The organism is Picosynechococcus sp. PCC 7002 (assembly GCF_963860125.1).
Classification (GTDB): Bacteria; Cyanobacteriota; Cyanobacteriia; order Cyanobacteriales; family MRBY01; genus MRBY01.
In genome coordinates this window covers 2808527-2865572 of the sequence record NZ_CAWLFA010000001.1, presented here as the reverse complement: position 1 = coordinate 2865572, position 57046 = coordinate 2808527, and the positions used below count along the sequence as shown (strand labels likewise).

54 protein-coding genes and 1 tRNA gene (2 of these 55 cut by a window edge) are annotated in these 57046 nt (G+C 51.0%); 28 read left to right on the top strand and 27 right to left on the bottom strand.

Annotation, left to right across the window (positions count from 1 at the left end; all coding sequences use genetic code 11):
- A protein-coding gene (locus AACQ84_RS13760; RefSeq protein ID WP_041444038.1) for a mechanosensitive ion channel family protein crosses the window boundary here: on the top strand, positions 1-1010 show its 3' portion. 88 nt of this gene lie to the left of the window's left edge; the window shows 1010 of its 1098 coding nt (coding positions 89-1098); its start codon lies beyond the left edge, outside the window; it ends in the stop codon at positions 1008-1010.
- A gap of 127 nt (positions 1011-1137) precedes the next feature.
- Positions 1138-2337, top strand: coding sequence for a glutathione S-transferase family protein (locus AACQ84_RS13755; RefSeq protein WP_012308330.1), 1200 nt, complete (start codon positions 1138-1140; stop codon positions 2335-2337).
- On the opposite strand, the gene AACQ84_RS13750 is transcribed toward AACQ84_RS13755, so the two are convergent.
- The 5 genes from AACQ84_RS13750 to AACQ84_RS13730 form a co-directional block, all read right to left on the bottom strand.
- Positions 2334-4265 (bottom strand): S9 family peptidase, encoded by a 1932-nt coding sequence (locus AACQ84_RS13750; RefSeq protein ID WP_012308329.1) that lies wholly within the window; start codon positions 4263-4265, stop codon positions 2334-2336. The two genes, AACQ84_RS13755 and AACQ84_RS13750, sit on opposite strands and share 4 nt — an antisense overlap.
- 78 nt (positions 4266-4343) lie before the next feature.
- Positions 4344-5960, bottom strand: coding sequence for a protein kinase domain-containing protein (locus AACQ84_RS13745; RefSeq protein ID WP_012308328.1), 1617 nt, complete (start codon positions 5958-5960; stop codon positions 4344-4346).
- A gap of 172 nt (positions 5961-6132) precedes the next feature.
- Complete coding sequence (locus AACQ84_RS13740) at positions 6133-6573, bottom strand: hypothetical protein (RefSeq protein ID WP_012308327.1); 441 nt, start codon at positions 6571-6573, stop codon at positions 6133-6135.
- Positions 6570-8522: an FHA domain-containing protein gene (locus AACQ84_RS13735; protein WP_012308326.1), complete on the bottom strand. Its 1953-nt coding sequence runs from the start codon at positions 8520-8522 to the stop codon at positions 6570-6572. The genes AACQ84_RS13740 and AACQ84_RS13735 overlap by 4 nt, the downstream gene beginning before the upstream one ends.
- A gap of 33 nt (positions 8523-8555) precedes the next feature.
- Positions 8556-9083: an FHA domain-containing protein gene (locus tag AACQ84_RS13730; RefSeq protein WP_041443672.1), complete on the bottom strand. Its 528-nt coding sequence runs from the start codon at positions 9081-9083 to the stop codon at positions 8556-8558.
- 408 nt (positions 9084-9491) lie between these two features.
- On the opposite strand from AACQ84_RS13730, the gene AACQ84_RS13725 reads away from it, so the two are divergent.
- The 3 genes from AACQ84_RS13725 (at position 9492) to AACQ84_RS13715 (ending at position 11961) form a co-directional block, all read left to right on the top strand.
- Positions 9492-9992: a pentapeptide repeat-containing protein gene (locus AACQ84_RS13725; RefSeq protein WP_012308323.1), complete on the top strand. Its 501-nt coding sequence runs from the start codon at positions 9492-9494 to the stop codon at positions 9990-9992.
- Positions 9993-10133: 141 nt separating this feature from the next.
- On the top strand, positions 10134-10772 hold the full coding sequence (locus AACQ84_RS13720; protein ID WP_012308322.1) for a cofactor assembly of complex C subunit B: 639 nt from the start codon (positions 10134-10136) through the stop codon (positions 10770-10772).
- A 535-nt stretch (positions 10773-11307) separates the two neighbouring features.
- Positions 11308-11961 carry an ABC transporter ATP-binding protein gene (locus tag AACQ84_RS13715; protein WP_012308321.1) on the top strand — a complete coding sequence of 218 codons (654 nt, stop codon included), beginning with the start codon at positions 11308-11310 and terminating at the stop codon, positions 11959-11961.
- Here the strand turns inward: AACQ84_RS13715 and bioD are convergent.
- Positions 11921-12634: a dethiobiotin synthase gene (gene bioD, locus AACQ84_RS13710; protein ID WP_012308320.1), complete on the bottom strand. Its 714-nt coding sequence runs from the start codon at positions 12632-12634 to the stop codon at positions 11921-11923. The genes AACQ84_RS13715 and bioD overlap by 41 nt on opposite strands.
- A gap of 279 nt (positions 12635-12913) precedes the next feature.
- Between bioD and AACQ84_RS13705 the strand changes: the two genes are divergently transcribed.
- From AACQ84_RS13705 to AACQ84_RS13675, 7 genes are all read left to right on the top strand, one after another.
- A complete protein-coding gene (locus tag AACQ84_RS13705; RefSeq protein WP_012308319.1) occupies positions 12914-13906 on the top strand; it encodes a ribose-phosphate pyrophosphokinase in 993 nt (330 codons plus the stop codon).
- Between the two features lie 165 nt (positions 13907-14071).
- Positions 14072-14848: a PmbA/TldA family metallopeptidase gene (locus tag AACQ84_RS13700; RefSeq protein ID WP_012308317.1), complete on the top strand. Its 777-nt coding sequence runs from the start codon at positions 14072-14074 to the stop codon at positions 14846-14848.
- 2 nt (positions 14849-14850) lie between these two features.
- The gene (locus tag AACQ84_RS13695; protein WP_315862535.1) at positions 14851-15369 is read left to right on the top strand and encodes a metallopeptidase TldD-related protein; all 519 of its coding nucleotides are present in this window, start codon (positions 14851-14853) and stop codon (positions 15367-15369) included.
- A 31-nt stretch (positions 15370-15400) separates the two neighbouring features.
- The gene (locus AACQ84_RS13690) at positions 15401-16138 is read left to right on the top strand and encodes a DUF3153 domain-containing protein (protein ID WP_012308315.1); all 738 of its coding nucleotides are present in this window, start codon (positions 15401-15403) and stop codon (positions 16136-16138) included.
- Positions 16139-16189: 51 nt separating this feature from the next.
- Positions 16190-16984 (top strand): ABC transporter ATP-binding protein, encoded by a 795-nt coding sequence (locus AACQ84_RS13685; RefSeq protein ID WP_012308314.1) that lies wholly within the window; start codon positions 16190-16192, stop codon positions 16982-16984.
- A 57-nt stretch (positions 16985-17041) separates the two neighbouring features.
- Positions 17042-18295, top strand: a complete 1254-nt coding sequence (locus AACQ84_RS13680) for an MlaD family protein (RefSeq protein ID WP_012308313.1) — start codon at positions 17042-17044, stop codon at positions 18293-18295.
- Positions 18296-18422: 127 nt separating this feature from the next.
- Positions 18423-18504, top strand: a tRNA-Leu gene (locus tag AACQ84_RS13675).
- A 59-nt stretch (positions 18505-18563) separates the two neighbouring features.
- Here the strand turns inward: AACQ84_RS13675 and AACQ84_RS13670 are convergent.
- Positions 18564-19460: a LysR family transcriptional regulator gene (locus AACQ84_RS13670; RefSeq protein ID WP_041443668.1), complete on the bottom strand. Its 897-nt coding sequence runs from the start codon at positions 19458-19460 to the stop codon at positions 18564-18566.
- Between the two features lie 121 nt (positions 19461-19581).
- Between AACQ84_RS13670 and AACQ84_RS13665 the strand changes: the two genes are divergently transcribed.
- Both AACQ84_RS13665 and AACQ84_RS13660 read left to right on the top strand, forming a co-directional pair.
- A complete protein-coding gene (locus AACQ84_RS13665) occupies positions 19582-20283 on the top strand; it encodes a pirin family protein (RefSeq protein ID WP_012308311.1) in 702 nt (233 codons plus the stop codon).
- Positions 20284-20327: 44 nt separating this feature from the next.
- A complete protein-coding gene (locus AACQ84_RS13660; protein ID WP_041443667.1) occupies positions 20328-20564 on the top strand; it encodes a CDGSH iron-sulfur domain-containing protein in 237 nt (78 codons plus the stop codon).
- Here AACQ84_RS13660 and AACQ84_RS13655 read toward each other — a convergent pair.
- Entirely contained in the window at positions 20559-20741 is a 183-nt protein-coding gene (locus tag AACQ84_RS13655) for a hypothetical protein (protein ID WP_156785479.1), read from the bottom strand. The genes AACQ84_RS13660 and AACQ84_RS13655 overlap by 6 nt on opposite strands.
- A 238-nt stretch (positions 20742-20979) precedes the next feature.
- Between AACQ84_RS13655 and AACQ84_RS13650 the strand changes: the two genes are divergently transcribed.
- The 6 genes from AACQ84_RS13650 to AACQ84_RS13625 all read left to right on the top strand — a co-directional run bounded on the left by AACQ84_RS13650 (position 20980) and on the right by AACQ84_RS13625 (position 25412).
- Positions 20980-22134, top strand: a complete 1155-nt coding sequence (locus AACQ84_RS13650; RefSeq protein ID WP_012308309.1) for an HNH endonuclease — start codon at positions 20980-20982, stop codon at positions 22132-22134.
- A 102-nt stretch (positions 22135-22236) separates the two neighbouring features.
- The gene (locus tag AACQ84_RS13645) at positions 22237-22536 is read left to right on the top strand and encodes a hypothetical protein (protein ID WP_041443665.1); all 300 of its coding nucleotides are present in this window, start codon (positions 22237-22239) and stop codon (positions 22534-22536) included.
- On the top strand, positions 22523-23137 hold the full coding sequence (gene coaE / locus AACQ84_RS13640) for a dephospho-CoA kinase (protein WP_012308308.1): 615 nt from the start codon (positions 22523-22525) through the stop codon (positions 23135-23137). Before AACQ84_RS13645 ends, coaE begins: the two co-directional genes overlap by 14 nt.
- A gap of 33 nt (positions 23138-23170) precedes the next feature.
- The gene (locus AACQ84_RS13635) at positions 23171-23380 is read left to right on the top strand and encodes a hypothetical protein (RefSeq protein ID WP_012308307.1); all 210 of its coding nucleotides are present in this window, start codon (positions 23171-23173) and stop codon (positions 23378-23380) included.
- A gap of 71 nt (positions 23381-23451) precedes the next feature.
- Positions 23452-24327 carry a hypothetical protein gene (locus tag AACQ84_RS13630; RefSeq protein ID WP_041443664.1) on the top strand — a complete coding sequence of 292 codons (876 nt, stop codon included), beginning with the start codon at positions 23452-23454 and terminating at the stop codon, positions 24325-24327.
- Between the two features lie 71 nt (positions 24328-24398).
- On the top strand, positions 24399-25412 hold the full coding sequence (locus AACQ84_RS13625; protein WP_012308304.1) for a VOC family protein: 1014 nt from the start codon (positions 24399-24401) through the stop codon (positions 25410-25412).
- 17 nt (positions 25413-25429) lie between these two features.
- Here the strand turns inward: AACQ84_RS13625 and mnmA are convergent, their stop codons facing one another.
- The 7 genes from mnmA to AACQ84_RS13590 all read right to left on the bottom strand — a co-directional run bounded on the left by mnmA (position 25430) and on the right by AACQ84_RS13590 (position 32426).
- Positions 25430-26491 carry a tRNA 2-thiouridine(34) synthase MnmA gene (gene mnmA / locus AACQ84_RS13620; protein WP_041443663.1) on the bottom strand — a complete coding sequence of 354 codons (1062 nt, stop codon included), beginning with the start codon at positions 26489-26491 and terminating at the stop codon, positions 25430-25432.
- Between the two features lie 151 nt (positions 26492-26642).
- A complete protein-coding gene (gene lptC / locus AACQ84_RS13615; RefSeq protein ID WP_083764476.1) occupies positions 26643-27797 on the bottom strand; it encodes an LPS export ABC transporter periplasmic protein LptC in 1155 nt (384 codons plus the stop codon).
- A gap of 9 nt (positions 27798-27806) precedes the next feature.
- Positions 27807-28421 (bottom strand): LabA-like NYN domain-containing protein, encoded by a 615-nt coding sequence (locus AACQ84_RS13610; RefSeq protein WP_012308301.1) that lies wholly within the window; start codon positions 28419-28421, stop codon positions 27807-27809.
- A 167-nt stretch (positions 28422-28588) separates the two neighbouring features.
- Positions 28589-30181 carry a methionine--tRNA ligase gene (gene metG / locus AACQ84_RS13605; protein WP_012308300.1) on the bottom strand — a complete coding sequence of 531 codons (1593 nt, stop codon included), beginning with the start codon at positions 30179-30181 and terminating at the stop codon, positions 28589-28591.
- A gap of 145 nt (positions 30182-30326) precedes the next feature.
- The gene (locus AACQ84_RS13600) at positions 30327-30758 is read right to left on the bottom strand and encodes a YggT family protein (protein ID WP_012308299.1); all 432 of its coding nucleotides are present in this window, start codon (positions 30756-30758) and stop codon (positions 30327-30329) included.
- A gap of 186 nt (positions 30759-30944) precedes the next feature.
- Positions 30945-31463, bottom strand: coding sequence for an acetolactate synthase small subunit (gene ilvN, locus AACQ84_RS13595; RefSeq protein ID WP_012308298.1), 519 nt, complete (start codon positions 31461-31463; stop codon positions 30945-30947).
- 54 nt (positions 31464-31517) lie between these two features.
- Complete coding sequence (locus AACQ84_RS13590; protein ID WP_012308297.1) at positions 31518-32426, bottom strand: alpha/beta fold hydrolase; 909 nt, start codon at positions 32424-32426, stop codon at positions 31518-31520.
- A 208-nt stretch (positions 32427-32634) separates the two neighbouring features.
- Between AACQ84_RS13590 and infC the strand changes: the two genes are divergently transcribed.
- The 3 genes from infC to AACQ84_RS13575 all read left to right on the top strand — a co-directional run bounded on the left by infC (position 32635) and on the right by AACQ84_RS13575 (position 36084).
- Complete coding sequence (gene infC, locus AACQ84_RS13585; protein WP_012308296.1) at positions 32635-33171, top strand: translation initiation factor IF-3; 537 nt, start codon at positions 32635-32637, stop codon at positions 33169-33171.
- Between the two features lie 232 nt (positions 33172-33403).
- A complete protein-coding gene (locus AACQ84_RS13580; RefSeq protein WP_012308295.1) occupies positions 33404-35392 on the top strand; it encodes a serine/threonine phosphatase in 1989 nt (662 codons plus the stop codon).
- 5 nt (positions 35393-35397) lie between these two features.
- Complete coding sequence (locus AACQ84_RS13575) at positions 35398-36084, top strand: TIGR04283 family arsenosugar biosynthesis glycosyltransferase (protein WP_143589406.1); 687 nt, start codon at positions 35398-35400, stop codon at positions 36082-36084.
- A 10-nt stretch (positions 36085-36094) separates the two neighbouring features.
- Here AACQ84_RS13575 and AACQ84_RS13570 read toward each other — a convergent pair whose 3' ends face one another.
- The gene (locus AACQ84_RS13570) at positions 36095-37279 is read right to left on the bottom strand and encodes a hypothetical protein (RefSeq protein WP_041443661.1); all 1185 of its coding nucleotides are present in this window, start codon (positions 37277-37279) and stop codon (positions 36095-36097) included.
- 254 nt (positions 37280-37533) lie between these two features.
- Here AACQ84_RS13570 and AACQ84_RS13565 point away from each other — a divergent pair, with 254 nt between their 5' ends.
- Entirely contained in the window at positions 37534-37689 is a 156-nt protein-coding gene (locus AACQ84_RS13565) for a hypothetical protein (RefSeq protein WP_012308292.1), read from the top strand.
- Between the two features lie 104 nt (positions 37690-37793).
- Complete coding sequence (gap, locus tag AACQ84_RS13560; protein ID WP_012308291.1) at positions 37794-38837, top strand: type I glyceraldehyde-3-phosphate dehydrogenase; 1044 nt, start codon at positions 37794-37796, stop codon at positions 38835-38837.
- Positions 38838-38946: 109 nt separating this feature from the next.
- Here the strand turns inward: gap and AACQ84_RS13555 are convergent, their stop codons facing one another.
- Together AACQ84_RS13555 and AACQ84_RS13550 are read right to left on the bottom strand one after the other, a co-directional pair.
- The gene (locus AACQ84_RS13555) at positions 38947-39945 is read right to left on the bottom strand and encodes an SPFH domain-containing protein (RefSeq protein ID WP_012308290.1); all 999 of its coding nucleotides are present in this window, start codon (positions 39943-39945) and stop codon (positions 38947-38949) included.
- Between the two features lie 191 nt (positions 39946-40136).
- Positions 40137-40703, bottom strand: coding sequence for a thylakoid membrane photosystem I accumulation factor (locus tag AACQ84_RS13550; RefSeq protein ID WP_030007378.1), 567 nt, complete (start codon positions 40701-40703; stop codon positions 40137-40139).
- Between the two features lie 171 nt (positions 40704-40874).
- Between AACQ84_RS13550 and AACQ84_RS13545 the strand changes: the two genes are divergently transcribed.
- Positions 40875-41801 (top strand): type II secretion system F family protein, encoded by a 927-nt coding sequence (locus AACQ84_RS13545; RefSeq protein ID WP_012308288.1) that lies wholly within the window; start codon positions 40875-40877, stop codon positions 41799-41801.
- Positions 41802-41860: 59 nt separating this feature from the next.
- On the opposite strand, the gene AACQ84_RS13540 is transcribed toward AACQ84_RS13545, so the two are convergent.
- Entirely contained in the window at positions 41861-43213 is a 1353-nt protein-coding gene (locus tag AACQ84_RS13540; protein WP_041443659.1) for a UDP-N-acetylmuramoyl-tripeptide--D-alanyl-D-alanine ligase, read from the bottom strand.
- A 374-nt stretch (positions 43214-43587) separates the two neighbouring features.
- Between AACQ84_RS13540 and AACQ84_RS13535 the strand changes: the two genes are divergently transcribed.
- A complete protein-coding gene (locus AACQ84_RS13535; RefSeq protein ID WP_012308285.1) occupies positions 43588-44889 on the top strand; it encodes a hypothetical protein in 1302 nt (433 codons plus the stop codon).
- A 12-nt stretch (positions 44890-44901) separates the two neighbouring features.
- Here AACQ84_RS13535 and AACQ84_RS13530 read toward each other — a convergent pair whose 3' ends face one another.
- The gene (locus AACQ84_RS13530; protein ID WP_012308284.1) at positions 44902-45459 is read right to left on the bottom strand and encodes a universal stress protein; all 558 of its coding nucleotides are present in this window, start codon (positions 45457-45459) and stop codon (positions 44902-44904) included.
- Positions 45460-45553: 94 nt separating this feature from the next.
- Positions 45554-47272: an ABC-ATPase domain-containing protein gene (locus tag AACQ84_RS13525; protein ID WP_012308283.1), complete on the bottom strand. Its 1719-nt coding sequence runs from the start codon at positions 47270-47272 to the stop codon at positions 45554-45556.
- Positions 47273-47452: 180 nt separating this feature from the next.
- Between AACQ84_RS13525 and AACQ84_RS13520 the strand changes: the two genes are divergently transcribed.
- A complete protein-coding gene (locus AACQ84_RS13520) occupies positions 47453-47905 on the top strand; it encodes an EVE domain-containing protein (RefSeq protein WP_012308282.1) in 453 nt (150 codons plus the stop codon).
- Between the two features lie 100 nt (positions 47906-48005).
- Here AACQ84_RS13520 and AACQ84_RS13515 read toward each other — a convergent pair whose 3' ends face one another.
- The 6 genes from AACQ84_RS13515 to AACQ84_RS13490 all read right to left on the bottom strand — a co-directional run.
- The gene (locus AACQ84_RS13515; protein WP_049761665.1) at positions 48006-48824 is read right to left on the bottom strand and encodes a hypothetical protein; all 819 of its coding nucleotides are present in this window, start codon (positions 48822-48824) and stop codon (positions 48006-48008) included.
- A 121-nt stretch (positions 48825-48945) separates the two neighbouring features.
- Positions 48946-50106 (bottom strand): TonB family protein, encoded by a 1161-nt coding sequence (locus tag AACQ84_RS13510; protein WP_012308280.1) that lies wholly within the window; start codon positions 50104-50106, stop codon positions 48946-48948.
- A gap of 6 nt (positions 50107-50112) precedes the next feature.
- Entirely contained in the window at positions 50113-51282 is a 1170-nt protein-coding gene (locus AACQ84_RS13505) for a hypothetical protein (protein WP_012308279.1), read from the bottom strand.
- 40 nt (positions 51283-51322) lie between these two features.
- Entirely contained in the window at positions 51323-54646 is a 3324-nt protein-coding gene (locus tag AACQ84_RS13500; RefSeq protein WP_083764474.1) for an nSTAND1 domain-containing NTPase, read from the bottom strand.
- Positions 54612-55616, bottom strand: coding sequence for a DUF1822 family protein (locus tag AACQ84_RS13495; protein WP_012308277.1), 1005 nt, complete (start codon positions 55614-55616; stop codon positions 54612-54614). The genes AACQ84_RS13500 and AACQ84_RS13495 overlap by 35 nt, the downstream gene beginning before the upstream one ends.
- Positions 55617-55650: 34 nt before the next feature.
- Positions 55651-57046 carry the 3' portion of a hypothetical protein gene (locus AACQ84_RS13490; protein WP_012308276.1) on the bottom strand. The gene runs 23 nt beyond the window's last position, so only the last 1396 of its 1419 coding nucleotides appear in the window; its start codon lies off the right edge, out of view — the gene reads right to left on this strand; its stop codon occupies positions 55651-55653.

The window sequence follows — 57046 nt, the reverse complement described above, 5'->3', positions numbered from 1 at the left end:
TCCTGATCAATGGGTTCAGGGCGCTCATTCTCAGTTCACTGCGACGGTGGGCCAAAAAGACCCAAACGACCCTCGATCCGCGCATCACGAAAATTCTCAGTCAGTCTTTAGTGCGTCTCCTCTATGTGGGGAACGTTTTTTTGGCGATTGGGAATCTCAACTTGCACCCCATTTTGAACCAAGCGGTGCGGGCTTTAACGGTTATTGCCACGACGATTATTGGCATTCAGCTCATTTCCCAATTGGCAGAATATGCGATTCGCTCCTACCTCCTGCGTAAAGGCGACATTGAGCTAGAACAGAGTTTTAGTGCGCTGATGCCCATTTTGCGGGCCATACTCTGGGCTATTGGTGCGGTCTTCCTCCTGGATAACCTCGGCTTTGATATCTCTGCTGTGGTCGCCAGTCTGGGGATTGGGGGTTTGGCGATCGCCTTTGCCGCCCAGGGGATTCTAACTGATTTATTCAGTTACTTTTCCATTGTCCTCGACCGCCCCTTTGCCCTGGGAGACTTTATCATCGTCGGTGATTTTATCGGCACTGTAGAATACATCGGTATCAAAACCACGAGGCTCAAGAGTCTCAGCGGCGAAGAAATCGTCATGGCCAATACCGACCTCACAGGCTCCCGGATTCGCAACTTTAAGCACATGAAGCGGCGACGGATCGTCTTTAGTCTTGGAGTCCTGTACGAAACGCCTAAAGAAAAGTTAGAAATTATTCCGGCCCTCATCCAGGACATCATTAGCGCTCAAGAACAGGTTAGTTTTGACCGGGCTCACTTTGCCAGCTATGGCGATTTTAGTTTGAACTACGAAATTGTCTACTACGTTGAAAGTAGCGACTACGCCCTCTACATGGATACTCAACAGAAAATTAACCTGGCCATCTTCGAAGCCTTTGCCCAGCGCAACATTGAATTCGCTTATCCGACAAATGTGACCTACGTCCAAGGTTTAAATGCCGACGCAGAAAAGGCGATCGCCCCAGAAACTGCCACGAACAGTTAATTCCTTGAAGTATTGATCACAGTGCTGCCCCCAAGTTTTAAATTTGGGGGTTTTTTCTGGCTAGATATCGCCCCCAGCCACAAAATTTCGTCATAATAATCAACTGTTGCGTATTTCCCCAAAAGCGATGCCCCTTGCCCCCCTCAGTTGGCCAGAACTCGAAGCCCTCACCGATTTCCACCTCGACTACGAAAACGGCCTGACCAATGCCCAATCCTGTTTACGGCTCTTTGGTCAGTCAGAAAGCGATATTCGGGTCACTCTCTACCGGGATAACCATGCCTGGTGTCCCTACTGCCAAAAAGTCTGGCTTTGGCTAGAGGAAGTGCGCATCCCCTACCGCATCAAAAAAGTAACCATGTTTTGCTACGGCGAAAAAGAAGCCTGGTACAAACAAAAAGTCCCCTCTGGCATGCTCCCAGCCCTGGAACTCGATGGACGCATGATCACCGAGAGCGACGATATTTTACTCGCCTTAGAACAGGCATTTGGGCCGCTCACCTTTAGCCTGACAGATCCCAGAGTTTTGCCCCTACGCCGCCTCGAAAGATTACTATTCCGCGCCTGGTGCAATTGGCTCTGTCGGCCCCCATTATTCCCCGGACAAGATAAAGAGGGCCGCCGCAAGTTTATCCAAGTGGTGCAACAGGTGGAAGATGCTTTAGCCGCCACCCCTGGCCCCTACTTCCTCGAAGAATTTAGCGTGGTCGATGTGATCTTTACGCCCTATGTGGAGCGGATGAATGCCAGCCTCTACTATTACAAAGGCTATTCCCTGCGGGAGGAAAATCCCCGGTTTGCCGCCTGGTTTGATGCCATGGAAACTCGCCTAACTTACCGGGGTACCCAGAGTGATTTCCATACCCATGTCCATGACCTACCGCCCCAGATGGGGGGTTGTTATGCCAACGGGGAACCCCAAGCTTTAGCAAATCAGATCAAAGTTGATGAAGGGGATTGGTTTGGGCTGCCGGATGTCGCTTACCCTGAGCCAGCCAACGCCAAACAAGAAGCCCTTTACCGGGTGATTAAACATCGCCGCAATATTGTTAAGGTCAATCCCGCCAACGATCAATTTTTTGACCAGGCATTGCGTTGTGCCCTAACTGCCATGATGACGGGAGAAGTTTGTGAACCACCCAAGGATGCCGACAAAGCCCTGCGGTATCTGCGCGATCGCCTGAATGTGCCCAGAGATATGTCGATCTATGCGGCCAAACATTTACGGACGGCCCTAGAAAATACGGCGCAACTGGCTGGCGAGAGACAAGGGGAACCAATCCCCGTGCGCCACCGCCGCGACCAAGATCCTGCCAATTTTCGTTAGAGGTTGATAATCTCTACGGGTTCGAGGGGATCTGCCGGGGTAAAGCCAAAGATTTGACTGTAGAAATAAAATTCACTGTCGAGGGCTTTTTTGATATTTTCAGCTTGGCGAAAACCATGCTGCTCTCCTTCAAAAGGAACGTAGGCGACGGGTAAACCTTTGGTTTTAATCGCTTCTACCATCATTTCCGCTTGGTTGGGGGGGACGACTTTATCCTCTAAGCCCTGGAAGAAAATAACGGGACAGGCGAGTTTTTCGGTGAAATGGATCGGCGATCGCCTGATGTATTTTTCCTTTTCTGCGGGATATTTACCGATGAGGCGGTCGAGGTAGCGGGCCTCAAATTTGTGGGTATCGGTGGCGAGCACTTCCAGGTCAGAAATGCCGTAATAACTGGCTCCGGCTTTAAAGACATCATGGAAGGTGAGGGCGGCTAAGGTTGTGTACCCCCCGGCACTGCCCCCAGCGATCGCCAATTTTTCCCCGTCAGCTAACCCCTTTGCCACGAGATATTTCGCCACGTTGACACAATCCTGCACATCGACAATGCCCCAATTGCCATCAAGGCGTTGGTGATATTCCCGACCATAGCCCGTGCTGCCGCCGTAATTTACATCTACAAAAGCAAAACCCCGACTCGTCCAATATTGAATCCGCAGGTTTAAGCTCGCTGCAGCCATCGCCGTGGGGCCACCGTGACTTTTTACCAAGAGAGGTGGTGCCGTATCCGCAGGGGCTTGGAAATCTTGGTTTGTTGGGGGGTAATACCAGGCGTGGGCGGTGAGGCCGTTTTCCGTGGGAAAGGCGATCGCCTGGGGTTGGGCCAGATAACCAGGATCAATTTTTAACGTGCTGGCTTCCTTGACCCGCACCGTTTCCCCCGTAAACAGATCCAGGGTAACAATGGCGGTGGGTTGGGTGGCGGCACCGCCGATAAAGGCAATCATTTCCCCCTGTACCTGGAGGTCACTAATGCTGCTGTAGGGGACGGGGATCGGCGTAAGGGCACGGCGGTCGGGGTTGAGGGTCGCCAGTTTCCAAGTGCCGTGATCGTTGTAGGTGCAGACTAGGGTCGTTTCATCGATAAAGCCGAGGATCGATTCCCCAAAAACCCAGTGGGGATAGCCAAATTCCGCTTCGGCAGGATAGACCACTTGGGCAGTACCCTCAACGTAGCGATAGAGGTTCCAATAGCCACTGCGATCGCCACTGAAATACAACACACCACCGGGCGACCAGCGGGGTTCGACCACGGATTCACCATTGCCCCCAGCCACCAAGGTTTTCTCCCCTAAAGTGCCATCGGCTTGAATCTCAGCAATCCAGAGTTGACTATTGTCCCAGGGCATATCGGGGTGATCCCAACTGACCCAGGCGAGGGTTTTCCCATCGGGAGAAAGGCGAGGCGAAGTATAAAAATCATTGCCTTCGACTAAAACTTGAATGTCGCCGGAATCGAGGGCGATCGCCACCAAATCGTTTTTGGGTTCATGGCCTGGGACGCTGTGGTCTTCGCTGACACAAATTAAACGGTTGCGGGCTGCATCAAGAATGAAATCGGCATAGCGGCGTTGATTTTCTGGGATGAGGGCTTGAGGTTCCTGGTTTGGCTTTTGGACGTAGACGTGGCGATCGCCATCGTTGGAAAAATAAACGGTGCCAGTTTCCGTAATTAAAAAAGCGCCACCACCATACTCATGGACACGACTACGCACATTAAAATCCGGCGGCGTAATATCAACTGTCGTTCCGTCGCCATTGCGTTTTACCAGCACATTACGCCCTTTTTCCTGGGGTCTGCCCTCAAGCCAGTAAAGATCTGTGCCAGCCCAGGCCACTGCCCCCAAACCAATGCTGCTCGAAACAATCAGATCGGAGGTAATCGGCGATCGCCAAGTGCCGTAGGGGGCGGTTTGCGGAGTGGCCATGGTAGAAAAAACCCAAGAAAATTCAAACTATTCAAACTGATTATTACTCTACCTTTTGGGAAGCCAGGCCCACAATGGCTATTGGCTCGTACAAATGGAATCGACCACCTCACAACCGGAGCCAAAATCACTACACACATCGAGGGCTGCTGCCTCGGCGCTCTCAATATCAGCCCCCCAGCCGCTGCCATAGGCCTCTGGCCCCATGGCGATCGCCCCACAGGCATTGCGGAACCAGACCAGGGCTTGGCAATCCCCGGACGCAGCAAAAAATTCACAATCTTCCACAGCAGCTTGCTCGGCCTCTGCTTGGGTGGGTACATCAATCACATAGCCATATTCCCCGGTGGCCTCCGAAAAGGCGATCGCCCCAAAAAAGACGCCATCAGTTGGGGCGGTAATAACCGGATCGGGTGTTGTTGGTGTGGGGGTTGTCGGGGTTGCTGGCGTGGTCGGATTAGTGGGGTTAGGATTTGGGTTTTCTCCATTTCCCGGTGGCGTTGTTCCCGGATTTGGATTGCTGGGCGTTACCCCTGGTTGGACTTCCCCGGCAATTTGACGTTGTTGCACCACTTGATAAAGTTGGTAGCCACCCAGTCCCAGTAGCCCTAAACCCAGGAGTAATCCCCAGGGAGCGCCGCGTTTTTTGGAACTGTTCTGTTGTAGATCTGCCGCCGAAAAAGAAAGCTCTTCGGCCACATGATAGGTCGGCGGGGCTTGGCCTCCTCCGGTAATCTCTGTTGGCGGTGTGACCGGCGTACCAGCCGCAGCATTAGCATTGGAACCCGTGCCAACTGGTGCTGTGGCAATGGTAGAGGCAACGATGGTCGGTAAAATTTCTGGCATGACCTCCGTGGCTTGATTGTTAGGCATCGCCGCTGTAAGGGCCGCCCGCATTGCCTTAGCCGTCATAAACCGCTCTTTCGGATTGGGCTTAATGGCAAAATTCAGCACCGCCACTAAATGTTGATCCGCGATATTTTGACTGGGCCAGGTTAATTCGCCGGTGATGGGATCATGTTGAAAATCTTGGGGCATCATTCCGGTGAGGAGATAGACCATCGTCAGGGCGAGGGCATACAAGTCACTCGAAAAAACGGGCCGACCGGATGCCTGTTCCGGGGGCATAAATCCAGGGGTACCGATCACGATGGAGCTTTTTGGGGTGGCACCACTGCTCATCATTTGGGTGCCCATAATTTCCCGGACTGCGCCAAAGTCAATTAGTACCGGTTTTTTGTCCGCTTCGCGCAGAATGATATTTTCTGGCTTAATGTCCCGGTGGATAATTTGCTTGGTTTCAATAAATTCCAAAATATCGAGGGTATCCACCAAGATTTGCCGGACGGTGGCGGCGGACTGGGGCCCTTCATTTTTTAAAAGTGCCTCTAGGGTTTGACCTTCGATGTACTCCTGGACGAGGTAAAATTTGCCATCTTCTTCGAAATAGGCATAGAGGCTTGGAATTTGGGGATTGCTGCCGAGTTCTTCTAGTAATACGGCTTCCCGTTGGAAACGTTCCTGCACCAGACGATAGATTTCGGATTGGTCTTCAATGGGCCGAAGCTGTTTTGCGACCCGGATGGGCTGGGAGGGCATGTAGCTGTCTTTTACGAGGTATGTGACGCCAAATCCTCCACTACCCAACTCACGGAGAATTTGATATCGACCAGAACCGATTGTCTGTTTCGTCATGGCTTCAGGTTATATTTCGCGATGTCAAAGGAGTACTTGGGGCCTTTGATGCTTTCATCATAAACGGAGAATCTCAAAAGTCTGGTTAGAGGCGAGAAATTCCCACTTCAAAAAGGCGATCGCCCTCTACTTACCGTCAAATATCAAGGCCGCCCCTGGGAAAATTTCGTTTCTAAAACCAACGTCCACCATGGAAACGCCACAGGGGAAATAAGATGCGCATCAAACTCTGGGACACCACAAAGATCCCCAGCCAAACCGAGCTGTAGTGAATCACAAACCAGGTTAAAGACAGATCTGCCGTTAGGGGTAAGGCGACGCCCGCAAAATTCGGTAAGCCAGCCCACAAAAACAAAAAGAATATCCCTTCCCAGAGGGCCGCCAGCCATTGTAGAATCGCCGGCCAATCTTGATCCCAACGGTAATTTTGTAAATAGATGTAAAGACAGTCCCAGCCAAGGCCAAAAACGGTGATGTAACCCCAAACCGCCCAATAGACAGCACCAACGGGATTACCCCAGAGTCCCTCTGCAAAGCAGACTGTGAGGAGGGCACCCACCGTACCCATCAAAAGAAGTCGAGTTTGCCAGCGGCCAAGGAGTGTTGGGGTCATGGGGCTTGATTGTTAATCCATTTAAACCATTGGGATAGGGAAGCCAGGGGATGCAAAGGGCGCACCTGGGAAGCATTTTCCTGAGCCAAGGCTTCTACTGATTTTAGGGCACAGTATTGCAACCCCAAAAAGCTATCGACGGCGGCATGGGGGCCACCAAAGGTAATGGCGCCGGCGGCGTACATTCGTCCTGAGCGGTTACGCATTTCCGGCATTTCAAAATCATTGTTCACCTGGAAGCGGCCAAGGGCATTCAGGGACAGTTGGTAGTGGGTCACGAGGTCATTGAGCAGGGGGGTGGATTTGACTTTACCATCGAGACCCGTGGCGTCAATGATGTAGTTGGCGGTGAGGGTGAGTTCCCCTGTGATGCCTTTTTCGCGAATCCGCGTCACCGGACGTCCTTGGGCATCGGGTTCGACGGCTACGACATCCCCAAAAACGATTCGATACCAGCCTTTATCTAAACCCGTTTGGATAATATCGCGCCAGTCGTGGCGATCGGCGGTGGTGGTGCCGCCCCAATCGGCCAGGAGGTTAGTGCGTTCCCTGGGGGCAGCGTTTTCTAATTGTTCGCGCAGGGTGCCGCCCCAACAGGCCTTAGGCCAATTAAACGGTTGCAGTTCAAAATGGTTGCTCACGGGTCGCTGGGCCAGGCCAAATTTATTTCCCACGGGTTTTGGCGATCGCATTAGGTGCAAAATCGAAATGTTGGGGTTACGGCGGCGGGCTTCGTAAATGCGCTGGATCACCCTAGAGGCGACAATCCCTCGACCCCGAATCAAGACTGTCCCCCCCTGGCGTTCGAGGGTGCTATAGACGTGGTCATGTTCTTCGTAGGCATTGACGACCGTTTTAAAATCCCCTGTTTTTTCGCGGTAGTCCTGGAGATCTGGCAAAAATTGGATCACCGGATATCCGGTACACAGATGAACATAACGGCCAATGACAAAGGCATGGCGCCCCCGTCCCGCAGAATAGGCGATCGCATAACGACCATCATCGGTTTTCCGGATTGCCCGTACCCGCCCAAAGCGATACATATGGTGCCACCCAATCCGTGCCGCCTCCCGGTCGATAGATTTGAAGACATTGCCAGAACGAGGCGTATAGGTTTCCGTCAAAATCGGTTCCGTAAAGACCTGCCAGAGATGCCGTAAAGCTGCCTGGAAATGTCCCCGCAAAAAATCGCCGTAGGCTTCCCGTAGCGCATAGCTCGGCCAACCCCAGAGATTATCCGGACAAGAATCCGAGTTCGACCGCAGCCGCTCGTGGGCCGGAATTTGCGAGTTTAAGCAGAGCCGTTGGTAGCGGCCATAGGGTTTTCCTTCTAGGCCCAAAGCACGAATTTGCTGGGCCTGCACCCCGTAAACCCGTAAAAAATCAACCCAAATATAACTGCCAAGCCCGGCCCCAATGGCCACATAGTCTATCTCTTCGACGGGTAATCCGGTGGCATATAACTGTTGAGGACTGACATACTGCGCTTGAAATTCTGCGGGGGGAAAGGTTTCTAATGGGGAACTGCTGGTGGTGGGATCCGGCAGTTGTTGGTCTGGCACCTGAATAAAAGAATCGCTGGAGCGGCGCTGGGTCGCCGATTGATTTGGGGCCGTGGTGGTAATCGAAATTTCATAGGGGCCAATCCGCACCACATCCCCAGATTTCAAGCTCCTTTGGGTTTGGCGCTGGCCATTCACAAACACGCCATTGCTACTATTTTGATCCCCAATCCACAGTTGATCGGCCTGGAGAGCAATGAGGGCATGGTACCGAGAAACTTGGGAGCTATTGAGGGTTAATTTGGCGACAGGTTGTCCATTGGCGATCGCCGTCGGCATACTGTTGGAATCACGACCAATGGCAATGGGCAACCCCAGGGCTAAGGTTTGCACGTCGTTCGTGAGGGGATCTTTCCAGCTTAACCAGACCTGCTGCAATGTCGTCATGTCAATGAATTCTGAGGAGAAACAAGCGAAACCTTAGGATTGTGGCCGAGCTATCACCACCGTATTTGCTGCGGCTAGAGAAAATCCACACCAAGGGCATCCCTGTTTGAGCACCTGCTCATCATACCGAGAAACTCTACCACAGGATGGATTCGGACATTTTAGACCGTAGGCTGAGGCCGTATTGGGCACTTGGGGTTGGGGCGGGGCTGCCGCCTGAGCCTGGCCTGGCAACACCAACTGGGAGACCTGCAATTGAATGCGACCGAGTTGAATCTCGCTGCCCTGGGCTAGATTAGCCGTCCCTTGGGTGAGCTGGTAGCCATCAATGAGGGGGGGGTTGGAGGGGCGAAGATTTTGAATGAGTGCAGCATCTAAAGCCGCACTAAAAAATAATTCGACATGGAGAGAAGAAACACTGCGGTCAGTAAAGACAATGTCACATCGGGCTGGATCTCGACCAATCCGCAACTTCTGGGCAACTTTTGTGGTTGCAGCTTGGTGGAATGTGTAGTGGTGTAGATGATTTTGTAACGACCACTCTAGGGTTAATTTTTCCATTATCCTCAAGACTGACTGCGCGTAGCTGTCTAAGTATAGATTGGCTTTGTCTTCTGTCAAATTATAATAATCATCCGCTAAAAAGAAGCAGAAACTTTATGGTTTTTAATGGCCAGATGTTAGCTTTATTCATGCCGATTTAGTGATGCTCTTTGTCAAAAATTTAGTTTTTAAATCAATAGTTTTTTGAACAAATCAACTCTTTTCTATGGGAAATTGATCGACATTTAAAGGTGAATCTATTTTTCAACGACTGTCCTCAAGGATTTCTAAAAAGCGAATTATTTTTTTGGAGAAAAGACACTTTTTTTGATCCAGGCCAATCCTGCGGACGTATTTTGTTGGGGTCGATTCCCGATAAAATAGGCTTGAGTGAACTTTACGAAAAGAGCTTGGGAGCTGACTGGTATGCTAGCAATGTGCAAACGGCTAATGGCGATCGCCTTGGTTGTGGGGATTGTAAGTTTCGCCTGGGGCAATTTTGACCCACCAAAGGCCTGGGCTGTAGACTACAACAAGCGCACCTTTATTCAAGAAGATTTTTCCCACCAGGACTTGCGGGACAATAGTTACGATCTCTCTAGTCTCCGGGGCTGCGATTTTAGTTACTCAGACCTGCGGGGGGTGCGTTTTTTCTCGGCTAATCTCGAATTCGTCAACTTTGAAGGGGCTGATCTCCGGGGAGCCGTCTTAGATTCTGCCCGCATTGGCCACGCGAACTTTAAAAATGCCAACCTAGAGGGGGCTTTCCTCGCCAGCGTCAAAATTACGCCATCCACAGTCATTGAAGGGGCCGATTTCACCGATGCCCTGATCTTGGCGCGGGAAAATGACAAGCTTTGCGAACTGGCCAGCGGCACCAATCCCACCACAGGCCGTGACACCGCAGCAACCCTATACTGCCCCTAGGTATTTCCATTAAATTTCAAAGGCTGAATCACTGCCCATTGACCACCTGAGCGACCCTGGCGAGGTGGTTTTTGTTTGGGGTTTTATTGACTTTCAACGATCAATTCAGGGAAGCTGAAACAAAATATCTTGGGGTTTACCATGGCTGATTCTGGGCGCAATCCGTTGCAATATCTACCGCTTACCGTCGGGATGATCGGGGGAACTATGTTGATGGTGAACCGTTTACTGACTCCCGCCCTTAGTGATTCCCAGGCCCGTTCCGACGTGGTGGGGGTGATTCTCAGTGCTGTTTTGATTTTGACCACCTTGCTGTGGGAACAGATCCAGCCCAAGGCTCCAGAAGCGGTGATTCTAGAAGGAGAAGAGCAGTTTGAGCTGGCCGAAGATCTGCCGGACGCTGTCAAAACAGAACTGGCTTGGGCATCCCACCTACTGTTGACCAATACGGTGACGAAATCGGTGGTAGTTTACCGTGATGGCGAGACAATTCTGCGGCGGGGCATTTTTGGGGCGAAAAAAGAATTTAATATTGGGGCGATCGCCAAAAGAGTCCTCGAAACCCAAAAGGCAGTGTATCTGGTGACCTTAAAAATGTATCCGGGGCGGGTCGAATTTGATTATTTACCAGAAAATACCCAGGGCATTATTTGTCAGCCCCTCGGTGAAACAGGCCTCTTAGTTTTGGGGACAAATATTCCCCGCAGCTATACAAAACAAGATGAAAATTGGGTCGCAGCTCTTGCTGAGAAATTGGCGATCGCCCTTGCGGAGGTTTAGGGATTTTCGAGTGAAGAGTTTCCCATACAAATTAAATCTTAATAGAACAAAACCACCCAGAACCTACTTTCCTCAGAACTTCCGGAACCCTTTAACTAAGACTCTCTGGAGACATTAACTGAATCATCTTGCTGCCCGACTTGACAGTTTATTCAGTTAGGTTGCTCCCTGTTGCTACAGGTGGTTGGAAGTATGGATTTCGCGCTTGAGTGGTTTTGCTTCGTTCGACGAGACAGATATGCAAAGAAACAGCTTGGTTTATCTCCTTAACTAACTTTACTTTACTCAGACAGTGGCTGTTTTATCTGCCAGGGAAGTTAAGTTCTACCTAACTTCAATTCTTAATTTAACAGGGTTTCTTGACCAAAACAATTACTTTCAATGAAAGTTTATTCTTCACTGAGTAAGAACAATTTTTTCTGTGAAGAAAAGTAAATACTTGGCCTCAAGTTTACCCGGTCGATTTTCCAGGCGATCGCCCCCTTACACAAACGGCTATGGTAGCTTGGGAAAAGATTTTTCTTTGGGCCTGTCAATGCTCTACATCCAAGATTTGGTGTACCATCCTGCGGCAACGCCTGAGCCGATTTTGCAGCAGGTGAACCTCAAGTTAGCCCCCCAGGAAATGGGAATGATTGTGGGGCCGAGTGGCTCTGGGAAAACGACGTTACTCGAAATTTTGGCGGGCTTGGCCCAGCAGACCCAGGGGCAGATCCGCTGGCAAGAACAAACCTTAACAAATCTCCACTTGCAACAGTTGGCGGGCCTCGTGTTTCAATTTCCGGAGCGTCACTTTTGCGCCTCAACGATTTTAGAGGAAGTCAGGTTTGGCCATCCAGAATTACGCCTAGAACAAATCCAAGATGCTTTGGCGGAGGTGGGTCTCGAAAATTTGGATCTCAAGGCTTCACCCCATGCCCTGAGTGGCGGCCAGCAACGGCGTTTATCCCTCGCGGTGCAATTGATCCGCCAGCCAAACCTGTTGATGTTGGATGAACCGACGGCGGGCTTGGATTGGTCAATGCGATCGCAGTTGGCAAAATTACTGGCGAAACTCAAACAACATTGGACGTTGCTCATCGTCACCCACGATCCCCACGAGTTAGAGGCGATCGCCGACCGTTGTTGGCACATTGATCGGGGTCAAGTTACTGTGACAAAGGAGCCTGGGGCCGCAAATGTTCCTTAGAAACCAACTGTTCTAAGTGCCAATTGGCGGCAACTTTGGCAAGGGCTTGGGCATCCAACAGGTTTTCAGCGTAGGGCATCACCCCAAGCACCGGGATTTGGGTGAACTGTTGCACCATGGTCGGTGGCGTCAAAGCTTCAATTTGTCCCATGGCTTCGGGGGTACCGCAACTGAGGATGATTCCCTTGAGATTGACCTTCCGTTCCCGCGCCAAACTCACCTGGGCGATCGCCTGGCCAATAGAACCCAATTTCACTGGCACCACCAACAGCGTCGGCAACTTCCATTGCCCTGCCAAATCTGCCACCGTCAACTCGTCAGTTACAGGCGATCCTAAGCTCCCCAGGGACTCAGCAATGACAAAATCTTGAGCATTCCTCAAATCCTGGAGCTCCTGCCAGACGATTCCCAGATCAATGGCTTTTCCCTCTAGGCGAGCGGCCACCGGGGGCGCAACCGGGGTTTCATACTCCAAAGGCACCTTGAGAACTGTTCCCCCATCACAGAATTTTTCGTACCATTGGCGATCGCCGATCCCTGTCTGGAGTAGTTTGATTACCCCTAGCCGAGAAAAAGGAAGAAAATGACGCCAATAGGCAATCAGGGCCGAGCTGACCACTGTTTTCCCCACTTCCGTGTCTGTTCCCGCGATTAACAAGCAATTTTGCAGCATAGAAAAATTTCAAATTGAATTTAAAGGTTTATTGAGTACAATAGACCCTGAAGATCAGCACCTTCCTTAACAATTTTTTTATTTTCTATTAACCCTAATCTTTTTCAGTGGCGATGATTGCCCCCAATGGTTTTACCGTACCTATCCAGTCTAAAAAATGGGGCTAAGTAATTGTACTTTGGTAACACATATCATCGAAACGACCAAAAGGAGGATTATGGTGTCTGCACTGATCCCTTGGATGTCCTTTATCAAACCGAAAGAGAGGTTTATTCTGCTGTGAGCCACTCCGCCACCCTCGCCTTACAATCTGTTCTGCAAACCCCCACCGATAGCAACCGTCTCCGGATTTTTTCGGGATCGGCGAATTTGCCCCTAGCCAACGAAGTGGCCCGTTATCTGGGCATGGATCTTGGCCCCATGATCCGGAAGCAGTTTGCCGACGGTGAAATGTACATCCAGGTGCAAGAGTCGATCCGGGGTTGCGATGTTTACCTCATTCAACCCTCCTGCCGTCCGGTCAACGATCACCTGATGGAACTGTTGATCATGATCGATGCCTGTCGTCGGGCTTCGGCACGCCAAATCACAGCGGTGATCCCCTACTACGGCTATGCTCGCGCTGACCGCAAAACCGCTGGTCGCGAATCCATTACAGCGAAACTGGTGGCTAACTTGATTACCCAGGCAGGGGCCGGTCGGGTGCTGGCGATGGATCTCCATTCGGCGCAAATCCAAGGGTATTTTGATATTCCCTGTGACCATGTCTACGGTTCCCCGGTGATCATTGACTATCTCAAAAGCAAAAATTTAGAGGATATTGTGGTGGTCTCTCCCGATGTGGGGGGGGTGGCGCGGGCGCGGGCCTTTGCTAAAAAGTTAGACGATGCGCCCCTGGCCATTATTGATAAACGTCGCCAGGCCCACAATGTCGCCGAAGTGATGAACGTCATCGGGGAAGTTAAAGGAAAAACCGCGATCCTTGTTGATGACATGATCGACACCGCTGGGACGCTCCAGGAAGGGGCCAGACTATTGAAGAAGGAAGGGGCCAAGGAAGTGTATGCTTGTGCGACCCATCCAGTCTTCTCTGGGCCTGCGGTGGAACGGCTCTCTAGTGGCCTGTTTGAGGAAGTTATCGTAACCAATACGATTCCGGTGCCTGCCGATAAGCAATTTGAAGAACTGACGGTGCTGACGGTGGCCAATCTCCTCGGTGAAACCATTTGGCGCATCCACGAAGAAAGTTCTGTGAGCAGTATGTTTCGGTAAATTTTGGCTTGGCTAGAACAATCAATTGATTTTGGGGAGGGAAAGATCATTTGTCCCTCTTTTTTTTAGGCAATTTTCAACCAAAGGCGATCGCCCCCGGTGATCCAAAAGAATCTTCTACAATGGGGAGCGGCCGTTATTCTCAAATTGTGTTTAGAAAGTTTTATGGTAGTTGAGCAAATCCTGGATCTCGCCAAACAGAAGGGTATCGAAGCGGAGGTGTACTACCGCAGTAGCCGTGATACTCCCATCGACTTTGAGAATAATCGCCTCAAGTCCCTCGAAACTAAAGCGAGCCAGGGGGTCGCCCTGCGGGTGGTCGTCGATGGAAAATTGGGCTTTGCCAGTGCCACGGATTTAACGCGCCTCGAAGATGTCGTCGATGCGGCGATCGCCACGGCAGAAATCGGTGATCCGGTGGATTTTGAGTTTGCCAAGGATTTTCAAGGGGTTGTCCCCGAAAGCGATTATGTGCTGCCAGAAACCGCGAAACTGGTAAAAATTGGCGAAACCCTCATCGAAAAAGTACGGGCTTACAACGACGATATTCTCGTCAGTGCGGGATTTCATATCCGCTCTGGTCAGACCAAACTGGCCACTACCAGCGGCGTCTATGGCGAACGCAACAGCAAAATTGTTAGTGCCAGCCTGGGCGGAAATCTTGTCCAGGGGGAAGATTTTCTCAATGCCTACGGTTACGATGTCGCCAAGGATGGGGAACCGGATTACGACAAAATCCTCGCCACCCTCATCGAAAAATATACCAACGCCGAAAAAGCAGCCCAAATCACCAGCGGTCAATACCCGGTGCTGTTTACCCCCAGGGCGGCCCTCAGCGCCATTGGCGGCCTGTTTGATACGATTCTCTCCGGTCAAGTGGTGGTGCAAAAAGCCTCGCCCCTCGCCGGAAAAATGGCGAACAACTCTTTGGCGATCGCCTAAGCATTTACGAAGATCCGACCATCGGTGTTTCCGCCTGTCCCTTTGATGACGAAGGTACCCCCACCCAGAAAAAAACCTTTATCGAAAATGGTATTGTCCAGCAATTCTATTGGGATCGCCAGTGGGCCGCCCGGGGCAACGCCGAGGCCCAGGGGAACGGTTTCCGGGGCGGTCTTTCTCGTCCCAGTCCCGACATGGTGAATTTCTGCATGGGGGCCGGGAAAACCCCGTTAACGGAGCTGATCAAGGGCATGAAGGAAGGCGTGATCGTTGATCAAGTGTTAGGAGCGGGTCAGTCTAATCAGCTAGCTGGAGAATTTTCCGTGAACCTCGACCTCGGTTACAAAGTCGAAAACGGCGAAATTGTCGGTCGTCTGAAAAATACCATGGTGGCGGGCAGCATCTTCGAGGCCTTTGCAGATTTAGTTGATTTTAGTGACACCTGCGAATGGGTTGGTGGTAGTGCTTATATGCCAGCGATTCTGTTCGGCAAGTTGGGGGTTGCGTCCAGGGCGGTTTAAAATTGCCATACTTGCCCCTGCATTGTGAGCGATGATGCCTGTGAAATCTGTGATCCGATTGCTGAGTCTCTGTTGTGTGTGTGTCCTCTGCCTGGCGGGTTGTGTGGACTATGATGTGGAGATCGCCTTCGACCACCAGCACCATGGCGAAATTCACCAGCATCTCCAGTTGGGGGATGAGTTTACGAACTTTAATCAGCAAGAAGCAAAGCACTGGCTCAAAAGTGTGGAAAAACGCGCCAGGGGGCTCCATGGTTCTACCCAGCGGCTCTCGACCCAGGAGTTGGATGTACGAATTCCCTTCCACAATGGGGCAGATTTAGTAGAAAAGTTCAATGACTTTTTTAACCCGGAAGGACAAAATCTCCAGGCGACAGATTTAGATTTGGTACAACTCAAATCGGCGATCGCCCTTGAACAAAAGAACTGGCTTTTGTTTGAACGTAACCGAGCCACTTTGGACGTAGATTTGCGGGCCTTGGGCGTTTTGTCCCAGCGGGGCAGTTTGATCCTCAGTCCCGGTTCCCTCCTGGATTTAGACGTCAGCCTAAAAACGCCTTTGGGAGCACGGGTGATTAATCGCAACACAACGGCGGCGCCCGTCACCCGCAAGGAAGGCGATCGCCTAATTTGGACATTACAACCGGGGCAGCTCAATCATCTGGAAGTGGCCTTTTGGGTGCCCAGTTGGGTGGGCCTTGGCTCCGGGGGCTTAATCGCATTGTTATTCCTGGGTTATTACCTAAAATATCGCCGTTTGCCAGTGTAGTTGCTGATCTATCGCTATTGTTAAATCAATTGCCCTTATCTTTTGCGTCCTATGGTTGCCACCCAAGCCGAACCCTTGATTGAATTGCGGGGAATTTCCAAGGCCTTCGGGTCAAATGTCATTCTCGATGATGTTGACTTGAGCATTTATCGGGGAGAAGCCCTCGTGATTATTGGCCCCTCTGGTACGGGGAAATCCACCATCCTGCGAATTATTGCGGGACTACTGGCAGCAGATGCAGGGGACATTTATATCAATGGCATCAAGCGCCGGGGACTGATCGAGGATGGTAACGATCCCATTGGGATCAGCATGGTCTTCCAGCAGGCGGCCCTCTTCGACTCCCTCACCGTGGCGGAAAATGTCGGTTTTTTGCTCTATCAACATTCAAACCTGTCTGCGAGAACCATTCGCGAATTGGTAGAAGAACGGTTGGATATGGTGGGGTTGTCAGGGGTCGGCGATCGCTACCCATCCCAACTCTCTGGGGGGATGCGCAAACGGGTTAGCTTTGCCCGGGCAATCATGGCCAACCCCGATAATCCCAAGGACAATCCCGAAATTATTTTGTACGATGAACCCACCGCTGGCCTTGATCCCATTGCCTCAACGGTAATTGAAGATCTCGTGCGCCATCTCCAGCAAATGCAAGGGGTTTGTGGCACCTACGTGATGGTCAGCCACCAGGACAGCACGATTCGTCGCACCGCTGATCGGGTTATTTTTCTCTATGGCGGTAAGATCCAATGGACGGGGACAGTGGCAGAAATTGACCAGACCGATAATCCCCTCGTGCGCCAGTTTTTTGACGCGGCGGTGGAAGGCCCCATTAAAGTTATCGGCTAAAATTCATCCTCCCCCATACAATAAAACGTAAATTTATCCCCCCTACTGACGAATCCAATGCGATCGCGTACCCTCAAAGAAGGCTCCCTCGGTTTATTTATTTTCGCTGGACTCTCCCTGCTCGGCGTCGTGCTCATCTGGCTGACAGGGGCAACCCTGGGGAAACGCACTTATTCGATTAATGTCCGCTTTGACAATGCCAATGCGATGCAAGAGGGGGCGATCGTCCGCTACCGGGGCCTGGAGGTGGGGCGCATCATTGACGTACAACCTTCTAGCAATGGCGTTGAGATCCAAATTCAAATCCAAACCCCCGATCTGATCATGCCGCGAGAGGTCGTGGTCGAGGCCAACCAAGGGGGACTTATCGGAGAAACCTCCCTCGAAATTATTCCCCAAACAGAATTAACCCAAGCAGAAATGGCCCAGAGTCCCTTCGCAGCGGACTGCCCGGAAAAAGGAGCAATTCTCTGTGATGGTACAACCCTAGAGGGGGTGATCGGGGTGAGCTTCGAGCAGGTGCTCCGCAACACCACTAAATTTAGTGAACTGTATGGTGATCCAGAGTTCTTTGAAATTGTGCGTACCTTGGCAGACAATTCCAGTGATGCGGCGGCCCAGGTGGCGATCCTTACCGAAGAATTAGCGCTGTTATCTCAGGAAGTGCGGGGGGAAGTGGATAATTTTGCCGAGAATGCCCAAGCCATTAGTGATGCGGCAGTGACCAGTTCCAATCAACTCAACCGCACCCTCGAACAGGTGAATACGCTAACAGGGAATTTTAATAGCCTTGTGGTCGAAAATCGCCAGGCCCTGGTGGGTACCCTCAATAGCATTGGGCGCACCAGTGATCAAATGCAGCGTACTTTGGCTTCCTTTGATACAACCCTCGATACGGTCAATCAAAATCTCAGTGCAGCAAATACCGAGGAAATTTTGGATAATCTCACGGTGCTAACGGCCAACGCGGCAACGGCTTCGGAAAATCTCAAGGATGTCTCAACGGCTCTGAACGATCCAACCAATGTGTTGATGTTGCAAAAAACCCTTGATGCAGCCCGGGTCACCTTTGAAAATACTCAAAAAATCACCTCAGACCTGGATGAGCTAACCGGAGATCCGCAGTTTCGGAAAAATCTCATTGATTTGGTGAATGGTCTCAGTCAGTTGGTTTCCTCGACGGATCAACTGCAACAACAGATTCAGGTGGCTAATCGCATTGAGCAACAGCGCCCCATTTATAACCAGCAACGACAAATCTCGTTACGCTCCAAGTCCCAAAACCCAGACCAAGGTCAGTCCAGAAATTAACCAGACAGAAATCGGCTGGAGACTTTCGGCAAAGATAAGAACCATTTTCAGAGATTGGATAATTTTTTTCTCAAAAACTCTTGGCGATCGCCAAATGAGTATGCTATATTCGTTCAAGTCAAAACGAGCGGATGTGGTGGAATTGGTAGACACGCACGCTTGAGGGGCGTGTGGAGCGATCCTTGCGAGTTCGAGTCTCGCCATCCGCATACCATAAAAAACAGAAAGCCTTCCCAAACCTCAAGGGAAGGTTTTTTTGTGTTTCAAGTTAGCCTGAAGGATCAGCAGCAGCAAGGTGTTGCTGGAGAAATTCGCACAGGAGTTTTACCTTGGTGGAAAGATGGCGATTGATGGGATAGAGGGCATAGGTACTGAGGGTGCGGTGATTGTATTCAGGCAAGACCACCGTGAGTTGTTCTGTCCAGGGGGCTGCATCGAGGATAAATTGGGGTAACTGGGCAATGCCTAGGCCCGCTGCCGCGGCGATCGCCAATGCTTCACCGTTGTTCGCACAAAAAGAGCCGGACACGTTAACAGAAACTTCCCCTTGGGGGCCGACCAAATGCCAGGTATTGCCTGTGGGGCCGTAGCGCAAACAGTTGTGGTGAGCCAGATCCCCAGGACTTTGGGGGATACCATGGCGTTCTAGGTAGCTGGGGGCCGCACAGAGGATTAATTTTGTCTCACAGAGGGGATGACTAATGAGACTGGCCGATTCGACGGGTTCAGCGATCCGAATCACGAGGTCATAGCCTTCGGCGATCGCATCCACAAACCGATCCTCTAGGGTGAGTTGGATCTGCACCTGGGGATATTGGGCCATGAATTTTGCCACGAGGGGCGCCACCTGCATCTGGCCAAAGGTCATCGGCGCATTTATCCGTAACAAGCCTTTGGGTTCCCCGTGGAGTTGTGATGCAGCTAACTCTGCCTCCTCTAGATCCGCCAAAATCTGGACACATTTTTCATAGAAGGCCAAGCCCGTAGGAGTCGGTGTTACCTTGCGGGTACTGCGGTGGAGGAGTTGCACTTGGAGTTGATTTTCGAGGGCAATCACCAGTTTATTCACCGCCGATCGCCCAACATTCATCTGCCGCGCCGCCGCCGCGAATCCTCCCGCTTCCACCACCTGGGTAAAAGCATACAGACTGGCTAATTTATCCATGGCTTATTGTTTCTTTTTGAGATACATTTTGCATATAAAATAGCTTATTGTCTTTTATTTGGCGGCAATCTAAAATAGAAGCAATCACCTAAACCCGCTAAAAAACGCCTCGGAGGTTTTTATGATTCAACTCCGTCCCTCTGCTGAAAGGGGTCGTGGCAAACTAGATTGGCTAGAGAGCTACTTTAGTTTTTCGTTTTCCCAGTACTACGATCCGGCCCACATGAATTTTTCTAACCTGCGGGTGATCAATGAAGATTACATTGCCCCAGGCAAAGGATTCGCCACCCATGGCCACCGCGATATGGAGATTGTCACCTATGTCCTCGAAGGGGAATTGGCCCACAAAGACAACATTGGCAATGGTTCGATTATTCGCCCTGGGGATGTGCAACGCATGAGCGCAGGTACTGGCATTTTGCACAGCGAATTTAATCCCTCGTCAGAACAGCCTGTGCATTTATTGCAGATTTGGATTACCCCCGATCAACTGGGTGTAGAACCAAGCTACGAGCAGACCTATTTCGCCCCGGAAGAAAAAGAAAATCAGTTACGGATTGTTGCTTCCCCCGATGGCCGCGATCGCTCTGTAAAAATTCACCAGAATGCTTCGATTTACGCGGCACTGCTCTCTACCGGAGCCACGGTTACCCATCCATTAGCGGCGGGCCGTCGTGCTTGGCTACAAATTGTCAAAGGAAGCCTCACGGTTAATGGCGTTAGGATGGAAGCGGGCGATGGCGCTGGCATTAGTGGTGAAACAGAACTGATTTTTGCAGGTCAAGGGGCCGAGACGGAATTTTTATTGTTTGATTTGCCCTAGGTCAGCCGAGTTTGTTGCTCACAGTTTATAGAGGAAAAATGAATATGGCTAAACCAACGATTGCAGCCAAAAAGCCCATGACGCTGGAACTTGAGGCCGGCGATTATTTCTGGTGTGCCTGCGGTCAATCTGCAGATCAACCCTTTTGTGATGGCAGCCACAAAGGCACGGAATTCAAGCCCCAAAAGTTCACCCTAGAAGAAAAGAAAAAAGTGACCTTGTGTCTTTGTAAGCACACTCAAGATCCACCGTTTTGTGATGGCAGCCACGCAAAACTATAGGATGATGCGCGCACGGTGACGCAGCCAAGAATCATCGGTTTGACGGGGGGCATTGCGACGGGAAAAAGTACAGCAAGACTTACTTGACCCAACGCTACCAGCTCCCCATTTTTGATGCCGATATTTATGGCCGTGCGGCGATCGCCAAAAATCGCCAAAATGAAAAACAATCAGCATATCAGTTTTTTTCTTGGATGAATTGCTGGAAAAGGCAGCGGCGATCATTGGTAAGCAACTGCGACTTGAGTTAAATGCTCTTCAAGCATCTGTGATCATAGTATTGACCGCTATTCTGTAGTCAAAGTCTACGGTAATATTCTGGTAGATTTGGGTTGTTATGCTGCAGGTGCGGTATGACTCCTAGTTAGGTTCAAGAATGCTCGTTGGAGTTTATTGAGATAAAGGAATTTTCGAAGTGAAAACCTGCATCTACTGTAAGACCGATAAAAATGATGATGAGTTTACATTAGAACATGTGATCTCACAGTTTTTAGGTGGCGCGCAGGCACCTGACTACCTGAAAACAAGAAATGTATGTGCTACGTGTAATAGTAATCTGGGGTTGTTTGTAGATGCATCCTTTGAAAAAGACTTTTTGGTTTTTAATACATTAAACGAAGCGGCATATTCCTTTTTCGATCCTGATAGTCCAACTCCACTTCCTTTAAAAAATATGGGGATATCTGATCTTATCCCTCCAAATATGAAAGAAGAAGAAATATGTGAGTGCTGGATTGGGCCTTTAGGTGAACAAATATATTGGATTCGTCCTTCGGACGAACGGATGTATTGGTACTCCGGGGGCAACCCAAGAACAGTAAAAAAAGTAAGGACCAGAGCCTACTTTATATGGTCAGAGCGATCTCAAAAGAATCCAATAATTACTTGGCTATCTTTCGAAGATGCGTTTAATGGTAGAAAAGTTAGAAAGGTGTCATGCACTGAAGTTGCAGGGGCTAGTTTAGCGGACATTGGCTTTTCTGAGCCGGACGAGTTGGATTTAAAACGGATTGCGTATTTCAACAAAAAGTGCAGTAACGGTCAGGAGCGAAAAAACCGATTGTCAATGTACCTTCGTTATGATGTTCGGTTTATGGCTAAGCTGGCAATTGGTCTTGGTCATGTCTTATTTGGAGAGAAATTCGATAATTCAAACTATACCAAAGAGCTACATAAAGCTCTTTGGTATAAAGAGGGCGATCCAGAGCCAGGCATAGTGGGTCGGAACAACCTGGGTCAGGACAATGAATTCCTAAAAAAAGAGTGCGGGTTCACGCATGGGGTAACGCTAACAATCTTGCCTTCTTCAAAATATGTCGTTCTTAATCTTAATATTTCAAGAAAAATGAATTGGGTTATAGGGATTGCTGAAATCGAAGATGTCAAAGAATGTATTGGGGAGGATTTGAAGCATGGGTTGTGCGTGCTGTTATTTAAGCCCCTTGGCAAAGGTATCAGTCTGCCGTTACCTGAGCTAATTGCTCACAACTCAAATAATATACTTCACCCAAAGCTCGTCGAAGTCAAAAATCTTGCCGGTAAGGGGATCTGTTACTTTGAAAACCTATGAAGAACCTAACAATTACATGCACTTGAACCGCAAAATGCGCTACTCGTTCCTCGCTCTACTTTTTATGGCCGGTGATGTGAAGCGTTATGGTGCTGACAGAAAATGAAAATATCTGAAATATTCGCAGACGAACCTACGCAATGGGGATTCCGAAGTGATCCATATCTTTGGTGTGAGTTGAAAGAAAGACTAGATAAAATTGATATGCCAGACACACCTGAACAACTCAAAAGCATCATCGAGAAGGAATACGAAGTAGCGACAGGTCACTCCATAAATCATAGAGAACATTTCATCGTCGAAAGATTTATGCATGGCGGCCTGTCTAGTGGCGGGATAAGCCCTGAATTTTGGCATGACTGCGGAATTCCACTGTTGGTGAAACGTCATGTCGCACCATAAAGTGACAAAACCAAGAATCATTGGTCTGACGGGGGGCATCGCGACGGGAAAAACTACAGTAACGACTTATTTAGCCCAACGCTACCAGCTCCCCATTCTTGATGCAGATGTTTATGCCCGTGAGGCGATCGCCCCTCCCTCCGCAATATTGACGCAAATTTTTACCCGCTACGGTGCAGGGATTCAAAACGCCGATGGTTCCCTCAATCGCCAAGCTTTAGGGGACATTGTTTTTAACGATCCCGACGAAAAACTGTGGCTTGAAACCCAGATTCATCCCTACGTGCGCCAGCGTTTCCGTGAAGCCTTAGCAACCATTCAGGAGACACAAGCCACGGTAATTTGCGCGATCCCACTGCTGTTTGAGGCGCAGTTAACGGATTTTGTCACGGAAATTTGGGTGGTTGCCTGTACGCCTGAGCAGCAGTTGGCGAGGCTCCAGCAACGTAACCAGTTAAGCATTGCCCAGGCCCAAGCGCGGATCGCCAGCCAGATGCCCCTCGCCGAAAAAATCCAGCGCGCTGATGTGGTGCTTGATAATTCTTTGGATCTTGCAACACTCCATCACCAAGTTGATCGAGCCCTTAAAAGAGGTTGCTAAAATGAGCGGTGAAATCATTTTAAGGTAGCTGCGATGACCATTTGGGTAAATGAACAAATTGATCCAACGGGCATTCTTCAAGCTTGTATCGCTTGTCAAAATGAAGAAGCCGCGAAGGATTGCCATGAGCAATGGAAACAAAAACTTGCCACGGATAAAACCACCATCGGCTGGGAAGCAAAAATCCGCACCGTTGATTCTTGGGATGATGTGCCCGTTAATGCCCTAAAGCTTAGTTTTTAAAATGTATTTCAAAGGCGATCGCCCCGAATTTTTCGTGACAAATTTTTCGTTGTAACCCACCCCGAAAAGCCATGAGCCCAAAACGACGGATGCGCTGGAGTTGGTGGAAAGACGCACCGCGCAATGTCAGTGAAAATGAATATGCCAAATTTGAATTCCTCGTGCTGGGGGCGATCGCCAGTGGTGGTTTAGCGGTGATCTCTTTGGTGATGGGGCTAACGGGCCAAGCTCTCAAAACATCTCAGGAACTTGCCCAGGTGGAGTCGCTTTCGGTACAGGCCGCCAGTGAAGCAACGACGAATCGCGATCTCATTAAGCTCGAAGGCTACCTTGTGGCGGACAATCCGCCGACGCTGCCCGATGATCCCGCCCTACAGGTCATTCAGGGCAAAATTGCGCTCACAGCCCGCAATGGCCCTAGTGCTGCCGAAGATACGATCCAAAAGGTGCTGTTTACTTGGGAAGCCGCCGTTGAGCAGGTTTTTTTGAGTGATGGGGAGACTCGCATTCCCTTGGCGATCGCCCTGGAGCAATTGCCCTTCCCGGCGGCGCAACCGGAGCCTGACCAGCGCCCCAAGATTGAACGCACCGGAGAATCTGCTCGCTTAAGTAAACCCAAAGCCATTACCTACGCCGATCAAACCTTTCCCCTCACTGCCGCAGACTGGGACAGGCTTGATTACATTACGACGGATTTAGATCGTCGCGTCCTGCCCCACGGCCAAACGATCACGGTGGTGGCGGCCCTGCGGGATCAACAATTGGTCGATCCCCTGGGAGACCGTTTAAAAATTGTCCTCGGCACCGAAGCAGACATTCGCCGCACCGGGGAGCGCTTCGGTCGGATTCTGACGGTAATTTGGCTTCCCTTGGCGATCGCCAGTTACCTCTGCGGTAAAAAAGCAGCCCAGCTCAATCAAGACTTTCTCGAACGCTCCCAGCAATAACCCAAGCCATCGGTCAATCCTGAGAAAGTACGCTAAGTTGAATAGGAGCTGTTGTTTATCTTTCCCGACACATGGCAAACCAGAGCCCCCCGAATTTGGCGATCGCCTATGTCCATTTCTATGTAGACGATCTGGATTATTGGCAAACCTGGTTTCAAACAAAATTTCAACTCAACATCACCGCTCCCCAAGCAACATTTCCGTTTTTACCTGAGAACACCATTCAACTCAGTAGCCCAGAGTTAACCCTGATGCTCTCGGCACCCCAATCCCCTGCCGATCCGGTCGCCCAGTATTTAACCCATCATCCCTGTGGTGTTGCGGATGTCGCCTTTTATATTGACCAAAAAGCTTTTTTTCAACCAAAAAATACTGATCAATCTGTTACCGTATTACGCAATAATGTTGGGTTTCAACACACCCTTATTTATCGAGATACAGTTCCTAGAACGAATACCCAAATCGATCATTTAGTGCTCAATGTACCAGTAGGAAAACTTCAAGAAACGGTGCAATGGTACGAAGATAAATTTGGGTTTAACCGTCAGCAAACTTTTACGATCAAAACCAACTATTCCGGCCTCGCTTCCCAGGTTCTTTCCCATCCCAGCGGAATTCAACTACCCATTAATCAACCGGGAGACTGCTGTGAAAATCCGGAAACGGCACAGCGTTCCCAAATCCAAGAATTTATCGAGTTTAATCGTGGTGCTGGGATTCAACATATCGCCCTAAAATACAAAAACTTACCGGAGCAAATCGGGCACTTTCGCCGGACAAATATGGCATTTCTCGACGTTCCGGCCACCTATTACAAGAATCTCTATGATCGCTATCCCCACCTAGAAACATTACCCCATTGGCCCCAAATTCAACAGGAAAAAATCCTCGTGGATGTGGTGCGATCGCCTAAGGAAATGCTCCTACAAATTTTCACCCAGCCCATTTTTAAAGAGCCGACATTTTTCTGGGAATTTATTGAACGCAAACAACAGGCCCAGGGGTTTGGCGAAGGGAATTTTCAAGCATTGTTTGAAGCCATTGAACAGGCCCAACGGCAACGGCTGGTTTCCCCTCGCCCCTAAATGTCCGGCCAATAGAACTAAGCCGCTTCGGGATGTTCGATAATGCCGCCCCCCAGCACCCGATCACCGTCATAAAGTACGGCCGCCTGACCAGGGGTAATCCCGAATTGGGGTTCTTCAAAAACCAGTTTGAGGCGATCGCCTTCTAGCGGAATCACCGTCACAGGCACCGCACCACTGCGATAACGCACCTGCACCTCTGCGCGGATGGGGCTTGTAATGCCTGGGAGCGCCAACCAATTCATGCGCTGTACCGTACATTCAGACTGACCAGCGCGATCGCGGGTACTCACCACTACCCGATTCATCACATTATCTAGCTTCACCACATAGAGGGGTTCCGGGGCGGCAATGCCCAAGCCCTTTCGTTGGCCAATGGTGTAATGATGGATACCCGTATGGTGTCCCAGTACTTTCCCATCAAGATCGACGATCTCCCCTTCCCGCTGTTCGATATATTTATCCAAAAAAGTTTTCATCGAGCCGTGGGCTTCAATGAGGCAGAGGTCTTGGCTTTCTGGTTTTTTTGCCGTCGAAAGCTGCATTTCCGCCGCAATTTGCCGGGTTTCGCCCTTGGTCATTTCCCCCAAAGGAAACAGCGTCCCCGCCAGCATTTCCTGGGTGAGATCATAGAGAAAATAGGATTGATCTTTATGGCGATCCACCGCCCGCAACAGTTCATAGCGTCCGGTTTGGTCGTTGTAACGAATTCTGGCATAGTGGCCCGTCGCAATCTGATCAATGCCCAGCTCTGCCTTGGCCCATTGCAACATTGGCCCAAATTTCACCATCCGATTGCATTGGGAACAGGGTAAAGGTGTCACCCCCACTTCATACCCAGACACAACATAATCAACAATGTATTTCTGAAACAAATCACGGCTATCCACGATGTGGTGGGGAATGCCCAATTGCTCACAAATATCTGCCGCATCCACCATCCCCTCCGAGCAACATTGACCTTTACCTTTCATCAGCCAGAGGGTGACCCCTTCGACAGTATAGCCCTGGCGATGGAGAATCCCTGCGGTGACGGAACTGTCTACGCCCCCTGATAACCCAACTGCAACTTTACCCATGGCCTTATCTGATCTCAATATCTTTTTTGGTGAATTGCCTACAACTAGATAAATGCACTGCCTGATGTGCCTAGCGATTTACCATTGTACTGGTATCCCCTCGCTGCTGGGCTGTGTCGCTCCCTAAGGATGTGCTGAACTTGTTGATCACTTAGGGGATGACTTCTGTGGTGACTTGTTTTTGGGCCGACCCTGTCACCACCAATTGATTTTGTTTGAATTTGCCCACGGCGCGATCGCCATTGAGTTTGACCCGTGGGTTAGTCTGTTCATAAACCACATTGCCCACGGCCACCACTTCCTCGGCGGTGAGATTCCAATCCACTTGGTTGGCCTTGAGGGAGGTGGGGGGATCTTCGCCCGTTCCCCTGACCGCACCGCTTAATTGCGCCTGTTGAGTCTTGAGATTGTAGCGTCCTTGGTTGCCTCGAAATTGGACTCGTTCGGCGGTTTGGGTGAGTTGTACAGAATCTTGACCTGTAATGATACCCGCTTGGATATCCCAGGTGGCGGCTCCGCTGGCAAACTGAATCTCTGGGTCAAGGCTATTTAACAAAACATTGCCACTGACAATAATTTTCTGGGCTTTGAGTTGGGCTTCACCTTGATCTGCCCGGAGGCGATCGGTGATTGTTTCTGCGGTGTAACGCTGGACAGTGAGGCCCTCGGCGGCGGTAATTTTATCTTCAGCCACGAGCCAATTGAGCTTGCTGCCTTGGAGTTGGAGGGGGGGCTCCACAATGACCACCTCGACGGTATCGGCGAGTTCTAAATCCTGGCGATCGATGAAATATTTACCCTGTTTGGCGCTGAGTGTGCCGTTGGGATATTTGGCTTGGAGACCCGTGGTGATCTGGAGGATGAAATTGGCGGGTTCCCACTCGGCTTTCTCGGTTTCAAAGACGGCCCCCTGACGATTATCCGTAACCAAAACCCCTGATTCGAGGATAATGCGATCGCCATCGTTAATCACCTGGCCCTTGTTCGCCTGGAGACTGAGGATCACTTCCCCATCTTGGTAGAGATTCCCCACGAGCTTGGTGAGGGTGGCGGCTTTGCGGTCTTGGCTATAGATGGCTTCTTCGGCCTGGATTTTCCAGAGAATATTTCCCTCGGCATCGGATTGTTCGAGGAGGGCATCTTCGACGATGAGGCGATTTTCGGAATTTTGGCTTTGGGGTTCTGTTTCCGTCGCTGGCGGGCTATTGCGACAGGCCGTTATTCCCCCAAGATTCCCCATCAGGAGTAGTGCTAAGGCGAATATTTTTGGCGATCGCCCCCATTTCCATCGACACAAACGCACCATCACCTTTACTTACTCATGACTGGGTAACTCAATTGTGCCACCACCACGATCTTCCATTAGCCTTGGTTCCGAAAACTGGCCCCGATGGAGCTTTTGGATATCCGTCTGGATTTGCTCTAGGTCAATGTAACGGTCTGCCACATTAATCAAACTATCGCTAGTCATCGATCGCAGGCTAACCACCTCAACCCGTGCCCCCCGATAGCTGACCGCATCCACCGCATAGGCCAGATCCCCATCACCACTGACGAGCACCGCCGTATCATAGGAGCCCACGAGGGCCATCATATCCACTGCAATTTCCACGTCCAAATTGGCTTTTTTCGAACCATCCGGCAGTTGCACTAAATCCTTGGCGATGACCCGATAACCATTGCGGCGCATCCACAACAAAAAGCCTTGCTGTTTTTCGTTAGCCCGGTCAACCCCTGTGTAGAAAAAAGACCGCAGTAGCCGTGACCCGCCCGTTAAACGATAAAGAAGTTTGCTGTAGTCGATTTCGATGCCTAATTGCAGCGCTGCATAGAATAGATTAGAACCATCGATAAAGATCGCAACACGACCTCGATTTTCAAGTACCTGTTCAGGCGAGAAAACCGGATCGCTACCAAAGTGATCCAGCATTGTGATTATGCCTCTTGAGATTTTATTAAAACGAAAATATTTATGAAACAGTTTTTATAAAAAAATAGATGCCCCATTGTAAAAAAGGGAAACCCAATAACTAAGCTTACTGAGAAAGCTGGAACTTCGTCAAAACTTTTATCATTCCCTCGGTTTTGGGGCTGCGCTTAGGCGGAGGCTTCAGGGACTTCAAGGCGGGCAAAGATAGGCTGGGCTTTCGTTAGGGTTCGTTCAGACCAAGGCAGACCCCAGCGGCTATGGCTGGCAAAGGGAGCCAGATTGACAAGGTCTTCAGGGCGATTGAAGTCCCCAGGGAAACCTAATTGACGATAAATTTGATTGCTGAGATTGGGGATCACCGGGGAGAGTAAATAGGCCGCCAGACGTACGGATTCTAGGATCGTCAAGAGAATTTCCTCGACTTGGGCTTGTTCTCCCGCTTTAAATAAGGCCCAGGGGGCGCGGTCATCGATGTATTTGTTGCTGGCTTGGATGAGTGCTAATACCTGCTGACAGGCGGCGGTAAAGTTGAGGTTGTCGTAGGCGGCACAGGTGCGATCGCCAAGGGTTTCCCCAAGGGCCTTGAGGGGGTGGTCGACGGGAATAGTGCCGAGATCTAAGTTCGGAATTTCGCTTTTGCAGTATTTTTTCAGCATACCTAGGGTGCGGTTCAGCAAATTCCCCAGGTCATTGGCCAGGTCAGCATTGACCACATTCACGAAGCGAGTTTCGTTAAAATCACCGTCTTTGCCTAATTCCACTTCCTTGAGGAAGTAGTAGCGCAGGGCATCGGCACCATATTGATTCACTAGGGCAATCGGGTCGATGGTATTGCCGAGGCTTTTACCCATCTTGAGACCATTTTTGGTGAGAAAGCCGTGGCCAAATACTTTATCGGGCAGGGGCAGGTTTGCTGACATGAGCATCGCTGGCCAGTAAACTGCATGGAAGCGCAGAATATCTTTACCAATTAAATGGAGGTTGATCGGCCACCATTTTTTCAGGGCATTTTCGAGGGTGGCTGCTTCCCCGTCTTCTAACAGAGCCGTGACATAACCCAACAGCGCATCAAACCAAACATAGATCGTGTGGTTCTCGTCGGTGGGCACCGGAAAGCCCCAGTCGAGATTAACGCGGGAAATTGAAAAATCCTGCAGTCCCTGCTTTACAAAGTTGATCACTTCGTTGCGACGGCTGGCGGGCTGGATGAAATCGGGATTGTCGCTGTAGAGGGCTTCGAGTTGGGCCTGATATTTAGACAGACGGAAAAAGTAGTTTTCTTCGTCCCGCCACTCGGCCTGTTTGTTGGTGTGGATCGCGCAGTGATGGTCTTTGATCAGGTCTTTTTCTTCTTTAAATTCTTCGCAGGCAACGCAATACCAACCTTGCTGTTGGGCGAGGTAAATGTCGCCGTTGTCCCAGACCCGCTGGAAAAATTCAGCAACAATTTTTGCGTGGTTAGGGGCGGTGGTGCGGCTAAAGCGGTCGTATTGAATGTTGTAGTGTTGCCAAAGATCCTTGAAGCTGCCGATGATTTCGTCGCAGTGTACCTGGGGATCAACGCCTTTTTCTTGGGCAGTGCGCTGGATTTTTTGGCCATGTTCGTCGGTGCCTGTGATAAAGAGCACGTCATCCCCTTTGAGGCGATGGAAACGGGCGATCGCATCGGCCACCATCGTTGTGTAGGCACTGCCAATGTGGGGCACGTCATTGACGTAATAGAGGGGAGTTGTCAGGGCAAAACGAACGGGAGAAGTCATACAGGGGCGATCGCCTAGGAATAAATTCAATACAAATTTTTGTCGCTACTGTTTTAAACCAAGGGCAAGACAGCAGGCACATTCGCCCTATTTTACAAGGTTCTCGCCCGGCTCCCAATGAAAATTTTTTTAGGCTCACCGCTCCCTAGAAATCCGTCGGGGCCACTTGCCGATAGATGTAACGAACAATCCAACTGGCGAGGAAGCCTAACAGCGCATAGATCACAATTGCAATGAGAAGATTGACATCAAAAATATTCGTGCCCAGGGTTGCATCGGTGCGTTCTACCGGGCTGATAAACAGCGTTGAAAAAGGCGAGACAAAAGGCCCCGAAAGAGCATAGATAAATTTTGCAAAGGTATTTTCTGGGTTGGCGCCGGATAGCCGCAGGAAAAACCGCAAGACTAACAGCACTTCCAGTAAACCCACGAGAATGTAAATGCTATTTTCGATGCGCCTAAACAAAACCCTCTTCCGAATCGCATCCACTTTTTGCTGTTCTTGGCGCAGTTTCGCGACTTCATTCACAGAGCCATCATCCTCAGGCTGAGGATTTGGGTTGGGGTACTGATTCATAGCTAGACTATCCCTGATCAAAATGTGTCACCCCATGATCTTAGCCACACAAAGGCGGGCTTAGATGTTAAGAAACATCAAGTCAGTCCCAGGAAAATCAAGAAAAATTTTGTGGAATTCAGAAGATTTAGGACAGTTTCATCAATAATGCAATGCACTGTCTGTCCCCAAAATTCATAGGGGAAATTAGGCTTTTCTACCCGCAGATTTTAGATATTCTGTGTTTACGCCAGATTCCCGGACGAGGGCTAATTTTCCAGTCCGCGCCACTTCAATGATGCCGAATTTTTCGAGCATTTGAAGGATAGCGACCATTTTGCCGGGGTCACCCACCACCTGCACCGTCACGGTTCTGTCAGAAATATCGACGATCCGCGCCCGGAAAACCTGGACCAATTGCATCACTTCAGAGCGTTGGCTCGCATCGGCATTGACCTTGACCAACATCAGTTCCCGTTCCACACAGGGTTTGGCGGTGACATCGTCCACTTCCCGCACGTGGATGAGCTTGTCGAGTTGGGCAGAAACCTGTTCAATTTCTTTTTCGTCGCAGGGAACAACCATGGTAATCCGGGAAATACCCTCTTTTTCGGCGGGGCCAACGGCGAGGCTTTCGATGTTAAAACCACGACGGGCAAAGAGTCCGGCAATGCGGGTGAGGACTCCGGCTTCGTCTTCAACAAGAACTGAGAGGGTGTGTTTCATCATGGTCTGGGGAATTGGGGCGGCGCTACGTACTAAAACCAAGGGGATATATTACTATAGCTCGCTGGCACCTTCTAGCCATTGGGAAAATAATTCATAGATGAGGGCCGGGGCTTCGTCGTGGGGGCAGTGGCCAAGGCCGGGCAAAATCTTGAGGGTGATCCGGGGATTAACGGCGGCAAGTTGGGGGGCGATCGCCACGGGGACAAAGCGATCCTGTTCGCCCCAGAGCAGCAACATTGGGCAAGGCATTTTCGCAAAAACCGTGGCCATGGGCGGCGCAAAGCCTGGCTGACCGACGCGGCGACTCAGGGCAACAAATGCTTGAGCAGCATCTTGATCCAGGGTCGGGGCCTGCACAATTGCTAACAGTTCGGCATCAATGTCTGGCCAGGAAGGATAGGCTAATTTCAGCCAATTTTTCAGGACAAAGGGACGACGCGCCACCCGAAAGATGAGTTTCAGGAGCCAGGGTTGCATGGCACTGCGCTCCAAACCATTGACAATCGGGCGCAGAGGTTTGGGGAGCATCGCTTGGCGTTGGGCAACATCCGGCACACTCATCAGGGCGATCGCCTCGACCCGATTTTTCGGATCTTGGCCCAGGTTGGCACAGACCAAAGAACCAAGGGAATTGCCCAACAAAATTACCGGACGCCGCACCACAAGGTTTAAAAAGTCGCTCAATTGGGCTGTCCAGAGGGGGACGCCAAACTCTGCACGGCCTTTCCGCGAACCCCCAAACCCTAATAAATCCAGGGCATACACATCGCGATCCTGGGCCAGCAAGGGCATTAAATGACGCCAATGCTCCAGGGCCGCCCCAAATCCATGGAGGAGGACAAGGGGCGATCGCCCTCTGTTTTCTGGAACCGTGCGCCAAAAACTGTAACGAATCTGCCAGCCCCGCCAAATCCAGCACCGTTGTGACCCGATCCGTTGTGACCAAGGTTGAAGCGCCATTGCAGCATTTATTCCCCTAGGGTGTTGGGCGATCACCATAACTTAAATTGAGCATCCTCGCTTGAAAAATCATCACAAATTGTCCCTAAAATCTGCCCCAGGACGTAACGAAAAGTCCGCCAATGAGTAAAATGGGCATAGTTCTCAATTTTTTATTGACTGTAATAAACCTACCTACCAAATCGTAACAACATTCAACGCATAGCCTGTGAAAGATAAAAGACGCGTAAAACGTGACCTCCCGAAAATTAACGAAAGAATTCGTTTTCCAAATATCAGAGTCATCAGTGGAGACGGGGAACAACTTGGCATCATGACCCCCGCCGAGGCCCTGGCGATCGCCGAAGAAGAAGACCTCGATCTTGTCCTCGTCAGCGAAACCGCCAAGCCGCCAGTATGCCGGATTATGGACTACGGGAAGTACAAATTCGAGCAGGAAAAACGCGCCCGAGAAGCCAAAAAGAAACAGCACAATGCGGATCTCAAAGAGGTCAAAATGCGTTACAAAATTGAGGAACATGACTACCAAGTCCGGGTAAACAGTGCCCAGCGCTTCCTCAAATCAGGCGACAAAGTCAAAGCAACGATCACCTTCCGGGGCCGGGAGATCCAGCACTCCAACCTTGCCCAAAAACTGCTAGATCGCATGGCCAAAGACCTCGAAGAAGTCGGTGAAATTCAACAGCGACCCAAACGAGAAGGGCGTAACATGATGATGATCCTCGCCCCGAAAAAATCTACCTAGGCGCGATTGAGGCGGCCAACATGAAAATGTAGCTATTTATCGCTGGGGAGTCAGTTGTGCTTGCGGGCAAAAGCTACTCCCCAATGTTGTTTCTATAACGTTGAAGCCCATCATGGCCCGTCGCCGCTCAAAAGTTCCTAAAACACCCAAACTGTTTTTAAATTCAGGTTTCTCCCCCACAAGCTTAGGTTAAGCTTCGCGGGTCACCCCCATCCAGAAGGCCCCTGTGACCATGGTTGTTTGTCCCCAATGTACCCAAGAAAACCCACCAGAAAATCGTTTCTGTCAGTATTGTGGAAGCTCTCTGACGAGGCCCTGTCCCCACTGTGAAACGCCCGTACGGTTACAGCAAGAGCAATGTGAATCTTGCCAAGGGTGGGTCAGTCGGCCTCTCACAGCCTTGATCCTGGACGCTGAAGCGGCATCTTGCCAAGCACGAGAAACCCTTGATGAAGCGGGTCGTTATCGCCTGGGCGATCGCCCAACGGTACGGGCCGAAACATTTCCTTGGCTCACGGTGATCGATACAGCCCCAGAAACCCCAACAATTTTAGAAACTGCCCTCCAAGAGCTAGAAATAACCGATCCCACCCAGCTCGCTGATCCCGACCTCTGGCAAGATAAAGAAATTCCGGCGATCGCCCGTCAGTATCTCAGCCTGCAAGATAATTTTTCTGCGGTGCCAAAACTCCAGGAAGCTTGGCGTCAACCAGAATATCAAGTGCTGCTGTTTGAGCAACGCCCACAGCCCCTCACGCCCTTAAAAACCTACTGCCAAGCACAAACCCCCCTCTACGAACAACTGCTGCAATGGTGTTTTCAGATGGTGCAGCTATGGCGAGAATTGGTGCCCCTCCAATGTTGCCAAACTATCCTTGAACCAATAAATTTATACCTCGACGAAGACCAAAGCCTCGTGGTGCGACAACTCCTCCAGGATGATCCAGACCATCTCCCGGCACTGCAGCGACTGCCTCAACTATGGCAAGATTTGTTTCACCTATCTGCACAACCAGAGTGGCAACCCCTCTATGAGCTGACTGAAACGGCCCAAATTGGTGGTTTAGATACCGTCTCCCGCCTAAAAAAAGCCCTCCGTGCCCTCGCCCCAGAAAATACCGATGATTTTTATGGGGAAGTGGAGGGAGAGTTAGAAGCCATCGAATTACAGCCAGAGGATTTAACCACCCTGGATGATGTGTTGTTGTCGGCTGATTTAGGCCCAGAAGATCTCGCAGAAACCCCGGACGGAGAGACAGCAACGGCCAATTCTGGATCAGAAACAGAAGACTCACCCCAGATTGAACATTCTGGAGGGAGCATCGCCTCGGGGGACTTTGAACCCTTGGATTTCCCAGAAGAAGAGGAAGCCTCAACGGTGGTCTTACCGATGAATTTGGTGAGTTTAGACGATGCGGGCTGCACGGATATTGGTCAAGAGCGGGATCACAACGAGGATTATTTTGGTATGCGTACCCGCATCGAAAAGCAGGAAAATCTCCTGGGTAGACAAATTCAAGGGCGCGGCTTTTATGTGGTCTGTGATGGTATGGGCGGCCATGCGGCGGGGGAAGTGGCCAGTGCCCTTTCTGTGGAAACGATTCAAGCTTTTTTCCAAGAGCATTGGCAGGACGAGTTACCGGATGAGGCCGTGATGCGCCAGGCCATTTGGGAGACCAATGAGGCGGTTTACAATATCAACCTGAAAAATTCCCGTTCTGGGAGCGGGCGCATGGGCACCACCTTAGTTTTGATGTTGGTTCAAGACAATCAGGTGGCGATCGCCCATGTGGGAGACAGTCGCATCTATCGTGTGAGCCGCAAAGGAAATCTCGAACAACTCACCGTTGACCATGAGGTGGGTCAGCGAGAATTACATCGGGGCGTCACCCCAGAGATTGCCTATGGGAGGCCCGATGCCTACCAACTGACCCAGGCCATTGGCCCCCGGGAAAATAGCTTTGTGGAGCCGGATATTAATTTTTTCCAGGTGAACGAAGATAGTCTGTTTTTGCTCTGTTCCGATGGCTTATCGGACAATGACTTAATTGAAACGACCTGGGAAGAAATGCTCCTCCCCCTCCTGAGTGCCCGGGCCAATTTAGATGAAGGGGTGCATCGCTTAATTGCCCTGGCTAATGAACGCAATGGTCATGACAACATTACGGCGGTGCTTGTGCGGTTACGGGTGCGTCCTAATATTGGGGCCTCAAGTTTTTAGAAATCATGATTTCAGTGATTATGCCTGTTTTAAATGAGGCAGCTGGTATTGTCTCTTGTTTACAATCTTTGCTCCAAGTTCCCAATCCTTTAGAAATTATTGTTGTGGATGGGGGCAGTCAGGATCCGACTTGTGATCTAGTACGTCAGTTTCCGGTGACCCTTTGTCAAACCAGTGGGGGGCGCGGCAAACAAATGAATCGAGGGGCAGCGATCGCCCAAGGAGACATTTTTCTGTTTCTCCATGGCGATACCCAATTACCCCAGGACTTTGCTGCCCTTGTGACAGAGACCTTGGCGGATTCCCAAGTGGTGGCTGGAGCCTTTCCTTTAGGAATTGCCGATTCCCGGTGGCGATTTCGTGCCTTAGAAAAGTTGGTGCAATGGCGATCGCAACTTTTGGCTTTGCCCTACGGTGACCAGGCCATTTTTTTGCGGCGTCAGGATTTTGAAGCCCTGGGGGGTTATGCCGAAATTCCCATTATGGAAGACTATGAGCTAATGCAACGGCTGAGAAAACGGGGCAAGATTCGTCTGACAAGCCAACCTGTACAAACTTCGGCTCGCAGATGGCAGCGACTGGGTCTGTGGCGCACCACTTGGATTAACCAAAAAATGCTTCTCGGTTATCATCTCGGCATTGATCCAGAGATTCTCCGTCACTGGTATCGTCAACAAATCCGTGATTCGTAATCAAAGATTGTTATTGGGGCTTGTTCAGATTATCAAGCTGTTCTCGGAGGCGATCGCAAAAACCATACAATTCATCCAAAGCATTAAGGGGAGCCGGATTAATTTGGCTCCGCAGATAAATATGGCGCAATTTCCGTTCTAGGCGTTGGGCCGCTTCAATGGCCTCTTGTCCAAGTTCATCCATCTGCTGCTGTTGATAAAACGCCAGTGCTTGACCCCGTAAGACTTGCAAGGTACCCTCTTCACCGTACTGTCCCGGCATGACCCGCAGCCGCAGCAAAATTCGCTCGCCTTGATAGTACTGCTCCATTTCCACTTTTTTCGGTCGGTCGATGGGCCCTGGGGGCAGGTGGGCCAGACGCTTAAATTCATCGAGGATGCCGTGGAATGTTTCCTGGGGAATACCGGACAATGACCCTTTCATCAAACCACTTTCACTGAGAAAAATGCGGCCTGCCCGGGCGTGGTTTTCAAAATAGAGGCGGCCAATACCCTCCGTTAAAATGCGGCCCAACAGTTCTTGGTATAGTTGCGACGCGGATAAGTGGTTGAGTTCTTCGAGGGGAGTGTTGAGATATTGCGGTGAAATTTGCAATTCCCCTGCATCATTCGCCGTAGCAGACGGTGACGCTTGCAGTTGTACTGGCCCCTTGGGAATCACCACCGCCGGCACATGTCTAAAAAATTCGGACAGTTCATTATTCACCGGCATCTGTAGAGTCGTTGTCTCCCCAGAAAACACGGCAGTGTCTTGATCCGCATCATTAGAAACAGATGACGGCATGGGTGGTGGCCCATCCTCCATAACTAAGGTCGCCCGTTCTGAGATTGGCAGGGGGGCGTTTTTTCGGCCAGGGACTGGGGACGTTTTGGGTTGGGGCGGAGATTTTTGCTTGCTTTGATGGTAATTCAGGTAAGAAGACAGAATTAGCTGGTAGGTTTTGAGATCAAGCTTTTGGGCTTTGAGTTGCAGTCCGCCGCGACTGAGCAGTTTATTGACGATGGCCGCGACGCTTGAGCGTTGGGGATCGACAATGCCCAGGGTGAGACAGCGATCTTGGAGGGTGAGGGGTAGAATTTCGTGATTACGGCAAAGATTCAGGGGCAAATAGCGATCAATCAGCTGAAAGGTCTGCTGCAAGTCGAGATTAGACCAAGTAAAGGGCTCAATGGCAATGGGCAAGGGGGCTGGCATATTAGCGTCGGGGGAGACAAAATAGTTTTTTAACGGCGGAAATATTAATATAAAAAAATTTTTAAAACCGAGGACTAGCACCACCAAAGCTCAGTAAGCAGTCCAGCAAGATTGCCCTCTAGTGTAACCCCTTGGTTCAGGGGCCAGACATGATTTCTCGAAGAAGCTTTACAGAATTTTAAGCGATCGCCCCCTTTGTCGAGATTTTCGGGCAGCCTTTACGTTTCGCAACTTCTGGATGTCATGAACTGGCGATGACAACATCGGATCTCAGGGCGGCATTCGTTTTTTCTGGAGCGATCCCCGAAACATATCGCAGCAAAAAAGGCGATCGCCACGGCAATCCTCCCACTAGCGTTACTAAAGTTCATCTGCCCATACCCTTCGTAAAAGAAGAAAATTTTTCGTAACTTTATACTTCTTTGAGCTGTCTCAGCCGACCTAAATTCACTGCCTAGAATGGGGCCGTAACCAACCTACCCAGTTCTATCCAGTTGGACTGACGCACAAATATATGGCTTCTCTCAATCTCGCAATCAATGGTTTTGGCCGCATTGGCCGCCTCGTTTTCCGTGCTGCCCTCCACAACCCCAATCTCAATTTTGTTTGCATCAATGATCTGATTTCCCCGGAAAAGATTGCCTATCTCCTCAGATATGACTCTACCCATGGTCGTTTTCCGGGGACCATCGAAGCCACCGCCGATGGTATTTACGTAAATGGCCAGTTTATCCGCTGCACGATGGTCAAAGACCCCAGTATGTTGCCCTGGGAAGAACTGAACGTTGACTATGTGATTGAATCTACTGGATGTTTCCGGGATTTTGTCGGCGTCTCCAAGCACCTAGAAGCTGGGGCCAAGCGGGTAATTGTTTCTGCGCCCACCAGCGAACCCCAGCGCATTCCTACCTTTGTGGTTGGGGTAAATCACCATGATTATTCCCCGGCCTATGACCGCATTGTGTCCAACGCTAGTTGTACGACCAATTGTCTCGCCCCTATTGCCAAGGTAATCCACGATAACTTTGGCCTAGCAGAGGGGTTGATGACGACGATCCACGCGATGACAGCGACCCAGCCCACTGTGGATGGAGCCAATAAAAAAGACAATCGGAGTGGTCGCGGCGCAGGTCAAAATATTATTCCGGCTTCCACTGGCGCGGCGAAGGCAGTGACCTTGGTCTTACCAGAGTTGGCCGGACGTTTAACCGGGATGGCGATGCGGGTGCCGACCCCTGATGTTTCCGTGGTTGATCTGACCTTCCGCACCGAAAAACCTACTTCCTATGGGGAAATTTGTGCCGCGATGCGTGAGGCGGCCAATGGTGAGCTAAAAGGCGTTTTGGCCTACACCGAAGATGATGTGGTTTCTACAGACTTCACCAGCGATCCCCATTCCAGCATTTTCGATGCCGGGGCTGGGATGGCGCTGAATGAGCATTTTTTTAAGGTAGTGGCCTGGTATGACAACGAATGGGGCTATGCCAATCGCGTTTTAGATTTGCTCCTGAGTATGGCTGCTAAGGAAAAAGAAACAGAAATGGCGATCGCCGCCTAAGGGAACCTCGCTTAAGATCTCTTATGAAACACAAAATCCCCTTGTGGATGCAGGGGGATTTTCAGCATGATTTTTAGGTTTTTATTTTTTATCTCAAACCGCAATGCATCTAACCGGCCTGGTGGCGATCCAGTTGGTCTAAATCCAAGTCTAAAGCGGCAATATCCGCATTATTACCAATCACCGATTTCATGCCCTCTAGGGTAGACATCATATTGCGGGGGTCGAGGAACATCACCTTACTGCTGCCGCTACTACCAATGGTTTGCCCCATTTCGAGGTATTGCTGGGCCAAGATAAACTGCAACGCTTCACCGGCGGCAGGATTGGTTTTGAGCTGTTGGGCGACAATTTGCATCGCTTGGGCAGAAGCCTGGGCGCGCATCACTTCTTCCTGGCGTTTCGCCTCCGCCCGCATAATAATTGCTTCTTTTTCCGCTTCTGCCTGGAGAATAGCTGCTTTTTTCTGAGATTCGGCCTCCAATACCTGGGACTCAGCACGACCCTGGGCAGAGTTGACCGCCGATTCTCGTTCCCCTTCAGAGGTGAGGATTGCGGCCCGTTTTTTCCGCTCAGCGGCCATTTGCAGCTCCATGGAGTCCAGCACCGCCTTAGAGGGTACAATGTCGCGCAGTTCGACCCGGGTGACTTTTACGCCCCAAGGGTCGGTGGAAATATCCAATTCCCGCAGCAAGAGCTCGTTAATTTCGGTGCGGGCGGTGAAGGTTTCATCAAGTTCTAGCTTGCCCATTTCCGAGCGGATTTGGGTGAGAACCAAGTTCACCATGGCCGATTGGAGATTTTCTACCTTGTAATAGGCTTTGTACATATCGACAATGCGCCAGTAAACCACCGCATCCACGCTAATGGAAACGTTGTCACGGGTGATGCAAGATTGGGGGGGGACATCTAAAACTTTTTCCCGGATGGTCTCGCGATAAACGATTTTGTCGATAAAAGGGGTGACGAAATTCAAGCCCGGTTCAAGGGTTTTTTTATAGCTACCGAGGCTTTCAACTAAATATTGATTTTTTTCGTTGACAATCTTGACGGAACCAAAAACAGCGGAACCACCCAGGGCCAAAATGATAAATACTAAAGGGTTCATTGGAATCTGCCTCAATGGTTGTTGAGTAAATATAAGCAGGATTTGTTTTCAGGCTAGCGCAGGTCGTTTGTCTTGATGGGCTTCTGTTGTGGAAAAGTTACCTGGGCTGGGGAGGTGAAACCAGGACATAAAAAAAGAGAATCAGCGCTTGGCTCATTCTCTAGGAACTGGATTATGGGAAAAAGTAGTGGTTATTGGGCGAAACCGGAGTTGTATTCGTTAAAGGATTGGATCGGTTTTTTGAGGTTCTCGCCTTCCCGTAGTGGTAAGTCAAAGAGTTTCCGGAAGGTATTGTCGATATCGTTAAAATCGCTCTGGCCGACTTCATTAAAAATGACTTTGCCCTTGGCATCGAGGATGACGGTTTGGGGAATTTTTCCGCCGTAGTAATAACCGACTTCGTCTTTGCTGTAGCGTTTTTTCTGGGGAATGGAGTCGATCGCCACGGGGATAATGCTGATCACTTTTTCGTAGTAGGACTGGATTTCGGAGACAATGGGGGCAAAACGCTTACTGTCGCTACTGTCGTCGGCATAAAAAACCAACATGGCGGGAAGTTCCCGTTCCCTAGTTTCTTGGAGGGAGAGGCGGGGCGGTACGAGGGAACCATTGCCTGCGTAAAGAACAAAAACATTGCCATCGTAGCGATCATCGTTGAGGCTCGCCCAGGCGGGGGTGACACATAGGGATAGCGTTGTTATGAGAATAACGAGGAGGCTAAGAAGAATGTGCTTGGGGGAAAGGTGCCGGGCTTGCATCATGGAATTTTTGTTTTACTTAAAGGGTTATGAACTTGGCTGGCGTCACTATGGTGAATTATCGCATTAGCCTACGGGCATGGGTAGGGCGATCGCCAGAAAACCTAAGAAGAAATACTTATCGGTACTGGGAGGTTAGATTGCGATGGTGCAGCAGAGAGATAATTTGCGATGAAAGAACAGCAACAGGCGTTATTTTTTCGGCAGTTGGGAGCGACCCTCAAGGCCGGTATGGGCTTGGGTCAGGCGGTGGCCTTAGCCATGGGGGAAATTCCCCGGCGGGCACGGGAGCCTTGGCAGGGGGTAATTTTGCAATTAGAGCGGGGCCATGGTCTCCGGGAAAGCTGGCTACCGGTGCGATCGCAGTTTTCGGCCTGGGCGATCGCCCTCCTGGAGATTGCCGAAACCAGTGGGGCCTTGGTGAGCGTTTGCCGGGATGTGTCAGATACCTTGGTGGAGATGGCAGAACGGCGGCGCTTAATCCGAGGGATACTCCTGCGGGGGCTGGTCATGGTCTGGTCTTGGGTGATGGTTATTTATCTGCTGCTGGGGGGCTCACTCCTGGCGGGAGACTTCGGGGCGACGGCCTTGACCACGGCGATCGCCTTAATGGTTTTTCTGTATGGGGCGATCACCTGGGAACCGCTGCGCCTCGGTTTACGGCGGGTGCCACCGCTGCGAAACATTACTCGGTTGCAGATGCTGATTCATCTGGGTTATCTCCAGTTGCCCCTGGATTGTGGTTTGCCCCTAACGGCAGCGATCGCCTGGTTAGCTGAGGGATTTCCAGATCCAGACCTCCAAACCATTTGCCGACGCATTGAACCCCAGGTGCGCCGGGGCACAGATTTAACGACGGCGATCGTCCCCTATTTTTCGCCGATGGTGCGCCAAATCATTCGCTCCGGGGAAATAGCCGGCACCTTGCCCCTCAGTTTTAGTCAAATTCGCCAATATTACCAACGGGAACTGTCCCGCCGTTTTACGTTGTTGCGGGTGCAAATTTTGCTGTTAAGTCTGTTGAGCTTTGGGGTATTTGTGGCGCTGTTGGGGGCCGATGTGATTCAGTCGATGCAACAGCAATTTGAGGCTTTTTAGCCTTCCCCAACGAGGAAATAAGCAGGCAGAGGTCTGCAAAACCGCCCCCCTGTGTTTATTTAGGCAGAATATGTCTGTTGTAAGGCTTCTACCACGCGACTGAGGCCCACGGAATTGGAAGCTTTAAACAAAAGGCGATCGCCGGGTTGCATATTTGCCCGTAAATGCTCAATTAAGCTCCTGTGGTCGGGGAAACAAAGACTCGGCACCCCTAGGGCACCATCGGCGATCGCCTGGGCTTCGGGGTCATCCACCAACACATAGAGCTGATCGAGACCGAGGGTCTGGGCCTTTTCGCCCACTTGGGTATGGAGCGCCTCGGAAAATTCTCCCAGTTCCTTCATCGTCCCCAGCACGGCAATGTGGCGATCGCCGGGGGTTTGTTTTAGCAGATCGAGGGCCGCCAACATCGACTCTAGCCCCGCATTGTAGGTTTCATCTAACAGCACAATGTCATTGGGGAGCACAATGCGCTGCGATCGCCCCTTGGGCATGGCCAGGGAAATTTCCGTCGTTAAACCCTGCCAACCAAAACCCAGCACTTGCATCACGCCCAGGGCCGCCAGGTAATTAAGGGCATTGTGCTGACCCGCCAGGGGCACCGGAAATACTTGATCGGCCACTTTGACTTGATCCGGCGCGATGTATTCCCCGGTTAGATCCCCCTGGCTAAAGCCATAGCTGAGGGTTTCCCCAGACCAAACCGTCGCCGCCGTCGCCATCAGTAACTCATTATCGGCGTTGAGCATCGCCACGCTGTCCTTGGGCATAAATTCGAGCAGTTCGCATTTGGCCTTGGCGATCGCCTCCCGTGATCCGAGGCGACCGATATGGGCTGTCCCGACGTTGGTAATAATGCCGATCGTTGGTTGAGCAATTTCTGCGAGTCGGGCAATTTCTCCTGGCCCCCGCATCGCCATTTCAATCACAGCAAAATCATGGTCTGGGGTCAGGTTTAATAAGGTCTTGGGTACGCCGATTTCGTTGTTAAAATTGGCCTCGGTTTTGAGAACTTTGCCCTGGGTGCCCAAAATCCCCGCAATCAGTTCCTTGGTGCTGGTTTTCCCCACGGAACCCGTAATCCCAATTACCGGAATATTGACCTGTTGCCGCCACCACGCCCCTAAATCTTGGTAGGCTCGGAGGGTATCGTTGACGATCCACTGGGGTAAATCCGTCTCTAGGGGCCGACTGGTAATGAGGGCGATCGCCCCGGCCTGGTGTGCTTGGTCAACATAATCATGGCCATCGAATTTCTCGCCCACGAGGGCCACAAACACATTGCCCGGCTGTAAGTCTCTAGTGTCCGTCGAAACGCCGGTGGCAGGTTCAGGGGAAATCTGTTGGGGCGATCGCCGTAAATTTTCCCCCAAGATTGCCGTCAACTGAGACAACATCAACACAATCCCCATGACTTGAGTAACCCCACAACAAACTTTCCTAGGCAATCTTACGGGATTTTGGGTCGCCCCTAGTGATATTTGTCACCAGCGTCGGGGCGGCGATCGCCTACATTATAAAGAGATGCCCTGTGACAAAATTAGCAACCAAACCCCAGAAGCCTAGTAAAATCAGAGAAAATAGCCGCAGCAAAGCTCAACCCTCCCAAGACCCGTTTTTACAACCGTAGCCTTGATCTTTACTAAGAAAACACAAAAAGCCGCGCCTCTTCCCCTCAGTTGCCACTTAAGATAGAAAAAAATCAGTCTCCCCTAAATCTAATAGCTCTCCTCTGTCGTCCCTCGCCTTGTAATCAGCCTATCCCTTACCCAGTTCCTCGATTAGCGTGACGAAAGTAACTCCCATCGCCTCTTATCTCCGGCAAACCAATTCCGCCGAACAAGAGCTATATGACTATTTGATGCACGCCGTCCAGAGCCATACCCCCGATGAGCTGCTCCAAGAATTCAAGCAATTTCTCCTTGAAGGACGCCAAGCGCCGACCCCCGAACTACACCAGGCCCTAATCACTATCCTCAAAACCCCCGGTGTCGAAGAAGATTTTAAATTCATTCTGAACCGCTGCTGCCACATCATTATCAACCGCTGGCAAATCCACCCCCAGCTTCAAAAATCGATCCCTCGGTTGGTTAAACTGTTTGACTCTATCCCGCCGCCGAGCCTTTCGACGCCCCGCCTGACGAAATTACATCGCCAATTAGTGGCGGACTTTAGTACCTCCGAACAATATCTCACCCTGCAACGTTTGGCGCGGGTGGTAGAAGACGACGACAGTAAAAAGAAATTTACCTGGAATGACCAAAGCGTTTCGGTAGGCCAATTAATTCAACGCTATCCCTATCTGTATGAACACTGCCTGCTCAGTGAAGATAGCAGCTTTGAACACCAGCAGACCGTCCGTCAGGTGCAAGCGAGAATTCAACGGGCCTTTGAGTTAGACCTTTCTAAATATGTCATGTATCAGGTGCGTTTGGCTCAGTTAGCTCGCCGTAAGCATTCGATTCAGGATGCTAAACAAATGCTCCAGGGGGTGCAAAATCCTACCCTACTCACGGAGCGAGAGTTGGGAACGGCCCTGAAATATTTTGTGGGGAAACCGGAGCGGGGCCACAGCTACCGGGACTTATCCCAATATTTTTTACGCCGGACGACGGAAATTCTCTCCTACGAAGACTTTAAGCATGAGCTATTTAGCTACTTAATTTCTAGCGTCGATCAAAAGTATGGCAAGTTGCAGTTTAACCAGAGGCTCTACCAAAAGCTGCAAACCATGTTGCCGAACTACGATCACCAAAAACCCAATGAGTTGTTGATGATGCGTACGGCCAGTCAACTGCTCAATTATCTCATTGTGGAAAGTCCCCAGCGGCCGGAGCATTACGTTTTTGTAGATATGATCACGAACCTTGGCCCGACGGTGACGGTGGCATTGCTCCTGAAGTTGGTCTTGATGTGCGGTAAGGCGAAACCCCACCTCGAAAGGCGCTTTTCAATTCTCTTCAGCCACTACGAATCCCAATCCCAAGAGGGGGTACCTTGGTTGATCAAATCCTTAGAAAACCTCCACATTGCCCTCAGTGTGCATTTTGGTGATGCGGATGTGTCGTTTCTCAAGCAAATTATGTAAAGGGATTTACGATTACTTGCGGTGTTTAGGGGATTTTTCCGGAGTTTGGGGATGTTGCACGACCAGAACGGAACAGGGTGCATGGTGGAGTACGTAGCTGCTGACACTCCCTAAAAAGACTTCCCCTAGGCCCGTTAAACCCCGGCGTCCGAGGATAATTAGGTCGGCTTGTTGGTTTTTGGCGATCGCACAAATGGTTTCGCTGGGATCGCCAATTTGTTGGTGGATGGTGGTTGGGATTTTTTTGTGGCGGGCTTGGTGAGCGAGGCTTTGGAGCCAATGATCGACATTGGTGAGGTGCTGATGGAATTGTTCTTCTTGGAGGGCGATCGCCGTTGAATCGATCATGCCTCCGTAGGCCGCGAGGGAGCCGATTTCGGGCATCGCCACAGGTTGGGGCTGGACGCAGTGAAAAATGGTGAGGGCCGCTTGGAATTTTTCGGCGAAATTGAGGGCCTGGGCAAAGATGCTGGGATCTTCGGTGCGATAGTCGAGGGCCACGAGAATTTTTTGAATCGCCGTCGTCTGTGGCCCAGGGGTAGTGGTTTGGGCAGATGGGGTCGGTAACATAGCAGTGTCCTCCGACAGTGACAACAAGAGCAGTGCCTTTCTCCTTCCAGTGTGTCATTCCATCGGGGAAATCCCAGGGCTTTGAGAGAAAAATTTATGTTGTCACCTGGGGGACAATGGCTAGCGATCGCAGACGGTTGAGGGCCGCCACCAGTTCAAATTTGCGGAAATAGCTCAAATCGGCCTGGGGATATTCACTGAGAATATCAAGTCCTTCTGCTTCGATGTCGCCTAAAACCCGGTTCAACATTTCTGTAAGGGTGAGATTATCTTGGCCATACCGATCACGACCGTAGAGAATACCAAGGGCGATCGCCCGCAGTTGGGTCGTTTCAACCAACTGTTCCACGGCACTGAGGTCAATGTCTTCGGTACCAAACCCAAGGCTACTGGTATCCCGCACTTTAATGGTGACGGCCCGTTTTCCCCGACTGGCATCAATGCTCTCGGCAGCAGGAACACGGGGGGTAATGGTGCCAAATTGTGTGCCCCCTTCTAGAAGTCTTTCAGTTTTGTGGCTGGCGGCAATGTGTTTAGCGGTGGCGGTGACATCCTGGGGTTGAAAATTATCCATGGCGATCACCGTATCGGCCACATCAAAATAATCGCCACTACCACCCATCACGAGAATTGTTGAAACCCCATGATCCTGGTAGAGTTGGCGCACCTTATCCACAAAGGGGGTAATCGGTTCTTTGTCCTTGTGAATGAGCTGTTGCATGCGGCGATCGCGGATCATAAAATTCGTGGCGGATGTGTCCTCATCTAGCAGTAAAGCCGTTGCTCCCACTTCTAACGCTTCGATAATGTTGGTGGCCTGGGAGGTGCTGCCGCTGGCATTATTACTCGAAAAGGTTTGGGTTGATTGGCCCTGGGGCAACTGGTTAATGAACGGCGAAATATCAACACTGGCGATGCTGCGTCCGTCCTCGGCGCGAATTTTTACGGCGCTGGCATCAGTGATTACCCATTCTCGCCCGTCCCCCGGCAGATGGTTATACACGCCTAATTCAATTCCTTTGAGCAGCGTTGATTTGCCATGGTAGCCGCCCCCAACGATCAGGGTGATGCCCTGTTTAATCCCCATTCCTGTGATCGGGCCATGGTTTGGGCAGTCAAAGCTTACTGTCAGTTCTGGGGGACTCTGGAAGGGAATTACATTTTCTGTTAAAGGATGGGCATCGACACCGCTCTGTCTGGGTAAGATTGCGCCATTGGCAATGAAGGTGACAAGACCCCGTTTGGGGAGTTCACTGCGGATCCAGTCAGCATCTTCGCTGGTTTCGACGTGGATTTTCAGGGCAGTGGCGTTGAGATTCTCAAAAAGTAAGGACTTTTGCACAATTTGGGGTAAGTCATAGCACAGCATTTCCTCTGCTTGGCGACCTAAAATCGACCGTCCCTTAGCGGGTAAGCCCACCCAAAAACGTACTTCCAAGTCTTGGTCATCAATAAATACAGCGGTTCGTTCTAACACTTCCTGGGCGGGTTCTACCCCTTGGATCAAGCCGCTTTTGCCTGTCCCCCGAAAGCCACTAAAGTCTTTGGCCACTTGATAAAACTGCCTGGTGAGGTAATCCCGTAGGGCAATTTCGCGACTGAGGCTGTTGTAGAGGGCTGGGGGAAACTGGGCGATCGCCTGGGAGACAATTACACTGCATTGGGTCGGAGCCGCAAAGGGATCTCCTTGGACGTAGTCAATGATCAGTGTGAAGTCTGGGAAGCTGTACTCCCCTTTTATCTGTTTGTAGGCCTTATATCCCCGGCTGTCGAGTGCAAACAGAAGCGCGGAAAGATCGGCTTGGCTTTTCATAGATCAACTGGCAAACGCACTAGAATCGAGTGGCTGAGAAACGGATGACATTTTTCCAGATTACACTTTAGCGTCGATGCAACCCAAATTTCCCCCCGAGAAATTGTCCTTTTCTCTGGCCAAAACACGCTACAGTAAATGTGATTCTTACCATTGTTTTTTCGTGTCATCACTGCATCCATGCGCTATTGGTTAATCAAATCAGAACCGAGTGAATATAGTTTGGCGGATCTGGCTGCCGATGGAACAGAACTGTGGGATGGGGTGCGGAACTATCAAGCCCGGAATTTTTTACAGCAAATGGAAAAAGGCGATCGCCTCTTTTTTTACCACTCCAACACCAAATCCCCCGGTATCGTCGGCCTTGCTAGCGTCACCCAAACAAACCTCGTGGATCCGAGCCAATTTAACCCGGAAAGTAAATATTTTGACCCCAAGGCGACCTCAGAAAAACCCCGCTGGTACACCGTCGCAGTGGGCTACCAAGAAACCTTTGCCGAGATCATCACCCTGGATCAACTTAAGGCCAGCTTTACCCCCGAAGAATTTGCCGTGGTGCGGCGGGGTAATCGTCTTTCTGTGATGCCCGTTCCTGAAACCGTTGCTGAACGACTCCTGGCGATGGTGTCTTAGATCAAGCTTGTTTGTGACCATAGAAAAAGGTAAAAGGTGATTCCCAAACCCTTTACCCGTTAAAACTTTAAATTTTGTCTTGCTGGAAGTGATACCAGAGTTAATTCTGGGCTTGGACTTGCAGGAGGTGGACAGAGCCAGCCGGAATTTCGACGATCCGGAGGTCATCAGGGGAACCCATACCGGAGAGAATCCCCACTGCCGCGCCGAGGAAACCAAACTGTTGTTGGGTACCAATACTTGTGCCAGCAGCCCCAGCCAAAGAGGTGGTGAGATTTCCCCAAACGGCACTGTTTTGCTTGGCCATTTCTTGGGCAGTGCGCTGGGTGACGGTGCGGCCAGGAATCATCGTGCTACTTTGGGCCTGGATATTCACCACTTGGCCATTGACAATAATCGAATCAGCAACGAGGATTGCGCCATCTTTATGGGGTTTAACCCGTAGGGTAATGGGGGTATTTGCTGGGGCAAGCAGTTCTCCCGATGCACTCCGGAGGTCTTGGAATAACGGCAGGGTCAAAGGATAGTCATCTTTTTGGCCGACATCGACAACGACAGCACTGGGAAAGTTCACCAAAATGGCACTGGCGGGGCTGAGTTTTGCCATCAGGGAAGTGGGGGCAGCGGGAGTGACGGGAGGCGTTGCAAGGGTCGTCGGCGTAGGGGACTGATGATTCGGGGAAGAGTTAATCGGTGCTGCGGCAACGGTTTGGGTAGTGGTATCGGTGCTGCCAGTGCGGGCTTCGAGACCAGCAAGGCGGGCTTTGAGTTGTTGCAATTGGACTTCAAGGGAAGGCTCGGCGATCGCCCCTTGGGGGTTGGCAAAAGCGGGGGCCGGGGTACCCATCACCAAAAGAGACAGAAAAGGAATCGTTGCAGACTTGAGGAGGCGTTGGTAGAGAGAGGATTGAAACAACATGGCAGGTTCTTCCAGTAAAAATAGCGGCTTCGAGGGGGGCGGGAGAATCATCACCTTGGCTCGATGCAGGGTAGTAGTTACTGGCTTAGGGAACTGATGCAGTTTTTTAGGACAAATGCCTCTATTGATAACGAACGGTGAAGTTGTTATCGACGGGCAAAGTTTCGTAGGGATAGCAACTAGGGAACGGCTCGAATCGCTGTTCGAGGGTACGTACATGGCTTAGGGCCGCCTGATCAATAATGTTGGCACCGCTGGACTGGGCCACCTGGAGATTTTGGACGCGACCATCTTTCGTGAGGAGATAGTTAACTTCAGTGCGCCAGACCCCAGGGGACGGCGGATAGGGGGGCCGCCAGGTATTGCCCATGGTGGCTTTGAGGTTGGCTAGATAAAAATCCACCTCAGCTTGACAGGCTAAACTCAGGTCGGTCATGTCCGGGGTATCGGTGGCGGCCGTATTTTGATTGAGATCCCGAAACGCGATCAGGTGATTATCGATGTCCTGGGAAACGGGAGCCGGTAACTGGGACTCGCGCCAGATCTCAGGGTTTAAAAATTCCTGTAAGTCTGGGGAATTGGCGATCGCCTCGGTGGGGTTAAAAGGCTCCACTTGATCTTGACCGTCACCCAAATTGAAATAACGCTCACCACTACGGAGCCGCAAACCCTCTGGATATTGGGCCGAAATAATCAAAATTTCCCCTTGGAGCGTTTCAACGGCCTGGAGATTATCGTCAACAACGGCCCTGAGCAAAATTGGATCATTGCCCAGGGGTTGAATGGTGAGGGAGGCTTCCTTGATCTCCGAAGAATCCTGGGATAGTTGTTTGCTGGCAGCACCGGATTTCTGCTGTCGTTTAGGGGCTGCTGAACTCCGTCCTGGACTGAGATGGACACCATATTTACAGCCGCGATTGTTACCCTGACGCCAACTGAGGGTCACTTTGCCGCCGACAATGACACAGGGAAAGCGGTACTCCGTTTGTTGTTGGTCTGGCCCCGCCTGTAACAGGAGGCCATCGTAACTTTGGCCACCGCCCACGAACGCAAGACGCGCTAGGGAACGGTTATTGCCGGGGACAATCAAGGCTTGACTTTGGTTGGTCAGACGATTGCCCACGCGGGCTGGGTTGGGGCGTTGGTTGCCATTTTGGAGTAAGAGGCGATCGCCCTGGAGAGAAGCAATCTGACTGGCATTGGGGGTGCTGGCCTGGAGAAGGGGGGTAAAACCCAGAAGCCCCAGAAGCGCAACATTCAATAACGTAATGGGCTTAAACATAGTTTTTTAGTAGAACGAAGGACTATCGGGATAAATTTCCGGGGATGAATTTGGATTTTCGGGGGGGAGATCGTTGGGATTGTTTTCAGGTTCGGGATCAGTCGGTAAATCCGGTAAGGCAAACTGACACCGCTCAAACTCACGGATAAAGTCCTCGGCCCGTTGCTGGAGTCGCGTCAGTTGTGGCCCCTCAGGAGCATTAACATCGTTTAGCCAACTGGCCTCCGGTTGCGCCAAAAAAGCATAGGGGTTGTTGGTAAAGTCCCAGGCTCCCGGCGCGATTGTTTGGGCTTCCTGGAGAAAACTTTGGAGAGCGGTGAAGTAGTTTTCGCAGAAACCGCCATTATTTGACCCAGCGGTATTTCCGGTCGTTGGTTGCTGGACGGGGGGACGGATCGGCCAGCCGGAGTTGGGGGTAGTCGGAGCATTGGCCAGGGTTTCTTCTTGGGGAAGCCAACTACTGGGGGCGAGAAATTCTTGCAATTCGGGGGAATTGAGAATGGCCGTCGCATTAATCGGTTCTACCTGGGGGCTGGCGTTAGGGTTCGTCCCATCGAAGCTGTAGCGTTGGCCGGGCTGGAGCGTAAATCCCCTGGGGTGAGCCGCCGAAGTGAGGGTGATTTCGCCAACTAGGGCATCAACAATCTGGCGATCGCCTAGGGTGCGGGCCTGGAGGATCACTTCATTGCTGTCCTTGGGCTGGATGACGATCCCTTCGATAACCTTTGTCGTCGCCTTTTCTTTTTCTGTTTGTTTCAAGCCTTTTTTATTGCTGCGGTTGGGGCTGAGATAAATCCCTTCTTCACAACCGCGATTGTTCCCCTGACGCCAACTGAGGGTGACTTTACCCCGACTGACGACACAGGGAAATTGATAATGGGTTTGCTGGAGATCGGGGCCAGCTTGCACCGCTAAACCAGCGTAATTTTGGCCGCCACCCACAAAGGACAACCGCGCCAGGGAGTAGTTATTGCCGGGGACAAGGAGAGTTTGACTACGATTTTCGAGGCGATCGCCGATCCGGGCAAAGCTGGGCCGTTGATTACCCCGTTGGATCATTAAGTAATTGCCCCGCACGGAGACAATTTGGCTGGCTTGGGGCAAGGTCGCCACGGCCAAGGACGTAAAACCGAGGCAACAAAGGCTACTCAGGAGGGCAATTTTTGGGGGCTTCACGGTATTTTTCCTCAATGGTTTGGCTAAATAATGCGTCAAATTATTCATAGGGATCGGCGGATTCTGGGGCCACTTGGCAAGCTTTCAGTTGCGTGGCGATCGCCTCGTAATCCCCCACAAAAATCGTTTCTGTCAATGTTCTGCCTTGGAGGGGCGCACAGGTCGGGGCGGCATAAAAGGAGCGATCGCCATAGAAACCACATTGTTGATCGGTGTGGTCACGCCAGAGGGCTTCAAGGTCTTGGAGAAGCTGACAGGGGAGTTGCTGGGCTTCCGTCGGGTTATTGATTTCCCCGTCCTGGTTGAGGTCAGCGTTTGTTCCCTGGGGACGTAAAAGGAGGCCATAAGTTTCCCGTAATGCCCCAGGGGTATATTGATCTTCATAATCTAAAAGGTTAGTTTCGGGCTTGAGACTGCCAAATTCTCCCTGGGCGAGGGCGGTTTCGAGGGTGGGCAATTTTTGCTGTTGGATCAGCGCAACCAATTGTTGTTCTGTTTGGCTGGCAAGGCTTTGTAATTCCTGCTGCTGGGCCGCCGCTAAATCAGGTCGTGCCTGGAGTTTGGTGATCTCCTGCAAAATTTTCTGGTAATAGGCGATCGCCAAATCAAAGTCCCCCGTATTTTGTCGCCGTTGGGCAATGGTCAGAAACCGGGGTAAATCCCGGAGGAGGGTCGGAGTTGTGGCCGAGCTATTAATCGAAACCGTCTCGATAATTCTGAGCGATCGCTGGCGTTCCCACCAAGTCCAGCCCCCCGCTAAACCGAGCAATACCAAAGCCACAGAAGAAAGTACCGCCAGTTTTTGGGCTCCCCGTCGGATCCGCCGTTCCTGGTCTAATTCTCGCTGTTGCCTGAGGGCGATCGCCGTTTCCTCTTGGGTACGCAAATCCAGACCCAAGTTGATAAAAAATCGTTGGGCATCACTGAGGCGATCGGGACTTTTATCCAGCCAAAACTCTGCCTCCACCAAGGGCGCTTGTCGCAACAGATAACCGTCGCTGTTGTTGTGGCTTTCCCATTGCTCAATGGCGTTATTTAAACGGGTTTGCCACCGTAGGAAATCAGCATTGTCGGCAATCCAACCCTGGAGACGTTGCCAGTGACGAATTAACGCTTCATGGACAATTTCGACAGTTTCAGTGTTGCGGATCGGGTCGCGGTTCGTCGTCAACAGCCGTTCTGAAGCTAATTGCAACGCGAGAGGCCAGGCTTTAACTTCTGTTTGCGGCAGAATCCGTCGGGTAGCCTCCGCCCCTTCCCGCACTTGGATCAGTTGCAAAAAGAGGGCTTGCACCTGGGGCCGCTGGTCAGCGGAGAGTTTCCCATAGACCTGTTCGGCATAGTCCCGGAGCGCGGCGGTAATTCCCCCCAAATTTTCGTAGGCGGTATGGGTAAGCCAACCTTTCTCTTGGTGGGGCCACAGTTGGGTCAGGGCAAATTCGAGGAGGGGTAAATTCCCCACCTGGTCTTGTACCTCTGTGATTATTTTTTCCACTAAACCCGGCTCAAACCGGACGCCCATCAAGGCCGCTGGCTGGGCGATCGCCGCCTGGAGATCCGCACGGGAAAGGGGCAGCAAAAATTCTGGTTCATGGCGTTGCCAGAGTTTCCCCAGGCCGGGATGTTCTAGCACTGGCCCAACACAATCGGCCCGCAGAGTAAGCAGCACCACAAACTGGGGCGCTTCTTGGATGGCGGCCACCAACAGATCTAAAAATTGCCGCTGTGCCTCTGGGTGATTAAGGGTAAAAAGTTCCTCGAATTGATCGATGATCAACAGTCGGCGGGTTTGCCTTGGTTGGGTTTGCTGAATTTGTCCTAACGCTGTCCCTAAACTTTGAGTATCCCCTCGGAAGGATTGCAACAATTTTGTTTCTGAAATATCGGGCTGCCACATCGCCACCGCATGGGCCAACTTTGCCACAGGATCATTTTCCGGACGCATCACCTGGATCGCCCAATCGTACCGGGCATCCTGTCGCAACTGGGGCACAATCCCCGCAAACACCAGGGATGATTTCCCACTACCGGATGCCCCCACCAACGGTAACAGCGGTTGGCTTTGGAGCCGTTCTACCAACTTTTCTCGCAGACTTTCCCGTCCGAAATAAACCGCCGCATCCTGTTCCTGGAAGGTATTTAAACCGCGATAGGGACAGGGGGGCAAACCACCGAGTTGCAACCAAGTGGGGGGCAATAAAGCGCTATTTTGGCAAATGATTGGTAGCCAAGCAGCCCCAGGATAATCATTTTCTAGGCCTTGCAGTTGACGTCGAGCCTGTTTCACTGCTTGATAAAGGGGCAGTTGGGCGATCGCATAACCTTCGAGAAAACGCTGAAAAAAGTCCTGGGCGACTCGATTCGGCACCGGTTCGCGCATCACAATGGTCACGGGAATCTGGAGATTACCTAAACTATTCGCTAAACCCAAGCCATCACAGGAGTTAAAAATTGCCAACTGCAACCCCCGTTCCAAAGCTGTGCGCAGGCCTTCCTGTAAATGCTCCAGGGTTAAGCTGCGGTGTTCTGGCCCGTCGTGGAGATAGAGGCGGCCCGTTTGTTGTTCTGTTTGACTGTGGCCCGCGAAAAATAAAATATCCCAACCCTGGTCATCCCAGAGGGCCGTATCAAATTCTTGGCGGGAGGGTTGCGTTAAAAATTGCACCTCCGCATCGGGAATTTCAGAGAGTTGTTGTTGTTCCGCCGTCAGATCGATGCCCTGGCTACTACCGAGGATCGCCAAAATGCGCACCTGTTGCCGTTTTTTCTGGGGGGTAATCTCCTTTAAACGGTAGAACTGGGGCTGACTGAGGGCCACTTCCGCTAGGGGATAATCCACCAAAAATTGCCAACCCTGCCAGGGCAAATGGTGCAGGTGTGGGTCATCTGTCTGCAAAATTAACCGCAGGGGCATCTCTGGGGAAAGATGCGATCGCAGTGCCTGGACAATGGGCGTAAATCCGGGGCTGAGGAGCCATTCATTCAGTTGCCGTTGGAGCCGCTGGGACAAGTCCTCAAAGCTGACCTGGGACACATGGGTAACGGCGTCTTCTTCGATCTCAAAATCATCGTCATCATCGTCAAAACTGCGCATTCCCTCGGCCTGTCGCTGTCGTCCCAATTGCAGCCGCTGGGCGAGGGCGAGATAAACCGTTTGCCACTGCTGCAGACTATTGAGCAGGTCTGGGAAAGGTGGCAGTTGCCCGACAAATTGCTGGGGTAAAGGAACATCCATCTCCCAAATCTGGGCTGTGATTGTCGGAAACCCTTCGGTGAGGCTCCCCCGACCAAAGGCCAGGGAAATGGTGACGCTAGCATCACTGAGCCAATTAAATTTCAAAGGTTTCGTTGACGGTGCAACCATCGCCGCTTACCTCCACTTGAAATACTTTACCGGGAACACCCTTGAAGGGTTTGAGTTGAATGTAGCTGTCCTGTTGGCGACTGGTGATCGTTTGCAGCACCTTGCCGGATTTTGACTTGAGGGAAATACTGAGATTTGCCGGGAGATACTCTGCCTCAAAGGGGAGGAGTCGCGCCTGGATGCGAACTTTATCGTCTTCGTCGGTGGGGGCAAGGGTGACGAGGAGAACCACCTGTTCATTGCCCAGGCTCAAACCAAGATCGAGAAGCTTTCCGGCTTGGATATCTTCGCTGAGGTTACGGGTGGCAAAGGCGAGCTGGGCTTCAGGCAGCATCAACTGATCGAGGGCCTGCCAACCTTGGTCGAGGACATTATTAAACCAGTTGCCGAGTTTGGTAGCGGTTTCGGTGACTTGGGCTTTCAGTTCCGCGAAGACATTCACAGGGAGGGGAATAGCGGCCGGGGAAAGGTAACGGCAGTCGGCGAGGAAATGGTTCAGTTCGGCATCAAAGTGATCGAGGCTGAGGCAATAATGGCCATCCCGTTTGGGGGCAGTTTGGAGGCGATCGCCCCGACTAATTCCTCGTAAAATGACGGTTTCTGCTTCTTCATCTACTTCGACAATGCCGTAGAAATGGGCGGCGAGTTCCGGTTGTTCAAGATATTCCTGGGGCCAGAGTACCTGTTCGTCGAGGTAATCGCTTTGAGCCAGGAGACAAACTTTAAAATCCCCTATGGTCACATAGGCCACTTGGGACAGATAAGTGAGATCCCGCTGGCGACGTTTTTCTGGGAGGCGATCGCCAAGCCAATTTTCAAAGGCCACTAACCCCAGCCCGTTTAGATAGGCTTGCCACTGGTCAGCTTCTGGCAAATTTCCAGCAGGCCAGGTTTGGACGAGGGCATAGTCAAGCTCGCTGAGGGTAATTTCTTCGGGGATCAGTAGGCGGAATTCAGATTGGGTGAACATTTTGGGGCTCCTCGGCGTCAAGCAAGATTAGGGGTTAGTTTGGGGTGGCATTCGTTAAGTAATGCTTTAGTTTTTGGGCGTAGGCACTGTCAAAGCGACGGTTCTTGCCACTGCGGATTTCAGCGGCGGCCTCCGTAAACAGTTCTTGGTCTACAAATTGTTCTAGTTGCTGGCAAAGGGAACTTAGGTAGTTTGGGTCGGGTTCTGGGCCAGTCAGTCCTTTTTGGTGGGCGAGATCGAGGAGTTTTGCGAGCAATTTTTCCGTGGTTTGGCGGCGCACTTGATTCAGCAGATCCCCAGGATTGAGGATGCGGCGGGCTTGATCCCAGCTACTCATGCCCAGTTGGGGGGCAATTTCGGCGAGGGATTGGGCCTCGATGTAATAGAGAAAAAGACCTTGCAAGTATCGATCAGCAAAAGGTTTGTAGCGTTTGCTCTTGGCGAGTTTTTGTTGTTTTTGTTTGAGGTTGTCCTGGAGGCTCTCGTCAAAGGCGATCGCCAATTGGTTATGCAAAAATTGGATCAGCTCCCGTTGTTCGAGGTTCCCTTCATCGAGGCTTTCGTGGGGAAGATCCCGCCTGGGGGCATAGTCACCACTGTCGGCGTCGTAGGTTTCTAAACTTTCCCGCGATCGCCAAATATCATACTGCCGCAACTGTTCCGCGAGGCGATGCAAATCCCCCAGGAGTAACTTCGGGGCGCGGCTCGGATAACCCTGGTCAACGCAGTAGGCATCCATTTCCAAAAGTTGTGCTTCCGTGGGAGTCTGGCATTTGGTGCGTTGTTTCGTCTGTTGGCGGCGATCGCGACGATACACCCCATGGAAAGCCTTCAGCAGACATTGATCCGCAGGCACTAACTGCTCAAACTGACTTTTGCGGGCGCGGTTTAACAAGGCCCAATCCGTGAGGTGCTGAAACCCAAATTCCGCTAAAAAAGCCCGAATCTCTGGATGTTGTTTCGTTTTCAAAAAAGCCCAATTTTTCAAACTGAGTTTATTTTCCCGTTGAGCCCCATAGGAGCGGAGAATTTCCACCGCAAAAATCTGAAACTGACAGGGGCTAAGTTGGGCCGCTTCGTTGAGTTGGACTTGATTGCTGTCCGTGGCCTCGTCGATCAAAATTAACCTCTGGCCGTCGTCGTGGAGCACCAGAGGCAAAAGGTCTTGGTAAGAAAAATTCTGTTGGGCACTAAATAAACTCGCGAGGCGTTGGCAACTTTGGAGAATCGGTTGGGAGACGTAACACCGTAAACATAGCCCTGCTAATGCCTGATAATATGGTTCCCCTTGGTTGCCTTGAAAGACCTGGAGGAGCTGCTCTGGTAAAGTGTTAGCCGAAAAAGTTGTGGTCTCTAACCAAGTTTGGGCGGTCGGGAGCGGTGTCCAGTGGTATCCTTGGCGATGCTGGAGACTGATGCGGTATAGATGC

Coding starts and splice junctions, on each gene's coding strand:
- ilvN (WP_012308298.1), bottom strand. CDS start 31,463: ATGAAACACACCCTCTCAGTTCTTGTTGAAGACGAAGCCGGAGTCCTC.
- AACQ84_RS13730 (WP_041443672.1), bottom strand. CDS start 9,083: ATGGAAAAATTAACCCTAGAGTGGTCGTTACAAAATCATCTACACCAC.
- mnmA (WP_041443663.1), bottom strand. CDS start 26,491: ATGGGTAAAGTTGCAGTTGGGTTATCAGGGGGCGTAGACAGTTCCGTC.
- AACQ84_RS13495 (WP_012308277.1), bottom strand. CDS start 55,616: ATGTTCACCCAATCTGAATTCCGCCTACTGATCCCCGAAGAAATTACC.
- AACQ84_RS13725 (WP_012308323.1), top strand. CDS start 9,492: ATGCTAGCAATGTGCAAACGGCTAATGGCGATCGCCTTGGTTGTGGGG.
- AACQ84_RS13520 (WP_012308282.1), top strand. CDS start 47,453: ATGCGCTATTGGTTAATCAAATCAGAACCGAGTGAATATAGTTTGGCG.
- AACQ84_RS13550 (WP_030007378.1), bottom strand. CDS start 40,703: ATGCAAGCCCGGCACCTTTCCCCCAAGCACATTCTTCTTAGCCTCCTC.
- AACQ84_RS13525 (WP_012308283.1), bottom strand. CDS start 47,272: ATGAAAAGCCAAGCCGATCTTTCCGCGCTTCTGTTTGCACTCGACAGC.
- AACQ84_RS13575 (WP_143589406.1), top strand. CDS start 35,398: ATGATTTCAGTGATTATGCCTGTTTTAAATGAGGCAGCTGGTATTGTC.
- AACQ84_RS13665 (WP_012308311.1), top strand. CDS start 19,582: ATGATTCAACTCCGTCCCTCTGCTGAAAGGGGTCGTGGCAAACTAGAT.
- AACQ84_RS13660 (WP_041443667.1), top strand. CDS start 20,328: ATGGCTAAACCAACGATTGCAGCCAAAAAGCCCATGACGCTGGAACTT.
- AACQ84_RS13735 (WP_012308326.1), bottom strand. CDS start 8,522: ATGACGACATTGCAGCAGGTCTGGTTAAGCTGGAAAGATCCCCTCACG.
- metG (WP_012308300.1), bottom strand. CDS start 30,181: ATGACTTCTCCCGTTCGTTTTGCCCTGACAACTCCCCTCTATTACGTC.
- AACQ84_RS13685 (WP_012308314.1), top strand. CDS start 16,190: ATGGTTGCCACCCAAGCCGAACCCTTGATTGAATTGCGGGGAATTTCC.
- AACQ84_RS13500 (WP_083764474.1), bottom strand. CDS start 54,646: ATGGTTGCACCGTCAACGAAACCTTTGAAATTTAATTGGCTCAGTGAT.
- AACQ84_RS13600 (WP_012308299.1), bottom strand. CDS start 30,758: ATGAATCAGTACCCCAACCCAAATCCTCAGCCTGAGGATGATGGCTCT.
- AACQ84_RS13555 (WP_012308290.1), bottom strand. CDS start 39,945: ATGAACCCTTTAGTATTTATCATTTTGGCCCTGGGTGGTTCCGCTGTT.
- AACQ84_RS13530 (WP_012308284.1), bottom strand. CDS start 45,459: ATGTTACCGACCCCATCTGCCCAAACCACTACCCCTGGGCCACAGACG.
- AACQ84_RS13655 (WP_156785479.1), bottom strand. CDS start 20,741: ATGCTGATTGTTTTTCATTTTGGCGATTTTTGGCGATCGCCGCACGGC.
- bioD (WP_012308320.1), bottom strand. CDS start 12,634: ATGCTGCAAAATTGCTTGTTAATCGCGGGAACAGACACGGAAGTGGGG.
- AACQ84_RS13545 (WP_012308288.1), top strand. CDS start 40,875: ATGAAAGAACAGCAACAGGCGTTATTTTTTCGGCAGTTGGGAGCGACC.
- AACQ84_RS13610 (WP_012308301.1), bottom strand. CDS start 28,421: ATGCTGGATCACTTTGGTAGCGATCCGGTTTTCTCGCCTGAACAGGTA.
- AACQ84_RS13540 (WP_041443659.1), bottom strand. CDS start 43,213: ATGGGGATTGTGTTGATGTTGTCTCAGTTGACGGCAATCTTGGGGGAA.
- AACQ84_RS13750 (WP_012308329.1), bottom strand. CDS start 4,265: ATGGCCACTCCGCAAACCGCCCCCTACGGCACTTGGCGATCGCCGATT.
- AACQ84_RS13635 (WP_012308307.1), top strand. CDS start 23,171: ATGACCATTTGGGTAAATGAACAAATTGATCCAACGGGCATTCTTCAA.
- AACQ84_RS13580 (WP_012308295.1), top strand. CDS start 33,404: ATGGTTGTTTGTCCCCAATGTACCCAAGAAAACCCACCAGAAAATCGT.
- coaE (WP_012308308.1), top strand. CDS start 22,523: ATGTCGCACCATAAAGTGACAAAACCAAGAATCATTGGTCTGACGGGG.
- gap (WP_012308291.1), top strand. CDS start 37,794: ATGGCTTCTCTCAATCTCGCAATCAATGGTTTTGGCCGCATTGGCCGC.
- AACQ84_RS13755 (WP_012308330.1), top strand. CDS start 1,138: ATGCCCCTTGCCCCCCTCAGTTGGCCAGAACTCGAAGCCCTCACCGAT.
- AACQ84_RS13590 (WP_012308297.1), bottom strand. CDS start 32,426: ATGGCGCTTCAACCTTGGTCACAACGGATCGGGTCACAACGGTGCTGG.
- AACQ84_RS13630 (WP_041443664.1), top strand. CDS start 23,452: ATGAGCCCAAAACGACGGATGCGCTGGAGTTGGTGGAAAGACGCACCG.
- AACQ84_RS13720 (WP_012308322.1), top strand. CDS start 10,134: ATGGCTGATTCTGGGCGCAATCCGTTGCAATATCTACCGCTTACCGTC.
- AACQ84_RS13715 (WP_012308321.1), top strand. CDS start 11,308: ATGCTCTACATCCAAGATTTGGTGTACCATCCTGCGGCAACGCCTGAG.
- AACQ84_RS13670 (WP_041443668.1), bottom strand. CDS start 19,460: ATGGATAAATTAGCCAGTCTGTATGCTTTTACCCAGGTGGTGGAAGCG.
- AACQ84_RS13680 (WP_012308313.1), top strand. CDS start 17,042: ATGCGATCGCGTACCCTCAAAGAAGGCTCCCTCGGTTTATTTATTTTC.
- AACQ84_RS13625 (WP_012308304.1), top strand. CDS start 24,399: ATGGCAAACCAGAGCCCCCCGAATTTGGCGATCGCCTATGTCCATTTC.
- AACQ84_RS13645 (WP_041443665.1), top strand. CDS start 22,237: ATGAAAATATCTGAAATATTCGCAGACGAACCTACGCAATGGGGATTC.
- AACQ84_RS13515 (WP_049761665.1), bottom strand. CDS start 48,824: ATGTTGTTTCAATCCTCTCTCTACCAACGCCTCCTCAAGTCTGCAACG.
- AACQ84_RS13740 (WP_012308327.1), bottom strand. CDS start 6,573: ATGACCCCAACACTCCTTGGCCGCTGGCAAACTCGACTTCTTTTGATG.
- AACQ84_RS13565 (WP_012308292.1), top strand. CDS start 37,534: ATGACAACATCGGATCTCAGGGCGGCATTCGTTTTTTCTGGAGCGATC.
- lptC (WP_083764476.1), bottom strand. CDS start 27,797: ATGGTGCGTTTGTGTCGATGGAAATGGGGGCGATCGCCAAAAATATTC.
- AACQ84_RS13510 (WP_012308280.1), bottom strand. CDS start 50,106: ATGTTTAAGCCCATTACGTTATTGAATGTTGCGCTTCTGGGGCTTCTG.
- AACQ84_RS13745 (WP_012308328.1), bottom strand. CDS start 5,960: ATGACGAAACAGACAATCGGTTCTGGTCGATATCAAATTCTCCGTGAG.
- AACQ84_RS13570 (WP_041443661.1), bottom strand. CDS start 37,279: ATGCCAGCCCCCTTGCCCATTGCCATTGAGCCCTTTACTTGGTCTAAT.
- AACQ84_RS13690 (WP_012308315.1), top strand. CDS start 15,401: ATGATGCCTGTGAAATCTGTGATCCGATTGCTGAGTCTCTGTTGTGTG.
- AACQ84_RS13700 (WP_012308317.1), top strand. CDS start 14,072: ATGGTAGTTGAGCAAATCCTGGATCTCGCCAAACAGAAGGGTATCGAA.